This is a genomic window from Streptomyces sp. NBC_00631, assembly GCF_045206895.1.
In the GTDB taxonomy this organism is placed as follows: domain Bacteria; phylum Actinomycetota; class Actinomycetes; order Streptomycetales; family Streptomycetaceae; genus Streptomyces.
This window is the reverse complement of the sequence record NZ_CP107734.1, coordinates 8382641-8440311: the sequence shown is the minus strand read 5'-3', so window position 1 is coordinate 8440311 and position 57671 is coordinate 8382641. Positions and strand designations below refer to the sequence as shown.

Here is a 57671-nt window from a genome sequence, read left to right as displayed (position 1 = left end):
TCGCGAACCCCCGCATCGAACCCGGCGTCGGCCCTCAAGCCTCCGGCTTATGGGGCGGATGGCTGCTCTTCACATGCGCGCGCAGCCTCGCCGTGACGTCCTCCGGCGGCAGGAAGCGGGACCAGCGCTCCGGGAACTCCGACGGCATGTCGGGGTCGTCGGGGTCCCCGGGATCGGCCTCCCGGGCCGCGGCCGCGCGGGCCACGTACTCGGCGACCTGGGCCTCCCGCAGCCGCTCGTTGGCGGCACGCGCCGCGGCCGTCGCGGCGGCCGGCCAGACCCGGTCGATCGCGGCGTTCACGGCGGCGCCGACCAGCACGGCGAAGGCCGACACGCCGATCCACAGGAGCACGGCGACGGACGCGGCGAGGGAGCCGTAGATCGTCGCGCCCTCGATGGTGCTGGTCAGGTAGATGCGGAGCAGGAAGCTGCCGAGGACCCACATGGCCAGGGCGACCAGAGCGCCGGGCACGTCCTCGATCCACGGCGAGCGCACCGGCACGGAGACGTGGTACAGCGTGGTCAGGAAGACGATGGACAGGACGATCACGACCGGCCAGTACAGGACCTGGACGAGCGTCTCCGACCAGGGCACGACCCCGACCACCGCGTCCGGCCCGGCCACCATGAGGGGCAGCGCGACCGAGCCGATCAGCAGCGCGGCGATGAAGAGCAGGAAGGAGACGATCCGGGTCTTCACGATGCCCCGGACGCCGTCCAGGCCGTACATCACGGTGATCGTGTCGATGAAGACGTTCACCGCGCGGGAGCCCGACCACAGGGCGAACAGGAAGCCGATGGAGATGACGTCGGGGCGGCCGCCCTTCATCACGTCGTGCAGGATCGGCTCGGCGATCTCCTTGACGCCCTTGTCGGACAGGACGGTGCGGGAGGCCTCCAGGAGGTTGGCCTCCAGGCTGGCGATGGTGTGGGCGCCGGTCCAGTCGTCGACGTAGCCGAGCAGTCCGATGAGCGAGAGCAGCAGCGGTGGTACGGACAGCAGGGTGAAGAAGGCGGCCTCGGCGGCGAGGCCGAGGATGCGGTACTCCATGCAGGAATTGACGGTGTCCTTGAGCAGCAGCCAGGCCGTCCTGCGCTTGGAGACGTTCCGGTAGAGGGCTCTGGCCCGGTGGAGCCGGCCGGAGGGCCGCTCGGGGGTATCGCTTGCTGGCTGCACGCCCTAACGGTATCCGTCACCCGGGGCCGTCCTCACCTCACGGGGCTCCGCCCGGGGCGGACGCGCTGAGCGGGGCCGTTGTGTCAGGCTGGAGGCCACCACCACCGCCCCGGGTAGGTTCGCAGACATGGCAGGCAACAGCACGCACACCGTGACCAACCAGCCGCCCCCACTGGTCGGGTACGACCTGTTCGGAGCCGACCGGGCCCTGGTCGAGGCCGTCGAGCGGCACACCGGCCCGGAGCTGCTCGACGAGGTGCGCGCCGAGCTGTCGGGGATCGGCTCCTCGGCCGGCTCGGCACAGGTCCAGGAGTGGGGGGCGCAGGCGAACGAGCACCCACCGAGACTGCGCACCCACGACCGTTACGGCCACCGGATCGACGAGGTCGAGTTCCATCCCGCCTGGCACCGGCTGCTCGGCAAGGGCGTCGGCGCGGGCCTGACCACCGGCTGGGTACGGCCGTCCGGGCACGTCCGGCGCGCCGCCGCGTTCCTGGTCTGGACCCAGGTCGAGGCCGGCAACTGCTGTCCGCTGTCGATGACCAACGCGGCGGTGCCCGTGCTGCGCGCCGATCCGGAGCTGGCCGCCGCGTGGGAGCCACTGCTGACCTCGGTGATCTACGACCGTGAGCCGCGGCCCGCCGCCCGGAAGGCCGGCGCCCTGTTCGGCATGGGCATGACGGAGAAGCAGGGCGGCAGCGACGTCCGGGCGAACGCGACCACCGCCGCGGCGCTCGCCGAGGCCGGCACGTACGCCCTCACCGGCCACAAGTGGTTCTGCTCGGCGCCGATGTCGGACGGCTTCCTGGTGCTGGCCCAGGCGCCCGCCGGGCTCACCTGTTTCCTCGTCCCCCGGGTGCTGGAGGACGGCACCCGCAACGTCTTCCTCCTCCAGCGGCTCAAGGACAAGCTCGGCAACCGGTCGAACGCGTCCGCCGAGGTCGAGTTCGACGGGACCTGGGCGCGGCGCGTGGGCGAGGAGGGGCGCGGGGTGCGGACCATCATCGAGATGGTCGCCGCCACCCGGCTCGACTGTGTGCTGGGCTCGGCGGGGCTGATGCGGCAGGCGGTGGCGCAGGCCGTGCACCACGCCACGCACCGCGAGGCGTTCGGCGGGCGGCTGTCCGACAAGCCGCTGATGCGCAACGTGCTGGCCGACCTCGCGATCGAGTCGGAGGCCGCGACCACCCTGGCACTGCGCCTGGCCGCCGCCTACGACGACGGCGGCGAGTCCGAACGTGCCTTGCTGCGGCTGGCGTTGCCGGCCGCCAAGTACTGGGTGACCAAGCGCTGCGCGCCGCTCGTCGTGGAGGCCGCCGAGTGCCTGGGCGGCAACGGCTACGTGGAGGAGTCGGGCCTGCCCCGACTGGTCCGCGAGTCCCCGCTCAACTCGGTCTGGGAGGGCGCCGGCAACATCCAGGCCCTGGACGTGCTCCGCGCGCTGCAACGCGAACCGGGCGCACTGGACGCCTACCTCCAGGAGATCGGCCGCGCCCACGGCGCCGACCACCGCCTGGACCGCGCGGTCAAGGACCTCTTCTCCGAACTGGCCGACCTGGAGGGCATGGAGTCCCGGGCCAGGCGGCTGGTGGAACGGCTGGCGACAGTCCTCCAGGGCTCGTTGCTTGTCCGCTTCGCACCACCGGAGGTGGCGGACGCCTTCTGCGCATCGAGGCTCGGCAACGACTGGGGCTCGACCTTCGGCACGCTGCCGAGCGGCTTGGATCTCACGGCGGTTGTGGACCGGGCCCGAGCCTGCTGAGAACGCTCACTGCAACTCCCAAGGGGCGCGGGGCTGTATTGAATATGCGGCTACCGCCGCGCGGGCGCGAGCAACCCGACACAACCGCCGGCCGCCAACGCACCTGGCAGCGCACCCCCTGCTGCGAACGGCTCCCACCGGGCGGCAGGGGTGGTGCTGCGCCGACACGGCACCACCCCCACCTCTTCGGCCCATGTACAGGCCACTGACGCCATGGCGTCGGCTCAAGTTTCGGCCACCCCCGGCCCGTTCACCAGGGTTGCAAGGGGTTGCAACATATCGGTGACTGTGTGCGGACTGTGTGCCTCCGGCACCGGAAAACGGCAGTATGAGACGCGCAGTCGGACCGGAAACCGCCGCCCGGTCGGCTTGACAGCGACTCATCGATGCCTTTTTCGAGGCGTATCCGGGAGGACCTCAGTGGGGAACCCGCCGATGGACGTGGCGCGACTCGCCGCGAAGGACGCGGCGCAGGCGGCGCGGGTACTGAACGAGGTGCGCGAGGCCAGACTCGCCGGACAGCGTGGGCGGCTCGCGCCCCGTCCGGTGATCGAACAGTCCTGGGGGCGGATGCTGCGCAGCGGCGTCGATCCCGACCACGACTTCCGTTCGGGGCTGCTGTCCGCCGACGAAGTGCGGCGCAGGCGTGAGGAGTCACCGCTCAGAGACGTGCTGCCGGTGCTGCGCGAGGGGCTGCTTTCGGTCGCGGACGTCGCCCAGCACATCATGGTGGTGGCCGATGCCGACGGCCGGGTGCTGTGGCGGGAGGGATCCTCCCCGGTGCTGCGCAAGGCGGACGGGCTCGGCTTCGAACTGGGCGCCGACTGGCGCGAAGACGTCGTCGGGACCAACGGGATCGGCACCCCGGCGGTGGTACGCAGACCCGTGCAGGTGTTCGCCGCCGAGCACTTCGTCCGCTCGCACGTCTCCTGGACGTGTTCCGGCGCCCCGATCACCGACCCCCGGGACGGCAGCCTGCTCGGTGTGGTGGATGTCAGCGGGCCGCTGGAGACGATGCATCCGGCCACCCTGGCCTGGGTGAACTCGGTGGCGAAGCTCGCCGAGGCCCGGCTGCGGGAGCTGCATCTGGACGCGCTGGAGCGGCTGCGGGCGGTCGCGGCTCCGGTGCTGGCCCGGCTCGGCGGCCGGGCGCTGGTGGTGGACGCCGACGGCTGGACCGCGGCGGTCACCGGCATGCCCTATCCACGGCGGCTCGCGTTGCCCAAGTCGCTGTCGCCGGGTCGCCGGTGGCTGCCCGCCCTCGGGCTGTGCGCGGTGGAGCCGCTGGCCGGAGGCTGGCTGCTGCGGACGGCGGAGGAGCCGGCGCCGGTGGGCGGGGGCCGGCTCGTGCTCGACCTGGGCCGCCCGCGCCGCCCTTTGGTGACGGTCGGCGGCGGCGCCGGTTCGTGGTCCCGTGAACTCAGTCCCCGGCATGCCGAGTTGCTGTATCTGCTGGCCGTGCGGCGCGCCGGGCGCAGTGCGGCCGGGCTGGCCGAGGACATCTTCGGGGACGCCTCACGGACCGTGACCGTACGCGCCGAGATGTCCAGGATCCGGCGGTATCTCGGGACACTTCTCGAACACCGGCCGTACCGCTTCCGTGAGGACGCCGAGATCGAGGTGCTGCTCCCCGACGACCCCGGCGACCTGCTGCCGTACTCGACCGCCCCGGCCGTGACGGCGGGCCGGATGCCGGGTCCCCGGCCCAGCTGAACGCCCCCGCCTCCGAACGTATTCGACGCATCCGGGGCATCCCAGGAGGTATCTTCCGCATATTTGCGGAGTCTTCGAGGTACGGCGCCTTCGGCTGCCGTAGCATCCGAGTACGGGCCTCCCCACCTGCTCCTTGGTCAACGCTCGGACCATCAGGCGCAGTTGGCCCGCCCTGGGAGGACACATGAAGCATCGCGGCAGACACCGGCGGCGCAGACGGGGTGCGGCCCTGCGCGCTGCCCTGGCCGGGACCGCGCTGGCGCTCACGGCGACGGCCACGATCGTCAGCGCCTCGCAGGCCACGGTCGCCGAGGACCCCGGCGCGCTGAAGCCCCTGACCTCCGCGTCCGACTTCGCCCCGCTGCAACTCCAGGAACACCTCGTGCCGCGCCGCTCGCTGGACCGGCTCGCCTCGGCGATGGGCGGCACGGTCGGGGTCGCCGACGTCCTGGCCGAGGCCGACCACACCCTGCGTGAGGCGGCCGACTGCGGCTCCGGCGACCGGGACTCGCTGCCGGTCACCCCGGCCGCCGCCGAGGCGTACTGCTGGGACCCCACCGACACCCTCACCGACGACTGGCAGCCGGCCTCGGTGACCACCTCCTCGGAGGCGGACGACGACGGCCTGTGGGGCGCCAACCGCGTCGTCCTGGCCGGCTGGACGCACAGCACCAGCAGCGGCCCCGCCGCCTCCCGGGGCCTGGCCCGGGTCGCCGTGATCAACGCGAACACCCCCGCCCACCCCTCCTACTCCTGGGTCCTGCTGACCGTGCCCAGCGCCGACGGCAGCACCTACCGGGGCCTGACCTCGCAGATCTCCGGCATGGCCTGGTACGAGGACAAGCTCCTGGTCACCACCGTCCAGGGCAGTGCCGAAGCGCTCTACGTCTACGACCTGAACCGCATCCAGCGGACCTCGGTGCCGGCCGAGGCGATAGGCCGGGTGCCCGGCGGCTGGTCGGCCGACGGCTTCCGGTACGTGATGCCGGCCGTGGGCTCGTACCGCTTCACCGCCGGGGCCTGCTCCCGGACCGGCGCGCCCTGTCCGAGCGCGCTCTCGGTGGACCGGGGGACGGCCCCGGACAGCCTGGTCCTCGGCGAGTGGACGCCTGCCGGCAGCGATCAGCACGCCCGGCTGTGGCGGTACGCGTTCGACGACGACCCCAAGCGTGGCGGACTGCTCGCCACGGACACCTTCGGCCGGGCCGACGCGGTCGAGGCGTACCGGACCGGGGCCTCGGAGATCCGGGGTGTCCTGTCGTACCGGCCACCGGGCGCGACGGACTCCGAGTGGTACGTCGGGCACCTCCCCGGCGCCATGGACGGGCACGGCAGCCTGTGGCGCCAGGACGCCAAGGGCGCGCGGGCGGCCGACTGCGGCTCGGACGCCTCGCACCGCTGCTGGGCCGAGGGCACCGGCTCGCTGTCCTACGCGCCGGACACGGGCGAGGTGTGGTCGGTCACGGACCACATGCTGTTCTCGGTCCCGCTGCGCTCGATCGACGCGTCGCTCGGATAGCGGCTGTCGACATGCCCGGGGCCGGGATGATTGCCTGGCCCCATGAGCAGCATCGTCGTGACCACCTGGTCCCTGGAGCAGACCTCCCCGGCCGACCTCCTGCCCGCCGCCGCCCCGGACGGCGACACGGGCGGGGTCGTCCGCGCCGAGGTGCCCTCCCCCGAGTTCAGCCGCTTCCTCTACGCCTCGGTCGGCGGTGACATCCGCTGGACCGACCGGCTGGGCTGGAGCCACGCCCGCTGGCAGCAGTACCTGGCGCGGCCGGGCGTGGAGACCTGGGTCGCGTACGACCGGGGCACCCCGGCGGGCTATGTCGAGCTCGACCCGCAGGACGACGGGGCCGTGGAGATCGCCTACTTCGGTCTGCTCCCGGCCTTCCGTGGTCGCCGCATCGGCGGTCACCTGCTCTCGTACGGCGCCGCGCGCGCCTGGGACCTGGCGGAGCGGTGGTCAGTGCGGCCGCCGACGAAGCGGGTGTGGCTGCACACGTGCAGTCTGGACGGCGAGCACGCGATGGCGAACTACCAGCGGCGGGGTTTCCGGCTGTTCGACACCAAGGTCACGGAGGAACCGGACGTCTCGGCACCCGGACCGTGGCCCGGGGCGCACACCACCGCGTGAAACGGGGCGTGACCCACAACACTCTGTCTCATTATTCAGAATAGATTAGTCCGAATCGCGGACGATGGTGGACTGGCCGGAGATCCGCGTGACACGCTTCCGTCATGTCTGGAACTGGAATTGCCTTGGTGAGTCGGCTCCACGTCGACCTCGGCCGCATGTCCAGCGCCATCTGTCCGGCGGGCTGAGAGCACAGCACCGCCGCGCCTCCCTGTCCAGACCTCCCCTTGCGCAGTGCCGCGCAGACATGCCCCCGTGCGCCCGCAGGCGCAGGTCAGAGCCGCTTCCCCGCTGTCTGAAGGACGTATATCGCCATGGCCGCCACCCCACAGAACCCTGCCGCCTCCGCGCCCCGCCGCAAGGTGAGCCGTCACCGCGGCGAGGGGCAGTGGGCTATGGGTCACTACACCCCGCTCAACGGCAACGAACAGTTCAAGAAGGACGACGACGGTCTCAATGTGCGGACACGCATTGAGACGATCTACTCCAAGCGCGGCTTCGACTCGATCGACCCCAACGACCTGCGCGGACGGATGCGCTGGTGGGGTCTGTACACCCAGCGCAAGCCCGGCATCGACGGCGGCAAGACGGCCGTCCTGGAGCCGGAGGAGCTGGACGACAAGTACTTCATGCTGCGGGTGCGGATCGACGGCGGCCGGCTCACCACGCAGCAGCTGCGGGTGATCGGTGAGATCTCGCAGGAGTTCGCGCGGGGCAGCGCGGACATCACCGACCGGCAGAACATCCAGCTGCACTGGATCCGGATCGAGGACGTGCCCGAGATCTGGAACCGTCTTGAGGCGGTCGGGCTCTCCACCACCGAGGCGTGCGGTGACTGCCCGCGTGTCGTGATCGGCTCGCCGGTCGCCGGCATCGCCGAGGACGAGATCATCGACGGCACCTGGGCGATCGACGAGATCCACGAGCGGTACATCGGCAGCAAGGAGTTCTCCAACCTGCCGCGCAAGTTCAAGACGGCGATCTCCGGCTCCCCGCTCCTGGACGTGGTGCACGAGATCAACGACGTGGCGTTCGTCGGCGTCGAGCACCCCGAGCACGGTCCCGGCTTCGACCTGTGGGTGGGCGGCGGCCTGTCCACCAACCCGAAGATCGGCGTCCGGCTCGGCGCCTGGGTGCCGTTGAACGAGGTCCCGGAGGTCTGGGCCGGCGTGGTCGGCATCTTCCGTGACTACGGCTACCGGCGGCTGCGCACCCGCGCCCGTCTGAAGTTCCTGGTCGCCGACTGGGGCCCGGAGAAGTTCCGCCAGGTGCTGGAGGACGAGTACCTCAAGCGTCCGCTCGTCGACGGCCCCGCCCCCGGCGAGCCGGTCCAGCGCTGGCGCGACCACGTCGGTGTGCACCGGCAGCAGGACGGCAACTTCTACGTCGGGTTCGCCCCGCGCGTCGGCCGCGTGGACGGAGCCACCCTGGCGAAGATCGCGGACCTCGCCGAGGCGCACGGCTCGGGCCGGGTGCGGACCACCGTCGAACAGAAGATGATCATCCTCGATGTCGTGGAGGCGCAGGTCGAGTCGCTGGTCGAGGCCCTGCAGGCGCTGGACCTGACCGCCAAGCCGTCCACGTTCCGGCGCGGCACCATGGCCTGCACCGGCATCGAGTACTGCAAGCTCGCCATCGTCGAGACCAAGCAGCGCGGCAGCTCGCTCATCGACGAGCTGGAGCGCCGGCTGCCCGAGTTCGACGAGCCGCTCACCATCAACCTCAACGGCTGCCCGAACGCCTGCGCCCGTATCCAGGTCGCGGACATCGGCCTCAAGGGCCAGCTGGTCCTGAACGACGAGGGCGAGCAGGTCGAGGGCTACCAGGTGCACCTGGGCGGCGCGCTCGGCCTGGAGGCCGGGTTCGGCCGCAAGGTGCGTGGTCTCAAGGTGACCGCGGACGAGCTGCCGGACTACGTCGAGCGGGTGCTCAGGCGCTTCCAGGCGGAGCGCGCGGACGGCGAGCGGTTCGCCGCCTGGGCCGCCCGCGCCGACGAGGAGGCCCTGTCATGAGCGAGCGGGCCGCCCCCTTCTACTGCCCCTACTGCGGGGACGAGGACCTGCGTCCCAGCGACGAGAGTCACGGCGCCTGGGAATGCGCGGCCTGCAACCGCGCATTCCAGCTGAAGTTCCTCGGGCTGCTCGCCCGGGGGCTGAAGCACTCCGAAGCTGGAGGGGAACAGATATGACCACCGCTCAGGAAGAGCGAACCACCGAGGAGTTGAAGGCGCTGGCCGAGCAGGCCGGCCGCGATCTCGAAGACGCCTCCGCCCTGGAGATCCTCCAGTGGGCGGTGGACACCTTCGGCAAGGGCTTCTGCGTGACCTCCTCCATGGAGGACGCGGTGGTGGCCCATCTGGCGTCCCGCGTCCAGAAGGGCGTCGACGTCGTCTTCCTCGACACCGGCTACCACTTCCCGGAGACCATCGGCACCCGGGACGCGGTCGAGGCCGTGATGGACGTCAACGTCATCACCCTCACCCCGCGCCAGACGGTCGCCGAGCAGGACGCGGAGTACGGCCCCCGGCTGCACGACCGCGACCCCGACCTGTGCTGCAGGCTCCGCAAGGTGCTGCCCCTGGAGCGGGGCCTGAAGAACTACACCGCCTGGGCGACCGGGCTGCGCCGCGACGAGTCCGAGACCCGGGCCGACACCCCGGTCGTCGGCTGGGACGAGAAGCGGCAGAAGGTCAAGATCTCCCCGATCGCCCGCTGGACCCAGGACGACGTGGACGCCTACGTCGCCGAACACGGGGTACTGACCAACCCCCTGCTGATGGACGGCTACGCCTCCGTCGGCTGCGCCCCCTGCACCCGCCGGGTGCTGGAGGGCGAGGACGCGCGCGCCGGCCGCTGGGCCGGGCGGGCCAAGACCGAGTGCGGACTGCACGGATGACGACCATCGGGCTTTCGACGAACCAGGAGAACAACGTGACGACCGGAGCCACCGTCTGGCTCACGGGTCTGCCGAGTGCCGGCAAGACCACCATCGCGCACGAGCTGGCCGGCCGGCTGCGCGAGGAGGGCCACCTCGTCGAGGTGCTCGACGGCGACGAGATCCGCGAGTTCATCTCCGCGGGCCTCGGCTTCAGCCGCGAGGACCGGCACACCAACGTGCAGCGCATCGGCTTCGTCGCCGAGCTGCTGGCCCGCAACGGCGTCAAGGCGCTCGTCCCGGTGATCGCCCCCTACGCCGACAGCCGTGACGCGGTGCGCAAGCGCCACGCGGAGAACGGCACCGCGTATGTGGAGGTGCACGTGGCGACGCCGGTCGAGGTGTGCTCCGTACGCGATGTGAAGGGTCTGTACGCCAAGCAGGCCGCGGGTGAGCTGTCCGGGCTGACCGGCGTCGACGACCCCTACGAGGAGCCCGATACGCCCGATCTGCGGATCGAGTCGCAGCACCAGAGCGTGCAGGAGTCCGCGGCGTCCGTGTACGCCCTGCTGAGCGGGAAGGGACTGGCATGACGACGACTGTGGCGGCTCACGGCGAGGGCACCGGCACCCCGTACGCCCTGTCGCATCTGGACGCGCTGGAGTCCGAGGCGGTCCACATCTTCCGCGAGGTGGCGGGCGAGTTCGAACGGCCGGTGATCCTCTTCTCCGGCGGCAAGGACTCCATCGTCATGCTGCACCTCGCCCTGAAGGCCTTCGCCCCCGCCGCGATCCCCTTCTCCCTGCTGCACGTGGACACCGGACACAACTTCCCCGAGGTCCTCGAATACCGGGACCGCACGGTCGAGCGGCACGGACTGCGCCTCCACGTGGCCTCCGTACAGGACTACATCGACCGCGGTGTGCTCCGCGAGCGGCCCGACGGCGTCCGCAACCCGCTCCAGACGCTGCCGCTCACGGAGAAGATCCAGAGCGAGAAGTTCGACGCCGTCTTCGGCGGCGGCCGCCGCGACGAGGAGAAGGCCCGCGCCAAGGAACGCGTGTTCTCCCTGCGCGACGAGTTCTCCCAGTGGGACCCCCGCCGCCAGCGCCCCGAGCTGTGGAACCTCTACAACGGCCGGCACGCCCCCGGCGAACACGTCCGCGTCTTCCCCCTCTCCAACTGGACCGAGCTCGACGTCTGGCAGTACATCGCCCGCGAGGGCATCGATCTGCCGCAGATCTACTTCGCCCACGAGCGCGAGGTCTTCCAGCGCGGCGGGATGTGGCTGACCGCCGGCGAGTGGGGCGGCCCGAAGGGCGCCGAGACCGTCGAGAAGCGGCAGGTGCGCTACCGGACCGTCGGTGACATGTCCTGCACCGGCGCGGTGGACTCCGGCGCCGACAGCATCGAGAAGGTGATCACCGAGATCGCCGCCTCCCGGCTCACCGAGCGCGGCGCCACCCGGGCCGACGACAAGCTCTCCGAGGCCGCGATGGAAGACCGCAAGCGCGAGGGGTACTTCTAGCCATGAGCACCAGCACCACGGAACTCGGCCTCGCCGAGACGACCCTGCTGCGGTTCGCGACCGCCGGCTCCGTCGACGACGGCAAGTCCACCCTGGTCGGACGGCTGCTGCACGACTCCAAGTCGGTCCTCACCGACCAGCTGGAAGCCGTCGAACGCGCCTCGGCCAGCCGCGGTCAGGACACCCCCGACCTCGCTCTGCTCACCGACGGCCTGCGCGCCGAGCGGGAACAGGGCATCACCATCGACGTGGCCTACCGCTACTTCGCCACCCCGAAGCGCCGGTTCATCCTCGCCGACACCCCCGGCCACGTGCAGTACACCCGCAACATGGTCACCGGCGCCTCCACCGCCGAGCTGACCGTGATCCTGGTCGACGCCCGCAACGGCGTCGTCGAGCAGACCCGCCGCCATGCCGCGATCGCGGCCCTGCTCCGGGTCCCGCACGTCGTCCTCGCGGTCAACAAGATGGACCTGGTCGACTACCAGGAGCCGATCTTCGCGGGGATCGCCGAGGAGTTCACGGCGTACGCGACCGAGCTGGGCGTTCCCGAGGTCACCGCGATCCCGATCTCGGCGCTCGTCGGCGACAACGTCGTGGAGCCGTCCGCGAGCATGGACTGGTACGGCGGCCCGACCGTCCTGGAGCACCTGGAGACCGTCCCGGTCAGCCACGACCTGGCGCACTGCCACGCCCGGCTGCCCGTGCAGTACGTGATCCGCCCGCAGACCGCCGAGCACCCGGACTACCGGGGCTACGCCGGCCAGATCGCGGCCGGCACGTTCCACGTCGGCGAGGCGGTCACGGTCCTGCCGTCCGGCCGTACCACGACGATCTCCGGCATCGACCTCCTTGGTGAGCCGGTCGACGCGGCGTGGACCACCCAGTCGGTGACCATCCTGCTCACGGACGACATCGACGTCTCGCGCGGCGACCTGCTCGTCCCGACCAAGGACGCCCCGGCGACCACCCAGGACGTCGAGGCGACCGTCTGCCACGTGGCCGACCAGCCGCTGACCGTCGGGCACCGGGTGCTGCTCAAGCACGGCACCCGCACGGTCAAGGCGGTCGTCAAGGACATCCCGTCCCGTCTCACGCTCGACGACCTGTCCCTGCACCCGCACCCGGGACAGCTCGTCGCCAACGACATCGGCCGGGTGAAGATCCGTACCGCCGAGCCGCTGCCGGTCGACTCCTACGCGGACTCGCGGCGCACCGGCTCGTTCATCCTGATCGACCCCGCCGACGGCACCACGCTCACCGCGGGCATGGTCGGCGAGTCGTTCGCCTCCCCCGAGCCGGTCAAGGACGAGCCCGAAGACGACGGCTGGGACTTCTGACATGACGATGACCGACGTCTACTCGACGTTCGCGAAGGAGGGCGGCCGCGTCGGCAGCGGTGCTCTCGGGAGCGGGCAGGGCGGGGTGGCGCGATGTGCGCGATGACGTACGCGCACTGCCTGCGCGCCCTGGCCCCCCACCCGACGTCCCGGATGCGACGAAGACCTGCCGACCTCCCGGCCACGACCTGAAAGACCGTGACCGCCGGGCCAACGAGAGGAAAGCCTCCCGTGCCTGCCAACCGCTCAGCCCTCCTTCGCCGCGGCATAGCCGCGCTCGCCGCGCTCCCCCTGCTCACGCTCGCCGCCTGCGGGTACGGGTCGGACTCCGACAAGAGCGACACCACCAAGGTCGCCGCCGGAGCCAAGAAGATCGACGGCCTCGACACCGTCAAGATCGGCTACTTCGGCAACCTGACCCACGCGACGGCGCTGGTCGGCAACCAGAAGGGCTTCTTCCAGAAGGAGCTCGGCGCCACCAAGGCCAAGTACGCGATCTTCAACGCCGGGCCCTCCGAGATCGAGGCGCTCAACTCGGGCTCCATCGACATCGGCTGGATCGGCCCCTCCCCGGCGATCAACGGCTACACCAAGTCCAACGGCACCGACCTGAAGATCATCGGCGGTTCTGCGTCCGGCGGCGTGAAGCTGGTCGTCAACCCGAAGAAGATCAAGACGCCGGCGGACGTCAAGGGCAAGAAGATCGCGACCCCGCAGCTGGGCAACACGCAGGACGTGGCGTTCCTCAACTGGATCGCCGACCAGGGCTGGAAGGTCGACGCGCAGAGCGGCAAGGGTGACGTCACGGTCGTCCGCACCGACAACAAGATCACCCCGGACGCCTACAAGGCGGGCTCCATCGACGGCGCCTGGGTGCCGGAGCCGACCGCGTCCAAGCTGGTCGCCGAGGGTGCGAAGGTGCTGCTCGACGAGTCGTCGCTGTGGCCCGACAAGAAGTTCGTGATCACGAACATCGTCGTGTCGCAGAAGTTCCTCAAGGAGCACCCGAAGGTCGTCGAGGCCGTCCTCAAGGGCTCGGTCGAGACCAACAAGTGGATCAACGCCAATCCGGACGCGGCGAAGGCCTCGGCCAACAAGCAACTGGCGATCGACTCCGGCAAGGCGCTGCCCGACGACGTCCTGAACTCGGCCTGGCCGTCCATCAAGTTCACCGACGACCCGCTGGCCGCCACCCTCAACACCGAGGCCCAGCACGCCGTCAAGGCGGGTCTGCTCACCGACCCGCTGCTGAAGAACATCTACGACCTGACGATCCTCAACAAGGTGCTGAAGTCCGACGGCCAGAGCCCGGTCGACGCCGCCGGTCTCGGCAGCAGCTGACGCCGATCCCGACGAGATCCCAGGAGGTGACGACCATGGCCACGACCACGACACTCGCCAAGGCCGACGAGTCGGTCGAGTACGCGGCACGCCTTGAGCATGTCTCGAAGTCCTTCGCGACTCCGGGCGGGCAGCAGCTCGTCCTGGACGACATCACCCTCGATGTCGCGCCGGGCGAGTTCGTCACCCTCCTGGGGGCCTCGGGCTGCGGCAAGTCCACGCTGCTGAACCTGGTGGCGGGGCTCGACCGGCCCACGGCGGGCTCCATCGCGACGGACGGGCGGCCCGCCCTGATGTTCCAGGAGCACGCCCTCTTCCCGTGGCTGACCGCGGGCAAGAACATCGAACTCGCCCTCAAGCTGAGGGGAGTTCCCAAGAGCGACCGCCGGGACAAGGCCGAGCAGCTGCTCGAACTGGTCCGGCTGAAGGGCGCGTACGGCAAGCGGGTCCATGAGCTGTCCGGCGGTATGCGCCAGCGGGCGGCACTGGCCCGCTCGCTCGCCCAGGAGAGCAGACTGCTGCTGATGGACGAGCCGTTCTCGGCCCTGGACGCCATCACCCGGGACGTGCTGCACGACGAGCTGACCCGGATCTGGCAGGAGACGGGGCTCTCCGTCCTGTTCGTCACGCACAACGTGCGCGAGGCGGTACGGCTCGCGCAGCGGGTGATCCTGCTGTCGTCCCGGCCGGGCCGGATCGCCCGCGAGTGGGAGGTCGGCATCCCGCAGCCGCGCCGCATCGAGGACGCGCCCGTGGCCGAGCTGTCCCTTCAGATCACCGATGTACTGCGTGGGGAGATCCGCCGTCATGGCCAGCACTGACACGACAGCCTCCCAGGACTCCGGGAGCGTGGAGGCGGGTCTGGACGCGCTGGAGACCACGGCCACCGGCCGGCCGTCCCTTCGCCAGACCTTCACCGCCAAGATCCTGCCCCCGATCGTCGCGCTCGCCGTGGTCCTCGTGGTCTGGACGCTCCTCGTCCCGGTCGTCGACGACCCGTCCAAGCTGCCCTCGCCGACGGCGGTGGGCGACGCGTTCAAGGACGCCTGGCTCAAGGGCGACCTGCTCGGCTACATCTGGACCAGCGTCAGCCGCGGCCTGCTCGGCTTCCTCTTCGCTCTCGTCATCGGCACCCCGCTGGGGCTGCTGGTGGCGCGGGTGAGGTTCGTGCGCGCCGCGATCGGCCCGATCCTGTCCGGCCTGCAGTCGCTGCCGTCGGTGGCGTGGGTGCCGCCGGCCGTGATCTGGCTCGGTCTGAACAACTCGATGATGTACGCCGTGATCCTGCTCGGCGCGGTCCCCTCCATAGCCAACGGCCTGGTGTCCGGCGTCGACCAGGTGCCGCCGCTGTTCCTGCGGGCCGGACGCACCATGGGCGCGACCGGCGTCAAGGGCATCTGGCACGTCGTGCTGCCGGCGGCCATGCCCGGCTATGTGGCGGGCCTGAAGCAGGGCTGGGCGTTCTCCTGGCGCTCGCTGATGGCGGCGGAGATCATCGCGAGCTTCCCCGACCTGGGCGTGGGCCTCGGCCAGCTCCTGGAGAACGCCCGTACCGCCAGTGACATGGCGATGGTGTTCGAGGCCATCATCCTGATCCTCTTCGTCGGCATCGCGATCGACCTGCTGATCTTCAGTCCGCTGGAGCGGTGGGTGCTGCGCAGCCGCGGTCTGCTGGTGAAGAGCTGAGATCCATGCGTACGAAGCCCGTTCTCCTCGTCATCGCCCACGGCAGCCGCGATCCGCGGCACGCGGCGACCGTCCACGCCCTGGTGCGCCGGGTACGGTCGCTGCGGCCCGGGCTGCGCGTGGAGACGGGCTTCCTCGACTTCAACATCCCGTCCGTGCACGGGGTACTGGAGTCCCTGGCGGCGGAGGGCGTCCGCGACGTCGTGGCCCTCCCCCTGCTGCTGACGCGCGCGTTCCACGCGAAGGCGGACGTTCCCGCCGTCCTGCGGGAGGCGCCGCCGCAGCTGCGCATCCGTCAGGCGGACGTGCTCGGCCCGTCCCCGCTGCTGCTGTCCGCCCTGGAACGGCGGCTGCACGAGGCGGGGCTGGCCCCTGCCGACAGGTCCTCGACCGGGGTCGTACTGGCCTCGGCGGGGTCCTCCGATCCGGAGGCGATCGCGGTGATCGCGAATCTCGCGCGGGAGTGGTGGCAGACCGGCTGGTGTGCCGTGCGGCCCGCGTTCGCCTCCGCGTCCCTGCCCCGGACCGAGGACGCGGTACGGGAACTACGGGAGCTGGGCTGTGCCCGGGTGGCCGTGGCCCCGTACGTCCTCGCCCCCGGCTTCCTGCCCGACCGGATCGCCCGGGGCGCCGCTCAGGCGGACGTGCTGGCCGAGGTGCTCGGCCCGGCACCGGAGGTGGCGCGGGTGCTGCTGGAACGGTACGACGCGGCGCGCATCCCGGCCCTGGCGGCCCTGGGGGCCTGAGCGACGGGCCCGGTGTTCGCGGTCCGGCGCTCCCCTGTCCGTCGGACCGCGAACAGCCGGTCCGCGGCGGGCTCTCGCGAGCGCTTCGCCGTGGCCGGCACCTACCTCTGCGCCGCGTACGGCGAACGTGTCACACCAGGGGCTTTACCGGTTCAGGTTCCCAACCGACTTGCCCCGGTTGGGCAGTTGATCAGACGGCCGCGGTGGCGGCCTCGTCGGCGAGACGGGCGAGTTCACGGACCGGCATCGAGCCGGGCGCCCGGCACTCGCGTGCGAAGGCGTTGGCGAGCTGCTGCAGGAGGTCGTTGAGCGGGGTCGGCACGCCGTGCAGGCGGCCCAGCAGGGCGATCTCGCCGTTGAGGTAGTCGGCCTCGATGGTGCCGGTGCCGCGGCTGAGGGACTGCCAGGAGGAGCCACCGCCGCGTGGGGCGCCTTCCAGCGGGACCAGGTCCACCTTGTGGCCACGCAGCGCCCGCTGCTCCTCGGCGCTCGCGTACGCGATCCCGGCGGCGTCGAGCACGGCCTCGCCCTCGGCCCGCACCCTCTCGAAGAGAGCCATGGCCTCGTCGTCGGCGACGGGCCCGGCGACGGCCTCCAGCGCGTTGCCGAGGTTGGACAGCAGCTTGGCGTACTGCCAGCGTGCCACGTCGGGCACGACCGGTGCCTCGAAGTGCGCTTTCTCCAGGTCGGGCTACCAGCCGGGCGGTGTCGTCGGTGCCGTGCGGATGACGGCCCAGGTGCAGCATGCCGGTGAGCGGGGCGCCGCCGGCGGAGACGACGCCTGGTTCGACGAAGGTCGACGGCAGCCAGACGCAGACGCCGTAGACGTGCCGGAAGACGCGCAGGGCGAGACGCTGGCCCTCCACGCCGTTCTGGGCGCAGAACAGGGGCAGCCGCTCCGCCGCCGTGCCGCCGCCCGCGACCGGCGCCGGCCCCCAGGCCTGCAGGGCGGTCACGGTGTCCTGGGTCTTGACGGCGAGGACGAGCACGTCGTCCGCGCGCAACTCGCCCAGCTCCCCGGGCCCGGTGACGGCCGGCAGCCGGTACGTGTACTCGCCGTCCGGCACCTTCAGCCGCAGTCCGCCGTCCCGCAGCGCCGCGTGGTGCGCGCCCCGTGCCACGAGGACGACCTCGTGTCCCGCGCCGGCCAGCCGCCCGCCGATCGCCCCGCCGACGGCCCCTGCTCCGATGATGATGTAGCGCATGGGACGAGCCTCGCACAGGCGTCGCCCCTGCCTCTGGGACAGGGTCGCGGGAGCACGGCGCGGACGGTCACGCTCCCCCGGCCGTGAGCTCCGCCAGTTTGACGACCGTGTTCCAGTTCCGGGTCGTGGCGATCAGCCCCTTGTGGATCCGGGACCGGGACAGTGCCTCCGCCAGCTTGGAGCGGCCGAGGCCGTCCGGGGCGTAGAGGTACAGCGCGCGGTCGCCCAGGCGGAACTCCTCGGGGAGGTGGGCGGCGGGGTCGATGTCCGCGTAGCGCTCCGGGGCGGCCGGTCCGGAGAGGTAGGTGACGTGCAGCTGCTTGGCCGCCAGCTCGGCGGCCGGGAACGGGCAGGCGTCCACGATCGCCTTCAGGTAGGCATGGTCGCGGACGAGCACGTCGACGAGGAAGCCGAACCGCTCCTCGATCGCCTTGGTCAGGTCCGCCGCCAGGGACTCGGCGTCCCCCTGGTCGGTGGTGAAGACGGCCTGTCCGCTCTGCAGGTAGGTCGCCACGGAGTCGTGGCCCAGGCCGGTCATCAGCGTGCGCAGTTCGGCCATCGGGAGCTTCCTGTTGCCGCCCACGTTGATCCCGCGCAGCAGCGCCGCATACGTCGTCATTCGAACACCTTAGAACGGCCGTCGTGCCCCGTGGGGGTTGGCACGACGGCCGTGCCGGGCAGGCCGGGCTGCCCGAAACTCTGGCCGATCGGGCCGGTCCGGATCAACTCCTACACGCACCTGTGACTTGTTCAACAAGGTTTCGCAATCACAAAGAGGATCCGCGTCGTCGGAAGGGACACCCCTGATCATCACCCCCGAGATGGGTGGATAGATGTAGGGGCCCGACATCCTCCTGGGCGACGAGAGGCGGCCGCCTGACTTCACCGGGCAGCACGAGGAGTCGGTCTTGTCCGGCCCATACCTTCGAATCGAACGAAGGAAGCGTGAAGAGATCGTGGCGGCCGGGGGGCCGTCACCGCACACGAGGGGGCATTTCCGTCATGGATCCCGTCATGGGGAACGGAGAGACGCGGGTGCGGGGGCTGGCCGCCCGGGCCGGCGGCTGGAGCGCCCGGCACCGCTGGGCCGCCGTCGGCATATGGGTGCTGTTCGTCGTCCTGGCGATGGGGCTGGGCTCGGCGGCCGGGCGGGTCGACGTCGACGAGAGCGACCAGCTCAAGGGCGAGACCCACACCGCGGCGAAGATCATCGACGACGCGGGCATCAAGGAACCGGCGAGCGAGACGGTCCTGATCCAGTCCAGGGACGGGTCGGTCAAGGCCACGGACGCCGCGTTCAAGGCCGCCGTCACGGACGTCGTGAAGGCCGTCGACGGCACCGGCGAGGTCAGGGACGTCACCTCGCCGTACGTCACCGGGACCATCTCGAAGGACGGCCGCAGCGCGCTGGTCCAGTTCGACATGCGAGGCGACTCCGAGACGGCCGGCGACCGGGTCGAGCCGGTGCTGGACGCCGTCAAGGGCGTGCAGAAGGCGCATGACTCGCTGCGGATCGAGGAGATCGGCGGCGCCAGCATGAACAAGCAGTACGACGACGCCTTCGGCAAGGACTTCCGGCGGGCCGAGTACTCCGCCGTGCCGGTCGCCTTCGGCATCCTGCTGATCGCGTTCGGCGCCCTGGTGGCCGCGCTGCTGCCGGTGGGTCTGGCGATCACCGCGATCATGGCGACGATGGGCCTGATGGGCCTGGTCAGCCATCTGCAGCCGATGAGCGACACCGCCAACTCCGTGATGCTGCTGGTCGGCATGGCGGTCGGCGTCGACTACTGCCTGTTCTACCTGCGCCGGGAGCGCGAGGAGCGGGAGGCCGGCCGGGACGCGGGCGCCGCGCTCCGGATCGCCGCCGCCACCAGCGGCCGGGCCATCATCGTCTCCGGTGTCACGGTGTGCGTGGCGATGGCGGGCATGCTCTTCACCGGCCTCGCCGAGTTCGAGGCGATGGGCCTGGCCTCCCTGATGGTCGTCGCGGTCGCCATGGTCGGCTCCGTGACCGTCCTGCCCGCGCTGCTCTCCCTGCTGGGCCGGCGGGTCGAGAAGGGCCGTCTCCCCTTCCTGCGCCGCCGCGAGCGGGCCCACGGGCCGTCCGAGAGCCGCTTGTGGACCGCCGTGCTGCGGGGCGTCCTCGCCAAGCCCCTGGTCTCCGTGATCGTCGCGGTGGGCGCCCTGCTCGCGGTGGCCGCGCCCGCCCTCGGCATGAAGACCTCTCAGCTCACCCTGGACCAGGAGTTCGGGAACTCGCTCCCGATCGTGCAGACCTACGACCGCGTCAACCAGGCCTTTCCCGGCGGCTCCGAACCGGCCGAGGTGGTCGTCAAGGCGAAGGACGTCAACGCCCCCGAGGTCAGGCAGGCGCTGACCGACTTCAAGGAGCGGGCGATCAGTTCGGGCGCCTCGCGCGGCCCGGTCGACATCAAGCTGCACGACGCCCAGAACGTCGCCCTGATCTCCGTGCCCCTGGTCGGCGGCTCCGACCTGGACAAGGCCGGCAAGAGCCTGCAGAAGCTGCGCGACGAGGTACGGCCTGCCACCCTCGGCAAGGTCGACGGCGTGCAGGCGCCGATAACCGGAAACGTCGCGGGCAACCAGGACTTCAACGACCAGCTCCTCGGCTCGGTCGTCCCGGTCTTCGCCTTCGTCGTCGTCTTCGCCTTCCTCCTGATGCTGCTGTCGTTCCGCTCGCTGACGGTCGCGCTCACCTCGATCCTGCTCAACCTGCTCTCGGTGGGCGCCGCCTACGGCATCCTCGTCGCCGTCTTCCAGCACGGCTGGGGCGCCTCGCTGGTGGGCGCGCAGGGTGTCGGCGCGATCGTCACCTGGCTGCCGCTGTTCCTCTTCGTGATCCTGTTCGGCCTGTCCATGGACTACCACGTGTTCGTGGTCTCCCGGATCCGTGAGGCCCGGCTGCGCGGCCGCTCGACCAGGGACGCGATCCAGCACGGGGTGGTCACCACGGCCGGGGTCGTCACCAGTGCCGCCGTCATCATGGTCGCCGTGTTCGCGATCTTCGGCACGCTGTCCATGCAGTCCATGAAGCAGATGGGGGTGGGCCTGGCGGCCGCCGTCCTCATCGACGCGACGATCATCCGGGGCGTCCTGCTCCCGGCGGTCATGGCACTGCTCGGCGAGCGCAACTGGTACCTGCCCAGCTGGCTGCGGTGGCTGCCGGACCTGACCCACGACGAGTCGCCGGAGACGGAGGCACCGGCGGCGCGGGGCGAGACCGAACCCGTGCGTGTCTGAGCATCACCCGTTCGAGGGTCCGTTGGTCTCCGGGGGAACCAACGGGCCCTCGCCACGTGTCGTTGCCCGCACAGACCACTGGTGAACTTCCGGAAGTTCCGCACGAGTTCACCTAGGGTGGCGCGATCGACAACTCGGTGGTTTCGTGGTGACGGGTGATCTGGAGCGGGCGGTGGAACACGCCCGGCGGGCGACCGAGGGCCGCACCGACATGTACCCATCGCCCCGGTGCTGCCGTCCTCCGTCACCGGGCTGCTGTCCCTGGCCGTCCGGCCCCAGTACGGTCCGCCGGTGCTGCCCGCGCACGGTGACGCGGGGCGCCGGTGACGAACGCCACGTCGTCCCCCGCCGCGCGGCCCGGTCAGGCCTTTCCGGATGCGAGACTGACCGCCGGACGGCGAGAGGACGACGCCGTGTGGACCCGCACGGTCGCGGGCGCGCGGGCGTCGGGGACGACACGGAGGCGGGCGATGGACGAGGCAAGGGCGCGGGAGGTACTGGCCGCGGCGGGTGTGCTGCCCGGTGCGGCGGACGGCGCCCCGCTGCTCGCGCTGGGCGAGAACGCGGTGTTCGCCGCCGGGGACCTGGTGGTGAAGGTGGGCCGGGACAGTGAGCTCCTGGACCGGGCCCGGCGCGAGCTGGAGATCGCCGGGTGGCTGGCGGAGGCCGGTGTGCCGGCCGTGCGGGCCGCCGAACCGAAGCCGCTGCTCGTCGAGGGGCACCCGGTGACCGTGTGGCACCGGCTGCCGGATCCGGTGCGGCCGGCCGAGCCGCGGGACCTGGCCGAGCTGCTGCGGATCGTGCACGCACTGCCCTCTCCTTCCTTCGCGTTGCCGCCCCGCGAGCTGCTGGGCGGTGTGGAGCGCTGGCTGCGGCTGGCCGGGGACGCGATCGACCCCGCCGACGCGGCGTATCTGCGGGAGCGCCGGGACGGCTTCGCGGTGGCCGCGGCCGCGCTGACGCCCCGTCTGACGCCGGGGCCGATCCACGGGGACGCGCTGCCCCGCAATGTGCACATCGGCCCGGACGGCCCGGTACTGGTCGACCTGGAGACCTTCTCGTCCGACCTGCGCGAGCACGACCTGGTGGTGATGGCCCTGTCCCGGGACCGGTACGGGATGCCCACGGAGGCGTACGACACGTTCACCGAGGCCTACGGGTGGGACGTGCGGGAGTGGGAGGGGTGCGGCGTGCTGCGCGGGGCCCGGGAAACGGCGAGCTGCGCCTGGGTCGCTCAGCACGCACCGAGCAACCCGAAGGCGCTCGCGGAGTTCGAACGCCGGGTGACGTCGCTACGGGAGGGCGACGAGTCGGTGCGGTGGTACCCCTTCTGAGCACCAGCCCCCCGAAGGGGCGCGGGGCTGTATTGGATGTGCGGCTACCGCCGCGTGGGCGCGACCAGCCACGACGGCGCCGCGGACGAACAACGACGCTGCCCTTCCAGCGGATCGCTCAGACCGCCTCGGCCAGCTCCCGCAGCGGCCACGCCCCGTCCACCACCGCGTCGGCCTCTCCCTTGCGCCGCAGGAACTGCTGGAAGTCCGCCGCCCACTGCGCATACCACTCCACCTGGCGCCGGTGCAGCTCCGCCGGACCAAGCGCCGCGATCTTCGGGTGGCGCTCGGCTATCGCGCCGGCCAGGCGAGCCGCGGCGAGGGCGTCGGCCGAGGCGTTGTGGGCGGCGGCGAGGGTGATGCCGTACTCGGCGCAGACCGCTTCCAGGTTGCGCTTGCCGCGGCGGTAGCGGTCGACCCAGCGGTCGATGGTGTACGGGTCGACGACCGGCGCGGGGTCGACGCCGCCGAGGCGGTCGGAGAGGGACGGCAGGCCGTGGCGGCGCAGTTCCGCCGAGAGCAGGGTGAGATCGAAGGTCGCGTTGTAGGCGACCACCGGGACGCCGGTCTTCCAGTAGCCGGTGAGGACGTCCGCGAGGGCGTCGGCGACCTGGTCGGCCGGCCGGCCCTCCGCCGCCGCCCGCTCGTTGCTGATGCCGTGCACGGCCACCGCGTCGGCAGGGATCTCCACGCCCGGATCCGCCAGCCACTCGCGACGGCCCAGTTCCTGCCCGGCCCTGACCTCGATCACAGCCCCCGTGACGATCCGTGCCTCGCGCGGATCCGTACCCGTCGTCTCCAGGTCGAAGCCGATCAGGAGCTCCTGGTGCCAGCCCATGGGCGGCCCCCCTTCTTGGTGGTGCTTTCCCCCAGTGGTCTCCACCCTCGCATGCGCCACTGACAATCAGAGGACCGCGTTCCGCTTACCGGCGGGTGACCGTCGCGCGCGTGTCAGGACACCGGACGCGAATCCACCCAAGCCGTCTCGAACTCCTCGCGGTAGGTCGGAAAGAGCCCTGATTCCACCGCGTCGTCCGACTTGACCACCTTGTTGCCGTTGCGCAGCACCAGCACCGGCGACTCCATCCCCCGCGCCCCGCGCAGATAGGACTGCACGACGGCGACACCGTCCGACCCGTCGCCGTCCACCAGGTAGGCGGAGAAGCGGGGGGTGTCGTCGTACACCTGGATCTCGAAGGCGCCCGGGTCGCGCAGCCGGGAGCGGACCCGGCGCATGTGGAGGATGTTCATCTCGACGGAGCGGGCCAGTTCGCTCCGTTTCATCCCGAGCTCGCGTTCGCGGCGCTTGACCGCGCTGGAGGCGGGGTTGAGGAAGAGGAGCCGGACCCGGCAGCCGGTCTCGGCGAGGCGGACCAGGCGGCGGCCGGAGAAGTTCTGCACGAGCAGGTTGAGGCCGATGCCGATGGCGTCCAGGCGGCGGGCGCCGCCGAAGAAGTCCTCGGCCGGGAACTGGCGCATGAGGCGGACCCGGTCGGGGTGGACGGCGACGACGTCCGCGTACCGGTCGCCGACCAGGTCCTCGACGGCGTCCACGGGGAGCCGGCGCGCCGAGGGCACGTCGCCGCCCGCGCCGAGCATCTCCAGGAGCCGGGCGGAGGCGCGCTCGGCCTGGTCCAGGACGGCCCCGGACAGCGCCCGGTTGCGGGAGACGACGTTGCGGGTCACCTCCAGCTCGTCCAGAGCGAGTTCGACGTCCCGGCGCTCGTCGAAGTACGGCTCGAAGCACGGCCAGTGCTGCACCATCAGCTCGCGCAGCTGGGGCAGGGTGAGGAAGCTGAGCACGTTGTCGTCGGCGGGGTCGAGCAGGTAGCCCTTGCGGCGGCTGACCTCGCGGACCGCGACCGCCCGCTGGACCCACTCCTGACCGGCCGGACCGGCCGCGGCGACCACCCACTCGTCGCCGTGGACGGGTTCGTAGATGGGCCGCAGCACGGCGGCCACGACCGCGCGCATCCGCTGCTCGACGAGGTTCAGCCAGATGTAGGCCCGGCCGGCCCGCTGGGCGCGCGTACGCACCTCCAGCCAGGCGTCGGCGTCCCACTCCAGCTCCGGCCCGATGGAGCCGGTGGCGTCCATCGGCCGGGCCAGGGACACCGCGCCGGGCGGGACGTCTGTGGAGTTCCCCTCGTGACCCTCGTCACCAGGGGGCAGCTCCAGGCCTCCCGAGCCCACCCGTGCACCGCCTTCCGCTCCCCCGAGCTCTCCCCATGCCAACGATCAAGGAAGGGTACTCCGGGAGTGGTCGGCGGTGCAGCCGGATGGACAGGTCGTTTCTCAACTACCGTTTCCGGGCTGTCCGTTCTGATCAGCGAGGGCGGCCGGAGTGAGCGGATTCATAGCGGTGACGTCCCGGGGGGCGATGGAGAAGCCCTGCCAGTGGACCGGCATCGGCTGCTGGTCCTCGTCGCGCGCGATGTGGTGGAAACCGACGTTCACCCAGACCACGGGGTTGGTGAGGGTCTGCCCGTTCACGAACTTGTCGACGGTCTTGGGGTGACCGCTCGCGCAGCCAGGGTTGTTGCTGGCGAACTGCTCGCACCTGTCGTACTGGGTGAAGTAGACGTCGTGCGAAGTGAACGCGTGGCCGGGGTACTTGTTGCTTGCGCCCTGGACGATCTCGTACGACCGCGCGTGTCCGTCCTTGTTCTTTCCGGCCGTGCTGACCACGCGCCACCAGCGCATGTTCTTGGCGTCACCGGCGAGTTCCTTGGTGACGTTCGTGCGGGTGGTCCTGTTGGTGGGGGCCTCCTGACCGTGTGCGGGGGCGCTGACCTTCGAGTCGTACTGTTCGATGCGGCTCTTGGAGGAGCCGTCGAGGTCGAAGTCCAGCTTCCAGAACACGTTGTGGCTGTGGCTGGTGGCGTAGGCGTGGGCGCCCTTGCCGATCGGCCAGCCGCGGCCGTCCCCGGCGTCGTAGTCGCCCGGCGAGAGGCTGCCGGTGGCGCCGACGTTCATGTTGATCGTGCCGTCGTCCTGGAACCGCCACTCGGTCATGTACTCGTACCAGCCGACCTTGTTGACGGTGTAGATCAGCAGGTCCTTGCCCTGCTGCTGGTACACCCGGTTGCCGGTGTCGGCCTGCATCCGGTACGCGTGGCCGCGCGAACGGGTGGTGGTGCACAGGCCGTTGACGTCGGGGTGGGCCGGGTCCCAGGCGTCCGGGACCTTGACCGTCTTGATGGTACCGCCGGGACACTCGGCAGACGCGAGCGGCATCAGGCCCTGAGCGAAGCCGAAGCCGGTCAGGTCGTCGTACTCGACGCTGCCGTCGTCGTAGGGGACGTCGATCTGGCCGAGACGGGCGCTGGAGAGCACCTTGATGGGGGCCGGCTCGCCCTTGGGCTGGTAGGAGATGTGCTCCAGGACCAGTCCGGCCTTGCTGTCGTAGCGCCAGCACATCCGCCAGGTGGTGCCGGTGGAGAGCTTCTGCTCGATGCGGTAGGCCGCGGAGCAGTCGGCCGCGGCCGCGGCGGCCCGCTTCGGCTGGGCGACGGCGGGTCCGGCCGCGGTGGTCACGCCGGCGGCCAGCGCGGCCACGGACAGGCCCACGGCGGCCGTCCTGCGGGCATGACGGGTTCTGGGCACGCGCGTGCTCGCGCGCAGGTTCACGTGCATGACGAAGTGACTCCTGGTACGGGAGATGCAGGTGGAAAGTGAAAGGTGAGCGGAGGGGCCGGCTCAGCTGCCGAGCTTCACGACCTTGCGCGCGCTCAGGTCGACGATGAGCGACCTCGCGTCGATCCACGGCCCGTTCTTCACCTTGGGGAAGAGCCGCACACAGCGGTGTTCGCCGCACGCGTCGAGCGCGGCGGGCTGGGCACCCTCGGTGGCGCGGTAGACCGCGCTGTTGAGCAGCAGCTGCTGTTCCGGGTCGGTCAGTTCGGTGCCGGTGGCGTCCTTGAAGTCCGCCTTCAGGCCGGCGCCGAGCGGGTCGGCGACGAGCAGCTTGAGGGCCTCGACGTTCTCGTCGTGGCTGAGCGGCGGCTGGACACCCTTGCGACTGGTGGTCTGCTCGACCTTGCCGGTGTCGAGGTTGACGGTCCGGGTGACGAGGGTGTCGTCACGGTAGTCGTAGAAGGTCACGTCCGCGCGGCGCGGTGCGTTCGAGCTGTCCAGTTCGTTCGCGTTCGGCTCGGCGAGATCGACGCTGAGCCGCTCCGGGCCGCGCCGACCCTCGACGTTCTCCCCGGCGCTGAACATCTGCTTGGTCAGAGCGAGTTGTTCGACGCGTTTGGTCTCGTCGTCGGTCAGCGGGTCGCTGCCCGTGCCCTTCTTCCCCTCGGCCGGCGCCTGTTCCACCACGCCCGGCTTGACGGCGTCCTGTCCCTGGCCCGCCTGCTGCGCGGTGACCGCGCCGGTCCCGTCGCTCCCTCCCGACTCGTTCGCCCCTGCCGTGCCCGGCAGGGTGATCCCGACCATCACGGCGGTCCCCGCCACCGCCAGTCCCGCACCGGCCACCGCTTTGCCCAGATGGCGGTGCACTATCTTGCGCACATCTTCCCCCTACTCCCCCTTGGTCACAGGGAGTACGTTTCTGCCCCACTGGTTCGGCACACTTCGCCACATGAGCCGCTGTGTGCACTGGTCGCCGGGTAAGAGGGGCGTAAGTCACGAGGGGTTCCATTACTTTCGGGCAGACTCATGACCAAGGCGCCCCTGGGCGCGGGACCCACCTGGAAGAGTCGACTTCATGCAGGTCTGGCCTGGAGAGGCATATCCGCTCGGCGCCACGTACGACGGTGCCGGGACCAACTTCGCGGTCTTCACTGAGGCCGCGGACCGAGTGGAGCTGTGTCTGCTGCACGACGACGGCTCCGAGACGGCGGTGGAACTGCGGGAGAGCGACGCCTTCGTACGGCACGCGTACCTGCCTGGTGTGATGCCCGGGCAGCGGTACGGCTTCCGGGTGCACGGCCCGTACGACCCCGGGCGCGGGCTGCGCTGCAACTCGGCGAAGCTGCTGCTCGACCCGTACGCGAAGGCGGTCAGCGGGTCGGTGCGCTGGGGCGAGGAGGTGTACGGCTACCACTTCGGCGACCCCGACAAGCGCAACGACCTGGACTCGGCACCGCACACCATGACGTCGGTGGTGATCAACCCGTACTTCGACTGGGGCGACGACCGGCGGCCACGCACCGAGTACCACCACACCGTGATCTACGAGGCCCATGTGAAGGGCCTCACCATGCGCCACCCCGGCCTGCCGGAGGAGCTGCGCGGCACCTACGCGGGCCTGGCCCACCCGGCCGTCATCGAGCACCTGACGGCGCTGGGCGTCACCGCCCTGGAGCTGATGCCGGTCCACCAGTTCGTGAACGACCACCGGCTGGTCGACATGGACCTGAACAACTACTGGGGCTACAACACCATCGGCTTCTTCGCCCCGCACAACGCGTACGCCTCCTGGGGCGACCGCGGCCAGCAGGTCCTGGAGTTCAAGTCGGCGGTCCGGGCGCTGCACGAGGCCGGCATCGAGGTGATCCTCGACGTGGTCTACAACCACACCGCCGAGGGCAATCACCTGGGCCCGACGCTGTCCTTCCGCGGCCTGGACAACCCGTCCTACTACCGCCTGACCGACGACCCGCGCTACTACATGGACACCACCGGCACCGGCAACTCGCTGCTGATGCGGTCTCCGCACGTCCTCCAGATGATCATGGACTCGCTGCGCTACTGGGTCACCGAGATGCACGTCGACGGCTTCCGCTTCGACCTCGCGGCGACCCTCGCCCGGCAGTTCCACGAGGTGGACCGGCTGTCGTCGTTCTTCGACCTGGTGCAGCAGGACCCGGTGGTCTCCCAGGTGAAGCTGATCGCCGAGCCGTGGGACGTCGGCGAGGGCGGCTACCAGGTGGGCAACTTCCCGCCGCTGTGGACCGAGTGGAACGGCAAGTACCGCGACACCGTGCGCGACCTGTGGCGCGGCGAGCCGCGCGCACTGGCGGAGTTCGCGTCCCGGCTGACCGGCTCCTCCGACCTCTACCAGGACGACGGCCGCCGCCCGCTGGCCTCCATCAACTTCGTCACCTGCCACGACGGCTTCACGCTGCACGACCTGGTGGCCTACAACGACAAGCACAACCAGGCCAACGGCGAGGACAACCGGGACGGCGAGAGCCACAACCGCTCGTGGAACTGCGGGGTGGAGGGGCACACCGACGATCCCGCGATCCTTGAGCTGCGCGAGCGCCAGATGCGGAACTTCGTCGCCACCCTGATGCTGTCCCAGGGCGTGCCGATGATCAGCCACGGCGACGAGTTCGCGCGCACGCAACAGGGCAACAACAACGCCTACTGTCAGGACAACGAGCTGTCCTGGGTGGACTGGCCGGCCGCCGAGGAGGGCAGCGAGCTGCTGGCCTTCACGCGCGCGATGGCGCGGCTGCGCAAGGAGCATCCGGTCTTCAGGCGCCGCCGCTTCTTCCACGGCCGCCCCGTGGAGGGCACCCACGACGAGCTCTCCGACATCGCCTGGTTCACCCCGGAGGGCCACGAGATGGCCCAGCGGGACTGGGACTCGACCCAGGCGTCGGCTCTCACCGTGTTCCTCAACGGCAACGCGATCTCGGAACCGGACGCCCGGGGGCAGCGGATCGCCGACGACTCGTTCCTGCTGATGTTCAACGCGTCCCCGGACACGCTGGACTTCGCGGTGCCGGTGAATCACGGCCGCCAGTGGGAGGTGGTGGTCGACACGGCACGGGCGGAGGGCGCATCGGCGGGCACGAAGGTGGATGCGGGAGAAACACTGACACTGATCGGCCGGAGCCTGACTGTGTTGAAGAGGCCGGCGTAGGGATGCGTGCTCCAATGGGCTGTGGGGCAGGTGCGGACCGGTGGGGGCCGGTCGCGCAGTTCCCCGCGCCCCTTTGGGGCGCGTACCGCGCGTGGTGACACAGAAGCCGACCAGACGGGTACTTACGTCCGCATGACAGCCGAGCGAATCGCCCTCACCGTCCCGACGGCCACCTACCGACTCCAGCTCCAGCCCGGCTTCCCTTTCTCGGCGGCTTCCGCGGCCGTGCCGTACCTCGCCTCGCTCGGCGTCTCCCACCTCCACCTCTCCCCTGTCCTGGAGGCCGTCCCCGGCTCCACCCACGGCTACGACGTCGTCGACCACGCGCGCGTGCGCGAGGAGCTCGGCGGCGAGGAGGGGCTGCGGGCGCTCTCGCACACCGCGCGGGAACACGGTCTCGGCCTCGTCGTGGACATCGTGCCGAACCACATGGCGATGTCCCCCCGGCACAACCACGCCCTGTGGGAGGTGCTGCGGGAGGGCCCGAAGTCGCCGTACGCGCGCTGGTTCGACGTCGACTGGGAGGCGCAGGGCGGGCAGCTGCTGGTGCCAGTGCTGGGCGGGCCGGTCGGCGAGGTGCTCGGGCAGCTGGTGGTCGACGGCGACGTGCTGCGTTATCACGAGCACGCCTTCCCGCTCCGCCAGGGCACCGCGGACCTGCCGCTGCCGGAGCTGCTGGACGCCCAGTGGTACCGCCCGGTGTGGTGGCGGCTGGCCCGCACCGAGCTGAACTACCGGCGGTTCTTCAGCATCTCGGAGCTGATCGGGGTGCGGGTGGAGGACCCGGAGGTGTTCGAGGCCACCCACGCCAAGATCCTCCAGCTGCTGCACGAGGGCGTGGTGGACGGGCTGCGCGTCGACCATCCCGACGGTCTCGCCGACCCCGACGGCTACCTCGCGCGGCTGCACGAGGCGACCGGCGGGCGCTGGACGGTCGTGGAGAAGATCCTGGCCGACGGCGAGCAGCTGCCGGCCGGCTGGCCGGTCGCGGGGACCACCGGGTACGACGCCCTGCGGCAGGTGGACGGCCTGTTCACGGATCCCGCCGGCGCCGGTGAACTGCTCGGCCAGTACCGCAGGTTCGCCGCCCCGCAGACGGACCGGGGCGGCGAGTGGGCCGCGACGGTGCGGCGGGCGGCGTACAACGTGATCACGCACGAGCTGGCGGCCGAGACGGACCGGCTGACACGGGCCGCCACGCGCGTGTGCGCGACATCGGCGGATCCCGCACTGCGCGACCGGGCGCCCTGGGCGCTGCGCACCGCGCTGCAGGAGCTGCTGGTGCGGATGCGGGTGTACCGGCCGTACGCCTGCGGTGACGTGGCCGCCGTGGTCACCGAGGAGGCCGCCGAGGAGGCCCGGCGGGCCTTCGTGGTGCCCGAGGAGGGCGGGGCGGTGGACGTGGTGCGCGGGCTGCTCCTGGCGGGGGACGGGCCGGGGGTCGCGGAGTTCCGGACGCGGTTCGCGCAGACCGCCTCGGCGCTGCGGGCCAAGTCCGTGGAGGACACGGCGTTCTACCGCTATGTGCCGCTGCTGGCGGCGACCGAGGTGGGCGGTGACCCGGGCAGCCCGGGGGTCTCCCCGGCCGCCTTTCACGCGTACTGCGCGCGTGTGCAGCGGGACTGGCCGCTCACCGGGACGGTGGTGACGACGCACGACACCAAGCGCAGCGCCGATGTGCGGGCCGCGCTGGCGGTGCTGACGGAGTGCCCGGAACGCTGGGCGGACGTGCTGGCCGAGGTGACCCGGGACGGGGAGGGGGTGCCGGACGCGCAGCTGGCCTGGGCGGCCTGGCAGACGGTGTTCGGGCTCGGCCCCGCGGCGCCCGAGCGGGTGCGGGAGGCGCTGGTGAAGCATGTGCGGGAGGCCGGCCTGTACACGAGCTGGACGGAGCAGGAGCCGCCGTACGAGGAGGCGGTGGTCTCGTTCGTCGAGGCGGGGCCGTGCGGGGTGCCAGGAGAGCGCGTGGCGGCCTTCCGGGCCTCGCTGGGCCCGCAGGTCCGGGCGAACGTGCTGGGGACGGCTCTGGTCCATCTGACGATGCCGGGGGTGCCGGACGTCTACCAGGGCACGGAGGGCGAGTACCGGGCGCTGGTGGACCCGGACAACCGCAGGCCGGTCTCCTTCCCGCCGCCGCGCCCTGGCGAGAAGGACGCGGTGACGGCGGCGGCACTGCGGCTGCGGGCGCGGCGCCCGGACGTCTTCGGCGACACGGCGACGTACGCGCCGCTGACGGCCGAGGGGCCGGCCGCGGCGCACTGCCTCGCGTTCGCGCGCTCCGGCCGGGTGGTCACGGCGGTGACCCGGCTGTCCCTGCGGCTGGCCGAGGCGGGCGGCTGGCGGGACACGGTCCTGGCGCTGCCGCCGGGGCGGTGGGCCGATGTGCTGGCGCCGGGGCGGGAGTTCACGGGGCGCGCGCGCGTGGGCGAGCTTTTCGAGGGGCTGCCGGTGGCGCTGCTGGAGCGGGTGGAGGACGGGAGCTGACGGGCCGGACGTGGCTGACGGGCCGGACGTGGCTGACGTGGGTGACGTGACCGACGGCAGGTTCACTCGTACGAGTGAATATGGGGCCGGTTCGGGGATTTGCTGAAACTCGCCGGGCGCGGGCCGCGTCGGTTATCGGCGCGCGGAGCGGTTCCGCGCCCCGTAGTGGCTTCGCACTCCCCTCCGCGCCAACCGCCCCGACAGGACGACAGCACATGCCTCGGGGCGCCCCCTGGAGCCTCCCCCGGGAGGTTCTTGACAGTTCACCTATGCCGTGCGGGACTGGGGAATGCGAAGCCGGGCGGACAAGTCGGGGGTGAGTCTCCTGCCGGAGCTGCGTTACCCCAGTGTTCCCGAACTCGTCGCGACCGCCCGGGCGTTGGCCGCTCACCGGCCCGGCCTGTGCACCTTGCGGCAGATCGGCCTCTCCCGCGCGGGCAGACCGCTGCACCTGCTGTCCGTCGGGCACGCCCGACGGGCGGTGCTGGTCGTCGCGGGCGCCCACGCCAACGAGCCGACCGGAGGCGGCACCCTCCAGGCACTGGCCGAACGGGTGCTGCACGAGCGGGACCTGCGGGCGGAGACCTCCTGGCACTTCCTGCTCTGCGCGGACCCGGACGGGGCGAGCCTGCATGTCACCCCGGCACCGCGCAGCCTGTTCGACTACCACCTCGGCTTCTACCGGCCGGCGGGCCCGGAGCAGCCGGAGTGGTCGCCGTCGGTGCTGCCACCCGACCGGCTGCCGCCCGAGACCCGCGCCCTGCTCGGAGTCATCGACGAGCTGCGCCCCTACCTCCAGGTGACGCTGCACGGCACCGATCTGGGCGGCAGCTGGGTGCAGTTGACGAGGGACGTGCCGGGGCTGGCCGAGCCGTTCGCCAAGTCGGCCGCGGAGCTGCACATCCCGGTGGAGACGGGCGCCTCGGACGCCGCGGGCTGGCCGCACTCCGGGCCCGGGGTGCGGGTGATGCCCGGCCCGGAGACGGGGGTGGCGTACCCGAGCATGCCGGACGACGCGCGGCACAGCACCTGGTACCACGCACACCGTTACGGCGGTCTGACGGCGGTGGTCGAGGTGCCGATGTGGGCGAGCGACCTGGTCGACGACCCGGCTGCGCACCCGGCTCCGGCGGCGGCGATGCGCCGGCTGGCGCGTCGGCTGCTGCGGGACTCGCGGGAGGTGGAGCGGGTGCTGGCCGAGGCGCTGCCCCGGCTGGACGGCCTGGACGGACCGCTGCTGCGGGCGGCGCGCTGGGCGCTGGGGCTGATACCCGGACTGGCCGAGGACTGGATCCAGCGGCCGCCGGTCGACACCACGATGGCCTACGTCGGCAGCGTGGACGCCTTCGGTCGGCGGCTGCCGTTGCGGGCCGCGTCGATGCTGCTGCGGGTGCTGCGGGAGGCGGACGACCGCGCGGCGCCCCGGCTGGAGGAGCTGGTGGCCTCCTGGTGCGAGGCCTACGGCGAGCGTTTCCAGGCCCGCTGGGTGCCGCTGGAGCGCCAGGTGGAGCATCAGTCCCGGACGGTGCTTGCGGCCGCGCAGCACGCGCGTGAACAGGCGGCGTGAGGGGAGCGCGCGAGCGGTGTGCGGGCGGCGTGCGGTCCGGGCCGGTGCGAGGGCCGCACGCCATGCCCGGCTCAGCCGTCGAGGGTGAAGACCGGACCGGTCCGGGCCGCCATCTGGCAGGAGTTCGAGAACGTCTCGCGGTACTCGATCGGGCGGCCGTTCCACTGTCCGCGCGCCTGGGCGGTCACCGGGGCGTAGACCATCGGGCACATCGCGCCCTTGACCGGGGCGACGCGGGCGATGTCACCACCCACCGCGTCGAGCCCGGCGCAGGCCTCGGCCGCGCGGGAGTGCCCCTGGGGCGGATCGCACAGCAGCAGCGTGCCGTGTGTGTCGCTGGAGTGGCTGTCCCCCTTGGTGACGGTCAGGTACAGGTAGTCGCCGTCGCGCGTCGCGCCCGGCGCGGCCTGGGCCGGGCCGGCGGCGAGCAGGACGGCGGCGGCCAGCAGGGCACCGGCGGCCGCTGTCGCTTTGCTGAGATGCGTCATTCCCCGTGCATCGGCACGGCGGGCTCGGTCCCCCAGCCCGGCTCACCCGATCGGGCACGCACGCGCGCGTGGCGGTGCGCGAGTTCGAACGCGCTCAGGACCACACGGGTCTGGTACTCGGCCTGGCGTGCGACCGGGATCCAGCGCGCGCCGAGTGCGTCGTGGTAGCTCGCGCACCAGGTGTCGATCAGCCGGTCCAGGTCGGGCAGGGCGGCGGCGGGGTCGTGACCGGTGCTGCGCAGGAGCTGGTGCAGCAGCCCGGCGGTGCGCAGGGCCAGCCGGCGCCCGGCGATGCGCAGGGCGGCCAGGTGAGCGGAGCTGAGCGGGGGCAGCGGGCGGGCGCTGCCGGCGTCCGTGTCGGGGTCCCAGGCGTCGGCGAGGCCTGGGCAGACCAGCAGGTAGTCGTCGACCGGCGCGAGCAGCCGGGCCGCGTCCGGCGCGGCGGCCAGCTGCGGCCGGACCCGGGCCAGGACGCCGTCCAGGAGGTCCGTGTCGCGTCGCAGGGTCCGGCTGACCGAGCGCAGCGCCGCGTCCCGGTCGGCGGGCGGAGTGCCGTCCTGGACGGCCGCCACACCCCACATGGGCGCCTCGACGATCGCGGTGACGGTGCCGTGCCGGTAGGGGTGGAACCAGGTGGACTCGACGGCGGCCTCGGTGATGGCGGCGGCCAGGTCGCCGCGGCGGGGCGGCGGGACCCGGTAGACGGCCGGGCCCAGGGTGGGCCAGTACAGCGTGTCGTAGGCGCCGAGTTCGCGGGGGATGCCGAGCCGGGTCGCGATGTGCGCGAGGCGCCGGTCGAGGCCCGGCAGGTCGCGGGTCAGCTCGACGAAGCCGCCGCCGACGTCGACGCCGTGCAGCGAGCACTGCAGGAAGGGCCGCAGCTCGTCCTGGAGGTCGAGCAGTGCCCGGGTCTCGGGCAGCGCGGCGGCCTCCGCCCCGTCGGGCAGCCACTCGGGCTGTTCCAGGAAGCCGGGCCGGAAGAAGTTCCGGAAGTAGTGGCCCAGGGTGTACGGCCCGGCCAGCCAGCCCTCGTTGCGGCGGGAGCCGTCGGGGTCCAGGCACAGCAGCAGGTTCCAGGTGACGTCGGCGTCCTCGGTGAGCCGCGGGTCGGCGAGGACCCGGTCGGCGAGGCGCAGCACGGTGGCGCCGCCGACGGGTTCGTTGGCGTGCGGGCCTGCGACGACGAGGACGTGACGGGTGCCGTGACCGATGGAAAGCAGCCACATCGGCGTGCCCGCGCGGGAGACGCCGGCCCTGCGCAGCCGGGCGTCCCGGGGATGGTCGGCGACCAGCGCGGCCGCCCGCGAGGCCAGCTCGTCCACGGACGGAAAGCGGAGGAGGGGCGGCAGGTCACACCTCCACAATGCGGTGCCGTCGATTCACATGCTGTGCATGATGTACGCACAGTCAGTCACGACTTGAGGGGAACGTCAACACCACGACGGACGAACACTTTTCGGCCACCTCGCGCAGACGTTCAGGTAGCGGGGGTGAACCGGCCCGGGGCTCAGGCGCTCGCGAGCCTGAAGGCCATCCGGCCGAAGGCGACCTGGTCGCCTTCGCGGACGACGGCGGCACCGGTCACCCGGCGGCCGTTCACGGTGGTGCCGTTGGTGGACCCGAGGTCCCTGAGGACCCACAGGGCGCCCTGGCGGCGGAGTTCGGCGTGCACCCGGGAGACCGTCTCGTGGTTGAGCCGCAGCCCGTTGGCGGGGTCGCGGCCGATGCGCAGCGGGTGGCTGTTGCCCGGGTGCGGCAGCAGCAGCTTGGGCAGCCGCTCGGCCTGCCAGGCGCGGCGCAGCCGTACGGTGAAGCCGGAGACGGCCTCGACGGTGCCGAAGAGCACGCGCGCGAAGCGGCTCTCCTGGGGCAGGTCGGCGGTGAGCGCGGCGAGTTCCTCGGCGCGACGGGCGGCGAGCGCCAGCTCCATGCGGCGCACGAAGGTGTCGTGCGACAGCCGTCCCATGGCCACGCCGTCACGCAGCACACTCAGCGCCTTGTCCCGCTCCGCGTCGGACAGCCGCGCGGGGTAGGTGTGGAACTCGAAGGACGACGTCACGCTGCCGATTCTGAGTCAGTGAACCCCGGGTGTCCAGAAAACGGGAAAACGGCCGCCACGCGCGCGTACGTATGGCGACATGCGCCGGGAAAGCCGGGATTCAAAAGCGGACTGATCGCTTTCGCGGCACGATGGATCCACTACCTCACGATGAGCCAGACGAAGGGGACCGTCCGTGCAGTTCGAGGTGTGGGCACCGCAGACAGACCGTGTGACGCTCCATTGCGACGGCGCCACGCGCGCGTTGGAGCGCGTCCCGGAGCGGCCCGGCTGGTGGAGCGGGGAGGCGGACGCCGAGGACGGCACGCGGTACGGGTTCGCGCTGGGCGACGGCCCTGTGCTGCCCGACCCGCGCTCGCGCCGGCAGCCGGACGGCCCGGACGGGCTCAGCGCGGTGGTCGACCACACCCGCCACGAGTGGCGTGCCGCCTGGCCGGGGCGCGCGCTGCCGGGGGCGGTGCTCTACGAGCTGCACGTGGGCACGTACACCCCCGAGGGCACCCTGGACGCGGCCGCCGGCCGACTCGACCACCTGCGTGAGCTGGGCGTCACGCACGTGGAGTTGATGCCGCTGTGCCCGTTCCCCGGCCGGCACGGCTGGGGGTACGAGGGGGTCTCGCTGTGGGCGGTGCACGAGCCGTACGGCGGCCCCGAGTCGCTGAAACGGTTTGTCGACCGGGCCCACGAACTCGGCCTGGGCGTCGTCCTGGACGTCGTGCACAACCACCTCGGCCCGTCCGGCAACCACCTGCCCGCGTTCGGGCCGTACTTCACCGAGGCGCACCAGACGCCCTGGGGCGCCGCGGTCAACCTGGACGCGCCCGGGTCGGACGAGGTGCGCGCGTATCTGGTGGGCAGCGCACTGGCGTGGCTGCGCGACTACCGGATCGACGGGCTGCGCCTGGACGCGGTGCACGCGTTGTGCGACACGCGCGCGTGCCACTTCCTGGAGGAGCTGTCGGCGGCCGTGGCGGGGCTGGCGGCCGAGTCGGGCCGGCCGCTGTTCCTGATCGGCGAGTCCGACCTGAACGATCCACGGGTCGTCACCCCGCGCGCGGAGCACGGGTTCGGTCTGGACGCGCAGTGGAACGACGACTTCCACCACGCCCTGCACGCCGCGCTGACCGGCGAGTCCCAGGGCTACTACGCCGACTTCGCCCGCGCCCCGCTCGCCGCCCTCGCCAAGACGCTCACCGGCGGCTACTTCCACGACGGCACCTACTCCAGCTTCCGGGGCCGCCGGCACGGCCGCAGACTGGACCGCGCGCGGGTGGCCGGACACCGGCTGCTCGGCTACACCCAGACCCACGACCAGGTCGGCAACCGCGCCCAGGGCGACCGGCTTTCGGCCGTCCTCTCCCCCGGCCTGCTCGCCTGCGCCGCCACTCTGGCCCTGACCGCGCCCTTCACGCCGATGCTTTTCATGGGCGAGGAGTGGGCGGCCGCCACCCCCTGGCAGTTCTTCACCGACCACACCGACCCGGACCTCGCGGAGGCCGTACGGCGGGGCAGACGGCGGGAGTTCGCGGCGCACGGATGGGCCGAGGAGGACGTGCCCGATCCGCAGGACCCGGCGACCCGCGAGCGGTCCTGCCTGGACTGGTCGGAGCCGGAGCGCGAACCGCACGCGCGCGTGCTGGCCTGGTACCGCCGGCTGCTCGCACTGCGCCGCGAGCAGCCGGACCTCACCGATCCCGATCTCGCCGACACCAAGGTGGCGTACGACGAGGCGGCACGCTGGCTCGCGTTCCGGCGCGGAGACCTGCGGGTGGCGGTGAACCTGAGCCCGGAACCTGCCGCGATCCCGCTCGGCACCGGGCGGGTGGAGGTGCTGGCCGCGTGGGACGCCCCGGTGGCACCGGACGCGGACGGGGTGCTGCGGGTGCCGGGCGAGTCGTGCATGGTGCTGACCCAGGCGTGACCCAGGCCTGGACCACCCCTGGGCACCTGGCGTCCCGTCACAGCTCGTCGTCGTCCTCGGTGTCCTCGCGCAGCTCCGTCACCCGCTCCAGCAGGATCGCCTCCCAGGCGCGGCGGAGCTGGGTGCGCAGCAGCGGCAGCGGGCTGTCGTCGCGGCCTTCGAGGCGGTCGGTGAGGCGGATGACGGTGTCGCAGCGGGCCAGCCACAGGCCGCGCAGGCAGGGGCGGGCGCCGTAGCCGGCCAGGGTGGCCGCGCGGACGGCCGCGCCGGAGCCGACCGCGACGGCGAGCCCGGCGATGTCCTCGGCGGGGTCGCCCACCGCCGTGCCGGTCCAGTCGAGGACGCCGCGCACCCTGCCGTCGGCACTGACCACCAGATGCTCGCCCTTGAGGTCGTGGTGGGCCAGCACGGCGGTACCGGGCTGGGCGGCGAGCTGGGCGGCGCCCTGCGGGGTCAGCTGGAGCAGCCGGGCGGGATCGAACTCGTCGTCGGCGGCGAGGCGTTCGGCGGCGGCCACGGCCATGCGGCGCAGCGCCTCCAGGGAACGTGGCGGGGTGCGCGGCACGCCGAGCGTCTCGGCCTGCCGTACCGGCACCTCGCGCAGTCCGGTGAGCAGGCCGGCCAGGTCCGCCTCGCCGACCGCGGAGACGTCGTGCTCCTCGGCGGTTCCTCCGGGGATCACGGTGTCCAGCGTGTACGTCAGCCCCGGTGCCCACTCGCCGTGCGCCACGCTGGCCGGGACGGCGACCGGCAGGTGCGGCCGCATCAGGTCGCGCAGGCGCAGTTCGCGGCGCTGACGGACGGCGGTGTCCCGGTCGGGGGCGAGGCGCAGCACATGGCGGGTGCCGACCCACCAGGTGGAGTACTCACCGCCCGCCGCGACGGGCCGCACCTCGGGGCCCGAGGCGCCGCCCGCGCCCTCCTTGAGCAGCGAGCGGACCAGTCGGCGGACGGTGTCCGCGGTGGGAGTGGGTGGCTGGGTCATGGATCGCGCCGTTGCCGTTCGGGGTGGGGTAGGGGCGAGCAGGTGGTGGCGGGCCGGGCCGGTCAGCCCACGATGACCATCTCGCGGGTGGTGTTGTTGAAACGACGGCCGCCGTCCTCGGTCACCGTGACGATGTCCTCGATCCGCACTCCGAAGCGGCCGGGCAGATAGATGCCGGGCTCCACCGAGAAGCACATCCCGGGGACGAGCGGCTGCTCCTCACCCTCGATCATGTAAGGCGGCTCGTGCGTGGTGACGCCGATGCCGTGCCCGGTGCGGTGGATGAAGAACTCGCCGTACCCGGCGTCGGAGATGACCGCGCGGGCGGCCCGGTCGACCTCCTGGCAGGCGACACCCGGGCGTACGGCCCGAAAGCCGGCCTCCTGGGCGGCGCGCACGATGTCGTGCACCTCGCGCTCCTCGGCGGTCGGCGGGCCCACGTGGACGGTGCGGGTGGTGTCGGAGCCGTAGCCGTCCTTGAGACCGCCGAAGTCGAGGACGACCATGTCGCCGTCCTGGACGACCCGGTCGCCGACCTCGTGGTGCGGGTTGGCGCCGTTGGGGCCCGAGCCGACGATGGTGAAGTCGACCTGGTCGTGGCCGAAGCGGCGCAGCAGGTCGGCGAGGTCGTGGCCGACGTCGGACTCGCGGCGGCCGGCGAAGGGAACCTTGCGGATCTCCTCGAACGTCGCGTCGGCAGCCGCTCCGGCGGCGGCGAGGAGTTCGAGCTCGGCCGCGTCCTTCACGGCGCGGAGCATGGGCAGCGCGTCGGTGAGGGAGGCGTAGGAGGTGTCGGGGAGCGTCTTCTGCAGGCCCAGCAGGTGCATGGCCCAGGCGTTGTCGCTGACACCGAACCGGCCGTCCTCGCCGAGCAGGTCGGCGGTCACGGCGTAGGGGTCCGTGCCGTCGGTCCAGTCCCGCAGGGTCAGCGCGGCCGCGCCGGCGGCCTTCTCGGCGTCGGGGGCTTCGAGGGTGGGGACGATCAGCACGGGGTCCCTGCCGGGGGCCAGGACGAGGAGCGTGAGCCGTTCGGTGACGGCGGTGGGGGTGTAGCCGGTGAGCCACACCATGTCGGGGCCGGGGGCGATCAGGAGACCGGCGAGGCCCGCGTCCGCGGCGGTGTGCGCTGCGCGCGTCATGCGGGACTTGTAGTCGCCGGCGGTGAAGGGGGCGGCGGGGGTGCCGGTCATCCAGGGCCTCCGTGCACGGGTGAGGGGCGGTATGGGCCTCGGCATGCATCCTGCCCGGAGAGAAAGGGCGGCGCGAGCCGGTTTGCGCGGAAGCGCCGTTGCGTGTCTCGGCTGTGTGGCGAGTGCGGGTGGGTTGTGGCTGGTCGCGCCCACGCGGCGGAGCCGCACATGTATACGGCCCCGCGCCCCTGAGCTGATCAAGTAACGACGCCAGGAACGACCGTAAGCTGCTGATAGCCCCCGCTCTCGTGCCGCACCGTCAGTCTGGCCTCCTTTCCCGGTCGGGCGTCGGCCACCGCTCGGACCAGGTCCGCGGCGCTGTCGATCCGGTCGGCGCCGAACTGGAGCAGCACGTCGCCGCGCACCAGCCCCGCCGAGTAGCCCGGCCCCGGTACGTGGACGCCCACCACCAGCGCGCCGACCTTCTCGGCGTCCACGGCCTCCACGCCCAGCGTCGCGGCAGCCGCCGGGGAGGGGACGGGGGTGGCCGGGGGTGCGGGGCTGGGTGTCGCCGGCCGGGCCTGCCGGCGCAGTTCCGCCAGTCTGCTCATGCCGATCACGGTGGCGCCCACCGTGCCCAGCCCCACCCCGGACAACACCAGGACCGTGGCGACGAACGATCCGAACACCAGGGTCCTGATCCGGCCGGCGCGGTGGCGCGCGGCGTGCGGGCGCCGGGCCGGATCGGGCGGGGGGCCGTCCCCGCGTTCCTGTCCGGGGATCGGCTTGGGACGCAATGCGGTCTGTTCCATGGTTCGCCTCCACCCCGAGCCCTACCCGGCGCACGCGGGCGCGACGAGACACGAACGAGTGAGACTGACCCTGGCTCAGCAACGGGAATCCTTAGCCCGCACTCGCGCCACGGGCACCGTCGAGAAGGCCTGCCACCAGGTCCGCCGCCGCTCCCACGGGCGTCCCGCCGTACACCAGTTCAACCCGGTGGACGAGGCGTGGTGCGGTGACCGGGACGGCGACCGTGCCGGGAATGCCGCCGGCCGTGCGCAGGGGCAGCAGGGTGAGGCCGTGACCGGCGGCGGTCAGGGCGGTGAGGGTGCGGACATCGCATCCGTCGTAGCGGAGAGCCGTACGGAAGGCGCCGCCGCCGGTCGCGGTGCGCAACTGGCTGAGCGGCGGGGCCGCGTCGGGTGCGTCGAGCCAGCGGGCGTCGGCGAGGTCCGCGAGGCGCAGGCCGGGGCGGCGGGCGAGAGGGTGCCCGGCGGGGAGCAGGACGGCGACGGGCTCCTCGGCGACGCCCTGGGTGGTCAGGGGGGCCACGTCGGGCAGTCGCAGGGGGTCGCTGGGGGCAGCGAGGCCGTCGAGCAGGCCCAGCTCGGCGGTGCCGGTGGCGACGGCGGCCGGGATCCCGTCACGGGGCAGGACCCGCAGGGTGACGCCGGCGGCCGGCAGCGCGGCGAGGACGGCGGGCGTGAGCGCGGCCGGGGTGGCGGCGAGCGTCAGGCCGGGCGCGGGCGCGGCGGCCATCCGGGCGACGTCCGCGCGGGCCGCCTCCAGGCGCAGCAGCAGCGGTCCGGCGTGTTCCAGCAGCCGTTCGCCCGCCGTGGTCGGGGTCACCGGACGGCGGGTGAGCAGGAGGGCGCCGAGGTCCTGTTCAAGGGTGGCGATGTGCTGGGAGACCGCGGACTGGGTGTAGCCCAGCTCGCGCGCGGCCGCCGAGAAGGAGGCGAGGCGGGCCACGGTGACGTACGTGCGCAGGAGGTGCGGGTCCATGCGCCACAGGATCGCATCAGTGCTGCTTATCGAGAGTGCGTCAATCATCGTTGGACGTGAACAGGGGCGGGTGCCCAGGATGAGCCCATGACGAACTCCGCAGCTCGGACCGCCACGATCGCCCTGGTCGGGGACCGCTCCCCCAACGTCGTGTCGCACACCCGGATCCCGCTCCTCCTCGACTCCCTCGCCCGGCACGACCGGCTGGTGCTGGACGCCTACTGGATCCCGTCCGGGGACGCCGAGGCCGCGGACGCGGTGCTCGGCTTCGACGCGGTGTGGGTGCTGCCGGGCAGCCCGTACCGCAGCGAGGCGGGCGTGCTGCGGGCGATCCGCACCGCCCGTGAGGAGGGCATCCCCTTCCTGGGCACCTGCGGGGGCTTCCAGCACGCGCTCCTGGAGTACGCCCGCGACGTGTGCGGCCTGACCGGGGTCGCGCACGCCGAGAACGACCCCGGCGCCGAGGACCTTCTCATCGAGCCACTGGCCTGTTCGCTGGTGGGCCACGCGGCGGCGGTCACCGTCGAGCCGGGCACGCTGGCCGAGTCGGCGATCGGCTCGGGCCGCACGGTCGAGCGCTACTTCTGCTCGTACGGCCCCTCCCGCCACCTCGACACCCTGCGCGCCCACGGGCTGCGGCTGTCGGGACACGACGAGGACGGCCAGGTCCGCGTCGCCGAACTGCCCGGCCATCCCTTCTTCCTGGCCACGCTCTTCCAACCGGAGCTGTCGGGTGACGGCTCGCGTCCGCATCCGGTGATCCGGGCGCTGGCCCGAGCGGCGACCGCACACGCCTCGGAGCGGGTGCGTGCGGCGGTGTGAGGCCGGGTGCGCACTGCTTCCGGCCGCGGCCGCAGGCCGTTGTCAGTAGCGGCTGTTACGTTCTGTGACATGACCGATCACTGCCTGCGGCTGCTCCGGCAGCACCCCCGCCTGGCCGAACTGGCGGCGTTTCCTTTCGACTTCGACCTGGACCGGGCCGCCGACGGCCATGTCGAGCCGGTCCGCCTCGCCTCAGGGGGGCCGCTGGAGGCGGTGGCGGGCAGCGACACCGGCGGCACGTATTTCGTGTGCCCGGACGGCTCGTTGCTGTACGCGGACTCGGAGGGCTCGGCCGGGATCACAGGTTCGTCCGTGGACGAGGCGCTGGAGATCATGATCGGCCTGCCGGGCTGGCGCGACTGCCTCTACCTGACGCCGGCGGACGGCGAGGCGGCGATCCTCGGGCGCGTGGCCGAGATCGAGGACGAGATCCGCGAGTACCACGGCATCGACGCCGAGCGCGCCGAACTCCGCGCCGCCCTGGGCCTGCCCGACCGCTCCCCCGTCGAACTGCTCGGCATGCTGCACACCGCCCTGCTGCGCACCGAGCCCGACTTCCTCCTGCTGAACGCGGAGGAGGGCTGCGCCTACGACCTGCTCGACCCGCACCCCCGGCCGCCCCTGTGGGAATCGGTGCGGCACGAGGTGTCCGGCGACCCGGCCGGCGAGCCGCTGCCGACCTGGACCCGGCTGGCTGCCGAGCAGGGGATGACCGAACTGGCCCGGGTGGCGCTGATCCGCCGGCTGGACGAGATATTCATGGACCAGGGCATACTGCTCCGCCCCGGCAGCAGAAAGGACCTCGACCTGTCGCCGCTGCTCTGGCTGGCCGGGGAGTTCGAGCGGCTGGGCGACCTGCCGCAGGCCGAGCGGGCCCGGGGTCTGCGCGCCTCCCTCCAGTAGGAACCCGCGAGACGAGCGCCGTCACCCGAGCGGCAGCGACGGCGCGAGCGGCGGGCGGTCCGGGAGGAAGCCGTGGGCCCGGCGGGCGAGGTGGTCCGGCTTGTAGCGGTCGACGTGCCGGTGCCAGTTGAGAATCCCGGCCATCCAGTTCTGCAGGTCGCGGACGTAGGCGCCCATGGCCTCGCGCGCCTCGGCCGTCAGCTCGAAGTCGTCGTACACGACCGGGAGTTCGCCCGCGACGACGTGTTCGAACTGCTGCATCCGCTGGGTCATCAGGTCGTGTACGACACGGAGCGCGGTCGGGTAGTCGACGCCGAAGAAGTTCTGGACGACGAGGATGGCGTTGTGCAACTCGCCCTCGTACTGGATCTCCTTCTGGTAGGAGAAGACGTCGTTGACGAGCATGCCGTAGTCGATGGCGGCGTTCTCCAGGGAGCGCACCGGGCCGCTGCGGTACACCTCCGGTGGGATCGCCGGGCCGTGGCCGCGGCGGGCCAGGCTCAGGGTGAGGTCGGAGCCGAAGGTGGCCCTGCGCATCTCCAGGTAGTCGATCGGGTCGGGGATGCGGTGCTGGAGGTGGTTGGACATCTCCCAGAGCCAGCTCTCGGTCATCCTGTCCACGGACTCCTTGAGAGCGAGCCGGTCCTCGGAGCTCATCCCGGGGGTGGTGCGGGCCCACAGGTCGATCAGGCCGCGCTCCATGCCGGTGGCCGGCACCGGCACGGGCTCGTCGGCGAGGGGCATGCAGGCCGACAGGCGGGCCGTGGCGAACCGGGCGCCTGCCAGGTCGCGCCGGGCGCCGAAGCAGAGGGGGTAGTAGTCGTCGGCGTAGGTGCCCCAGGCCAGCCACTGGGCGCTGAGGTCGAGTTCCTCGGGGGTGGCGTCCGGGTCGAGGCCGGCGGAGCAGAGCGCGAGGTCGGAGGCGACGAGCCGGTCCTCGTCCCAGACGCCCTCGGCGAGCATGCCGGTGGCGTGCATCCAGCCGACGAGCCGGGAGCGGGCGCCGTCGAGGTGCGGGTTCACCTCCACCTCGTACGGCATGTGGAAGTCGGGCAGGAGGGAGGGGCCGACCTGCTGGAAGGGCACATGGGAGTAGGCGCGCAGGCGCTCCGACGCGGCCGCCGCCAGTAAGGCGCCGACGTCCGCGGCGGAGGTGCCGGGGCCGGTGAGGTGCTGCCAGGGGGAGGACGGGACGGCACCCTGGTTCATGTAGCGGCTGGAGCGCAGGTGCCATTCGTGGCCGCCGGACTGCCAGTCCTGCAGGCCCTTGGTGTAGGCCGCGATCGCGGCGCCCTGGTCGGGGGTGAGGCCCTTCTCCGCGGCCAGGGCCGGGACTTCGGTGAGGGCGGTGTGCTCGAACTGGTGGAGGCGGGAGGTGAGGATGTCGTTGACCGTGTCGGCCGCCTCCTGGGTGGTGCAGTCGAAGAAGGTCTCCAGGACCAGCACGCCGTTGCTGTTCTCGCCCTCGTCCTCCACCTCGCGCTGGTAGGAGAACAGGTCGTTGCGCAGGTGGACGGCGTCGGCGAAGGTCTCCATCAGCACCCTCAGCGGCCGCGAGCCGGCGACGACCGCGGGCACCTCGGCCGTCGCGTACTCGACCAGGCCCGCGGACCAGGGGGCGCCGCCGACCTTGCGGCGCATCTCGATGTACTCGACGGGGTTGGCGATCCGTCCCTCGTTGATGTTGGACAGCTCCCACATCGACTCGTTCAGCAGGTGCTCGGTGGCGACCGCGAAGCGGCGCCGCCAGTCGGCCGACATGGAGGGCACGGTGCGCGCCCACAGGTCGGCGAGGCCCGCCTCGACCGGGTTCCGCGGCTCCGGCACGGGCGTCGCGAGATCGAGCGGCATGAACAGCGGGAGGCGGTCGAGATGGGCCTTGCCGGCGGCGCGGTCCTGGGTGCGCTTGTACATGTCGAGGAAGTGGTCGTCGAAGAAGAACACCCACACGTACCAGTCGGTGATCAGCGAGAGGGCCGGGCCGTCGCAGTCGGGGTGGGTGTAGCTGCAAAGCAGGCCGTAGTCGTGTGCCTCCAGGTCGGCCTGGGTCCAGATCCCGGACCCCTCCAGCATGCCCATCGCGCGGGCCCACTCGGTGGAGTGCGCCCGGGCCTCCTCCAGATGCGGGTTGAGCCGCGCGGGATACGGCATGTAGAAGTGCGGGAGTTCGAACGGCTGCGTCATGGCCGGGGCCCTACCCGCGCACCGCGAACGCCATCCACCGCGCGGCACATGATCACACCATCGCGTGAACCGAGGCGGAATCCGCGAACTCGGGCCGGTTCGTGTGGCGTTCGGCGATGCACCTCACCGTGGCCGGCCCGTCTTGCCCGGTCCCGCCGCACGGGCCACCGTGGTCGCATGACCACCTCTGCCGACGGCGGTGCGGCCCCGCCCGTTCCCGATGTCTTCGATCCGCGCCGGTACGCGGCCGCCGTGCCGTATCCCGACTACCGCGTCCTGCGGGACCACCATCCGGTGGCCTGGCAGCGGGAGCCGGAGGTGCTGGGATGGCCGGCCGGGCCGGGGTTCTGGGCGGTGGCACGCCATGCGGACGTGGTGCGGGTGCTCAAGGACCCGGCGACCTACTCGTCGTCTCTCGGCGCGACCCAGATCCGGGATCCGGATCCGGAGGATCTGCCGTTCATCCGGCGCATGATGCTCAATCAGGATCCGCCGGACCACGGGCGGCTGCGCCGGACGGTGAGCCGGGCCTTCACACCCGGGCGGATCGAGCGCTTCGGGACGGTGGTACGGGAGCGGGCGCGCACCCTGTTCGCCCGGGCACTGGAGTCGGCCCGGGCGGCGGACGGCACGGTGGACCTGGTCGCCGCCGTCACCGACGAGTACGCGCTGCTCAACCTCGCCGACCTGCTGGGTGTCCCGGAGAGCGACCGGGGACTGCTGCTGCACTGGACGCGGCGGGTGATCGGCTACCAGGACCCGGACGAGGCCGGGCCCGCCATACGCGACGGCGAGGGCCGCCCGGTGAATCCGCGGTCACCCGCGATGCTCGGGGACATGTTCGGATACGCCCGGCAACTCGCCGCGCACAAACGCCGCAACCCCGCCGACGACGTCATGACGGCCCTCGCCCACGATGCCGAACTGGCCGACGGTGAACTGGAGATGTTCTTCTTCCTGCTGACGGTCGCGGGCAACGACACCGTACGCTCGGCCGCCCCCGGCGGACTGCTGGCACTGGCCGAACACCCGCAGTCGTACCGCCTGTTGCGCACCGGCGAGGCCGGAGCGGACGGTGCCGTGGAGGAGTTGCTGCGCTGGCATCCCCCGGTGCTGACCTTCCGCCGCACCGCCGCGCGGGACACCGTGCTGGGCGGGCGGCACATCAGGAAGGGCGACAAGGTGGTCGTGCTGCACGCCTCGGCCAACCGTGACGAGCGGGCCTTCGCCGAGCCCGACCGGCTCGACCTCACCCGGACGCCGAACCCGCACGTGTCCTTCGGGGGCGGGCCGCACGTCTGCCTGGGCGCCCACTTCGCCCGGCTGCAGCTGCGCACGCTCTACGCGCAGGCGCCGCCCGTCCTGAAGCCCGCCGGCTCCGCCGGGCGACTCGTCTCGAACTTCATCAACGGGCTCAAGGCGCTGCCGATGTCCCTGTGTTGACCTGGATCAGGGCATGGGTGCCGGCGGTGCGCCAGCGCTCCGCCTCGGCCGCGTCCAGGGCCGCCACGGTGTCGGCGGAGAGCCCGGTGATCACATCGGACTTGAGGGTGCGCAGCGCGGCGACCGGGCCCGGGAACCAGGCGGTGACATCGGTGAAGGGGGTGGTCGGCGGCCAGAGCCGGTCGCCCACCAGACGGCGGTAGTTGAGGTCGCCCTTGAAGATCGTCAGGTCGGCGGCGGCGAACTCGGCACGCAGGTCGCCGGGCATCTGGGGGTACGGCAGCGGGGCGCAGGAGAAGGGGTGGGCGCGCACGGTGAGGCGGCCGTCGGTCATCGCCGACCAGAGGGTGCGGCCGTATCCGGCGGCGGCGCCCGGGGCCGCGGTGAGCCTGCGCAGGGCGTCGAGCACGTCGGCGGTGGTGGCGTCGGAGACGTAGTACGGGTACGGCTTGATGTGCAGGACCGCGTGTGCGATGCGGCCCGTGTCCAGGAGGTGGGCGATCAGCAGCAGGTCGGGGACGAGTTCGCGGCCCGCGTTGTCGGCGACGAGGCACAGGATGCCGCCGTGGAGCAGCGGCCACAGGGCGGCGCTGTCGTCGGCGACCAGGGCGGCCACGGCCTCGCCCGAGCCGACGGCGGAGAGCCGGAAGCCGAGGTCGGCGCGGTTGCCCCAGAGCGAGCCGTGCAGCAGGGCCTGGTCCGGGTCGTCGCCGAGGTCGTCGAGTGCGGCCAGTTCCTCGTCGGTCTCCTTGGCGTCGAGTTCGGCGAGCTTGAACGGGCGGAACGGGTCGATGCCCTGCCAGGGGCCGGGGGCGAAGTGGCCGACGGCGTCCAGGAGCCGGCGGTAGAAGTAGCTCTCCGACCACAGCCACGGCACGTCGAACCAGGAGCGGCCCACATAGCTGTCGAGGCCCCAGTCGCGCCAGCCGCTCGCGCCGCCGGGCAGGGGTTCGATCACGCCCTCGGTGCAGTTGCGCAGCAGCGCGTCGAGGGCGCGGTGCTGTGCGGGGCCGTACGGGAACGCGTCCCGCACCTGGCGGATGATCGCCGGGTGCCGTTCGGCCAGCACGCTGTGCGGGAAGGGGCCGGTGGTGCCGAGGATCACGGGTGCGGCGGCGGAGTCGGGCATGGGCGCCACGCTATCGCGCGGGCCGCCCGGCTCCGCCGAACCGCGGGACGCCTGTCAGACCGTCGGTCACGCCGCCCGTCAGGCCGTTCTGATCTCGCGCTCCAGCTGGGTGGCGAGGGTCAGATAGCGGGCGCGCCGGTGCACCGGGACCAGGCCGCGGATCATCAGGTGCCACATCTCGGCGACCCTGCGCGGCAGTCGACCCACCGGCTCCAGGTTGCGGCCGGCGACCCGGGTGCCGACGAAGAAGCAGACCAGGGAGTGCGCGACCGCGCCGACGTCTATGTCCGGGTGGACGTCGGACTCCTTGACGGCGCCCATGAGTTTGCGGGTGGCGAACTCCAGCCACTCGGTGAACGGGTGCCTGAGCGGCGGCCGTACGGTGACGTCCGCGGTGGCGAGGCGCAGTCCGGCGCGCGGGATCGGCCCGTCGACGGCGAGCCGGGCGATCGCGAACGTGGTGCGCATCAGGGCTTCCAGCGAGGAGTAGCCGCGGCTGTCCATCTCCCGCACCAACTGGCTGGAGGTACGGGACTGGAGCTCCATGATGGCGTGCGCCAGGTCCTCCTTGGCGGCGAAGTGGAAGTAGAGCGCCCCCTTGGTGACCTTCGCGTGCTCGACGATCTCGCTCAGGCTGGTGGATTCATAGCCGCGCCGGTCGAAAAGGTCGGCGGCGGCGGTGATGATGGTGGCGCGGGTCTGCTCCGCGCGTAACTGCCTCGCCATCGACTCGACGCTCCTTCACGGCTCCACGACTTCAGGACTTCGCGACTTCGGGGCTTCAGCGCTTCACGACTTCACGGCTGCCAAACCGACGGGGCATGCGGTTTGTTTTTTACCCCGTGCACACGATAGCTCACCGTGCGGCAGCGGGAGGCAACTGGTGCGGACCCGGTGACACACTCGCACAAGTCGCGCGTGCGACCACGCGTTCGGGGTCCACGGTGCACAAACGGAAGAGATCAGAACGCACCCCTCCCTCGTGTTCGTGCCCGTTTCCGGAAGCGCTGCGGGCGGCCGGACGACGATCGGTGATCGCCACGATACGAGCCGGACGGTTGGTTCTCAATGGCGCCTGGAAAGTCGGCAAAACGGACGAGCCGGTCGGTGCCGCCCACTTCGACCGGCCCTGTGATCAACCACACTGAACGGTGCGGCTTCGATTCCCGTACTCACCTCGGCAGACCTCTACCCGCGACCTCCGAGGAGACGTCCCGATGACTCGGCCGACCGCCCGCCTGAGAGTCACGGCAGCCGCCGCCACGGCCCCGCTGCTGCTCCTGTCGTGGGCGGCGGGGTCCGCCCGGGCGCACGGCGCGCCCACCTATCCCGTCAGCCGGGCCTACGCCTGCTCGCCCAGCGGCGGCAGCGCGGCGACGGCGGCCTGCAAGGCGGCGATCGCGGCGAGCGGGCAGACCTTCGTCGCGTGGGACGACATACGGGTGGCGGGCGTCGACGGCCGGGACCGGCAGGTGATTCCGGACGGCAAGTTGTGCAGCGGCAGTCTGCCGGCGTACAAGGGGCTCGACCTGGCGCGCGCGGACTGGCCCGCGACCGAACTGACTCCGGGCGCCCGGATCACGATGACGTATGCCGCGACCATCGCGCACTCCGGCACGTTCAAGCTGTATCTGACGAAGCCGGGCTACGACCCGGCGAAGCCGCTGACGTGGTCCGAGCTGCCCGCGCAGCCCTTCGCGGAGTTCAAGGACCCGGCGCTGACGAACGGGGCGTACCACTTCAGCGCGACGCTGCCCGCCGACCGGACGGGGCGTCAGGTGCTGTACACCGTCTGGCAGACCAGCAGCACGCCGGACACCTACTACTCGTGCTCGGACGTGGTGTTCACGGCGAAGAAGGCCGCGGGGAGGACCGCGCAGAAGGACGGTGCGGCGACGGCGGGCGCGAAGCCGCGGCCGAGCGCGACCCCGGCTGACGGCGCCTCGCCGAGCGTCGCCGCCCGGGCACAGCGGACGGCGGCGGCGACCCCGGTCTCCCCAAAGACCGGAACCACCGCCGCCGACAGCACTCCCGTGGCCTCCGACACGGACTCCGGTTCGGGCCCGTCGGCGCCACTGGTGGCGGGCGGCGCCGCCGCGGTGCTGGTGCTCACCGGCGGCGCCGCCCTGGCGTTGCGTCTACGTCGACGCTGACGACTCTCGTAACCGGGTCAGTTGGTGAAGACGGCGGCGCCGTTGTCGGCGACCGGGGCGTACTTGGCGGTGAAGTAGCCGGCGGAGGGGCAGAGGATGGAGCCGGAGGTCTTCGAGAACGCCTGGTTGCTGAAGGCGAGGCTGTTGTCGGTGTTGGAGCTGGTGCCGGTCAGGCTGGAGGCCTGGTAGACACAGGTGATGCTGCCCAGCAGGGTGGTCAGCTTGACGGTGGTCTGGATGGTCGAGCCGCTCGGCGGGGTGACCGTGACCGAGCCGTCCGAGGAGACCGCGGTGGTGTACGGCAGGTTGTCGACCGTGATGCTGGAGACGCCGGTCACGCCGGTCACGTTGCTGGTGCAGCTGCCGAAGGTCTGCGCGGTGGCCGACTCGGTGGCGGTGCCGGGGGCGGCCGGGTTGTCCGTCACCGTGGCGGTGAAGGTCGAGGCCGCGCAGGTGATGCCGCTGGTGCTGGTGGCGCTGGAGTAGAGGGTGGCGGTGGTGCCGCTGGCCAGCGACGCGGTGAGGGTGTCGCCGACCGCGACGGCGGTGCCGCCGGCGCTGCCCGTGGTGAGCACGGAGCCGTCGGCGGAGGCCGGCACGGTGGCGGCGACCGAGAGGGCGACGACGGTACCGGCGAGGGCGAGGAGGGATCGCGTACGCATGCGGGTTGCCTCTTTCTTTGGGGGGACTTGCGTGAGGTGAGGTGGGGGGTCTGGGGGGGGCGCGAATGCAGCGCCGGCCGTTGCCGGCTCGTCACGCCTTCTCCGTACGTGACGGGCCGGCAACGGCGGTCAGGCCGGACACCGACCGAAAGCCTGGGGGGGTTAGGCCTCCGACCGGGCCGGTCACAGGCGTTCCGGCACGGTCCCTGGGGGGAAGCGACCGTTGCCGACGCCGCTGAGCGGAGCGGTGATCGAAGAGGCCGGGAAGCGGTCGATGCCGCTCGGCGGATCCGGCGCCACGGATCCGAAGTAGACCAGGGAGAGTTGTAGACCTGATCGGCCGTCAACGTCAAGGCCGATCAAGGGAGTTGAGTACTCGATCAAGGGAATGCATGGTCGGAACACAACTGACGCGAATTCAACACTCTTTTTTCACAACTGTCTTGACCCTGAAAAGTAACCGCCGGTAACTTTCGGCTTGGCTACTGCTGCGTAACGAGAAAGCCCTTGCACCCGCCGGGAGTTGTGAGGAGGCGTGCGCGACAGCCGCTGTCCGCGCCAGGACAACGTGCCACTGAAGCCCAACCCGCGTGACCTAATGCATGGGAGCAGACATGGCCGAGTCCCCGGACGTTCCGTCCGTCGACAACACGCCAGAGAACCCGGGAAGCGGTTCTCTTTCCGAAACATCAGACACCACCGGGGGTACCGGAGGGGCACCGAGACGGGGACGGGTGCGGGCACGCCGTGCCGCCGTGCTGGCCGTCCCGGCCACCCTGGCCGTCGCCGGCCTCGCGGTCCTGACCGCCCAGGGGGCGCTGGGGGTGACGCTCTACATCTCCGGCATGCCCTTCACGGTCACCGCCAAGTCGCTCGACGGCACCGGCTTCGAGCAGTTCGGGGCGCTCGACAACATGGCCGACGGCAGCCCGAACGCCGGTGACACCGGCGGCCAGGTGCTGGTCGTCACCTCCGCGATCAAGAAGGCGACCCTGGACACCCTGTGCCAGAGCGTCGACCTCGGCGGCACCAACCTGCTCATCAAGGCGGGCAGTGGCTCGTCGAAGGTGCAGGCGACCGATCTGACCACCGACTCGACCCTGCTGTCGGGCGACGCGTCCTTCAACAACATCGAGATCGGCAACGACGCGAGCACTCTCGACAAGGCCGGGGTCAAGGGACCTCTGGGCGTCTTCAGCCAGCAGGCCGACACCGTGCACATCGACAACCTGCGACAGACCAACTACAAGACGACCGCTGGGACGTTCACGCTTCCCGGCCTGAAACTCAGCTTCAGCGACACGGGTTGCTGATGTCCGGCACAGACACTCCACATCAGGGGTGGCGGCCCGCCTTCCGCGGTTGGCGGGCCCGTCGGCCGTTCCTGGGCGGCCTGCTGCTGACCCTGGGCGGCGGCTGGATCCTGCTCACCGTGAAGGCCTCGTTGAAGGTCGTCATCCATGTCGGCATGCAGGGTGTGGCGGGCTACCTGCTGCCGGCGGTCATGGTGCTGTGCGGCCTGCTGACCCTCTTCAGCCCCTCGCAGCGCCTCTTCTACTCCATCCTCGGCATGCTGTGCTCCCTGGGCAGCTGGGTCACCTCCAACCTGGGCGGCTTCTTCGTCGGCCTCATCCTCGGAGCCGTCGGCAGCTGCCTGATCTTCGGCTGGCTGCCGGACCAGGAGCCGCGGGTGAGCCGGCGCAAGCGACGCAAGGCCGCGCGGGCTGCCGCGCAGGGGCAGGGGTTCGGGGAAGGTGCGGGAGAGCCCGCCTGAAACCACGGAACCTGAAACCACGGAAGAGGCGGGCCGACGAACATCGGCCCGCCTCTTCCGCGTGTGCGGGGGCCGGCGCCCGGCCGACCAGGAGACGGGCGACGCCATGTGCCGCCGGCCGCCCTGACCGTCATCGCGATCGTCCGTTTCCTGCCCGGCGATCGTGCACGAGTTGCGGTCGGACGGTACGGGGAACGGGGCGGTCAGGGGCGAGGACGTCGCGATGTACGGGGCGTGGCCCGAAAGCCGGGACCGGGACCGGTTCGGCTTCCGAGCGCACGCGCCGCGATCACTGCTGTGCCGGCACGAGGGTGTGACGCCTCGGCCAGGCCGGCAGCCAGTCCGTGGCGATCTGTCCGGTGAGGGCCTGGCGCAGCCATTCCAGCAGCGTCAGATCCGACTCGTACCAGTCCGCCCAGTTGCGCCGGAAGGCCGCGACGGTCCACCGGCCGTCGCCCCGGTCGACCAGGAACAGCTGGTCGCCCTCGACCGTGTTCCCCCACAGCAGCATGCCGCCCTTGGTGGGGAGCACCTCCCCTGGTACGAAGGGGCTGCGCTCCATCCTCGGCCCCATCCTCTCAGCGTATGACTGAAGCGTCCGGGGCCCGCAGACGAACACGAAGTCCGAGATCGTCGCGTCCCCGTAGGCACGGCCGAAGTCCGCGTACTCCTCGGGGAGGGGCACCCCCCATTCCCTCTCCAGGGCTTCGAAGGTGCCCGCGTCCCGCTGAGGGGGCCGGCCGAGAACGGGGGTGAGGACATGTGCGGCTGACACGGCAACGGCCTTTCTCTGTCTACGTGCAATGGGCACCGCCCGTGGGCGTGTTCTCGATGACGCACTCCAGGTCGGTGGTGCCGAAGGCGACGAAGTGCACCTCGGTCGGAATCGGCGAGGACGGATTACCGTACACGGGGGTCACCTCGATGAACTCGTGCCCACCGCCCTGAATCGCCTTCAGTACCGGTGCCTCCGCGTAGTCGAACATGTCCTGGTTGGCGACCTGGTACATGGGGACGAAGTTCCGGGTGTCCTTGTTGGAGCCGCCGAACGCGTACCCGATGAGATGCCCTCTCGCGCGGTTGTCGGACGGCAGGTTGGTCAGTCCGGGCAGGCCGAACCTGAGGTTGGGTCTGGGCGGTGGCGTGTAGTCGGACTTGTCGAGGTTGGCGAACGCTCCCGTGGCCACGCACTCACCCGCCTGCAGATGGCGTGGCAGGTAGACGATGTTGCCCTTGCTGTTGAATCCCGCCCCTGTGTCACAGCGGTCGTCGCGCCTGTTGGTCCCGGTGCCGTTACCCAGTCCGCCGCTGTCGGTCGTGGCGACGCCGGCGTCCTGTGCCGCGGACGAGCTGGTCGCGTCGTGCGCCGCCGCGGCGGCCGCGTCCTCGTCCGGGGTGGTGCCGATGACCGGGGTGGTGTTGACGCCGCCGAGGTTCTGGTTCTTGGGGCGGGTGGGGATGCCGTGGGCGCCGCAGTCGTCGTCCGCCGAGGCGGCCAGGGCGAGGCCGAAGAGGAGTTCCTCGGCGCTGGCGGAGGCGAGCTCCTCCCAGATGACGTCGCCGACCGCCTCCAGGCCCTCGGCGGCGGCCCCGCCACTCGCGGAGCTCGCGGCGCCGTAGCCGTAGGTCAGCGCCCCTCCGGCAGCGACTCCGTAGTACAACGAGTAGTTGCTTCCGGACGAGCCGTGCGACCCGTAGGAACCGTACGAGTTGCCGTACGAGACGCTGTACGAGTCCGAGCCGGACCCTGACCCGTGACCGCCCGAGTGACCCGACGGCTCCCAGTTCATGGCGTCGTTGAACTCGTTCTCGAACTGCCGTACCTGGTCGGAGATCTGCTGCTGCAGAGCCCGTTCGTCGGCCTCGTTCTGGGCCATCTTCCGGGCGTTCTCGCGCTTCCAGGCGTTGTACTGGTCCTGGGAGTACTTCTCCATCCGGTCCCAGGCGCCCGCCTGCCACTGCTTGAGCCAGGCCTGCTGCGCCTCGTACGCCTCCTCCTGGGCCTTGATGTCGTCGCTGGTGCAGGCGTCGTGGCCGGAGGTGTCCGTGGCGTCGAGCGGGTCGTCGTTGCCGTACGCGTACGGGTTGGCGTTGACGGCCGGGGTGGGCGGGTTGCTCACCGTGTCGGCGCTGGTGAAGTCGCCGTTGGCCGGGTTGTACCAGCGGGCGGCCGCGTTGACGTAGCCCGTCCCCGGGTCGGTCCAGCCGGACTGGTAGCCGAGGTCGGTCTGGCTGCCGCTGGTGGCGGTGGGTGTGCCGTAGGGGTCGTAGGCGGTGGAGCCGGTGAGTGCCGAGCCGGTGGCGGTGAAGGTGGCGGTCACGTCGTCATGGCCGTCGGTCAGGGCCAGCCGTGCGGAGGTGCCGTCCGCCGCGCTCACCGCCAGCAGGCCGCCGTCCGCGCCGCGGGCGAAGTCCTGGGTGCCGTCGGACACGGCGTTGTTCGTGCCGTCGGCGTAGCTGAAGGTGTGCGTGGAGCCGCCGGAAGCGGCGGTGGTCAGCCGGCCCAGGCCGTCGTAGGTGTAGCCGCCGCCCGCGCTGGTGGCGGTCAGCTGGTCGAAGGCGTCCGCGGTGTACGTGGTGGTGGAGCCGCCCGAGGTGACGCTCGACGTCGTGCCCCGCGCGGTGTAGCCGTACGTGGTGCTGGTCGAGCCGGACGTGACGGACGTCAGTTCGTTGCGGGCGTTGTACGTGGCCGTGCTCGAACCGGCGCTGGTGCGGTTGCCGTTGGCGTCGTAGCCGTAGGCGGTGGTCGAGGAGCCGGTGGTGGCGGACTTCAGGCGGCCCGCGTAGTCGTAGTCGTAGGTGCTGGTGCCGGAGCCCGCCGTGCCGGTGGTGGTCCGGGTGGCCGTCTGGCCGTCGGCGTTGTACGTGTACGCCACCGACGCCTCCGTCGTCCCGGCGGGGGTCTTCAGGACGTCGGAGGTGAGCTGGTGCAGTGCGTTGTAGTCGTAGGCGCGGGTGGCGCCGTTCGTGCCGTAGGTGGTGGTCTTGGGCTGCCCCAGCTTGGTGTAGGTCAGCGTCGCCGTGGTGCCGGTCAGCGGGTCGGTCTCGCTGTTGACCCGCTCGTCGGCGTCGTAGCCGAAGGTGGCGGTGCCGGTGGCGTCGGTGCGGCTGCTGATCCCGCCGTTGGCGTCGTAGGCGTAGTTCGCGGTGCCGCTGGGGCCCCCCAGGGTGAGGAGGAGGCCTCGGTCGTCGTAGGTGAAGGTGTCGGTACCGGTCGGTGCGGAGACGGAGGTGAGGCGGCCGTCGGCGTCGTAGCCGAAGGAACGGCTCGCGGTGGCGCCTTCGGCGCCGCTGCCGGACTCCGCCGTCAGCACTCCGTTGTCGTCGTAGGACTCGGTGAGCTTGACCCCGCCAGGGCGGGTGATGCTGTGCTGGTGGCCGTCGGCGTCGTAGGAGAACGTCGTGGTGCGGTCGGCGGCCGAGGTGAGACCGGTGACGCTGGGGGCGACGCTGGTCTCCTGCCGGCCCTGCGGGTTGTAGGTGTAGTAGGTCGCGTTCTTGTCGGCGTCGGTGTAGCGGGTCTCGTTGCCCGCGGCGTCATAGCCGAAGGAGGTCGTGATCGAGGTGGTGGCGTCCACCGGCTGGGTCTGGCCGGTGACCCGGTTCAGGGCGTCGTAGGTGCTGGTGCTGGTGTGTTGCCGGGGGTCGGTGGCGGTGGTCTGGTTGCCCGCCGCGTCGTAGCCGTACGACGTCGAGGCGAGGGTGGCGCCGTTCGCGTCGAGCTGCACCATGGAGACCAGCCGTTCGGCCTGGTCGTAGCTCTCCGTGCTGGCCGTGGAGTCGGCGGCCGTCGTTCTGACGACCTGTCCGGCGACGTCGTACGCGTACGAGGTGGTGTTGCCCAGCGGGTCCGTGGCGGTGCTGATCTCGCCGAGCGCGTCGTAGCCCGCGGTGGCCGTGTTGCCCAGCGGGTCCTCGATCGAGGTGAGGTCGCCGAGGCCGTCGTAGCCGTACTTCGTCGTGTAGGCGGCCGGGGTGGGCCTGCGCTCCACCTGGGTGCTGGTGGCCTCGCGGCCGAGCGCGTCGTACGTCGCCTCGGTCCTGGCGCCGGTCGGGTCGGTGCTGTTGAGGACCTCGCCGTCGGTGTCGTAGCCGACGTGGGTGACCAGGCCGCCCGGCAGGGTCTGCTGGACGCGGTCGCCGAACTGGTCGTAGACGTAGGACGCGGTGTGGTTCAGCGGGTCGGTCTCGGTGTGGACTTCGCCGAGCGCGTCGTACGTGTAGGAGGTGGTCGGGGTGACCGTGCCGGAGCCGTCCGGCGGGGTGTACGCCGGCTGGGAGACGGCCTGCACACGGCCGTCGAGGTCGTAGGTGGTGGTGACGATGTTGCCGTCGGCGTCGTCGGTCTCGACCGGTTCGCCGAAGGTGTCGTAGCCCGACTTCGCGATCGCCACGGTCTGCTGGGGGGCGCCCCCGCCGGTCTCGGTGCTGACGGGCGGCGAGGACGTGGTGGTGAGGCGGCCGTCCTCGTCGTAGGCGTAGGTGGTGGTGTACGCGGACGCCGTGGCGCCGGCGGCGTTGCCGCGCGCGTCGGTCATCGTGACCGGCAGGCCGCGCTGGTCGTAGGTCCAGCTGGTGGTCAGCGGCGCGGAGCCGGCGGTACCGGCCGAGGTGTGCAGCGCGGCGACCTCGGCGGCGGACAGGACGCGGTTGTACGTCTGGACGTTGCTGACCGATCCGTTGAAGTACTGGGCGGCCGCGCCGGCCGTGTATCCCCGGCCGATGACGAACGCCCCGGAGCTCGCGATCGGTGTGGTGTCCGTCGCCGTGTTCTGGGCGGTGCCGTTGACGTAGAGCGTCATCTTGCCGCTGCTCGCGTCGTACGTGCCGACCAGGTGGGTCCAGGTGTTGAGGGTGGGGGCGGCGGTCGAGGTGGCGCCCGCGAGGGTCGGGGACGCGACGTCGGTGGTGGCCCGGTCGAACGCCCACCGGCCCGCGGTCGGGTTGTAGTCGAGGGAGAACCCGGCTGCCTGGGTGCCCTGTTGGGCCATGACGGTCTGCCAGGTGCCGGTCGGGGTGCTGGTGATCTTCGCCCAGGCGGACAACGAGAAGCTCTTCGTGGTGTCGACCACCGGCCCGCCGGTGGCGATCTGTCCGGCCCCGGCGAAGACGGCGGAGCCGCCGTTCTCCGTCGACCAGCTCGTCGATGCGTTCAGCGTGCCGGCGTTCCCGGCGCCGGAGTGGTCACCGGCGGACGGGTTCTCACCGTCGTCCAGCTTCCACCAGCCGGCCGCGCCCACGGTGACCGG

General features: G+C 71.7%; 46 protein-coding genes and 1 pseudogene (1 of these 47 cut by a window edge). 27 read left to right on the top strand and 20 right to left on the bottom strand.

The annotated features are described in order from the left end of the window. Window positions 1–34 precede the first annotated feature (34 nt). A complete protein-coding gene (locus OHB00_RS38600) occupies window positions 35–1177 on the bottom strand; it encodes a YihY/virulence factor BrkB family protein (protein WP_406441966.1) in 1143 nt (380 codons plus the stop codon). Window positions 1178–1304: 127 nt separating this feature from the next. On the opposite strand from OHB00_RS38600, the gene OHB00_RS38595 reads away from it, so the two are divergent. From OHB00_RS38595 to OHB00_RS38525, 15 genes are all read left to right on the top strand, one after another. Then, window positions 1305–2939, top strand: coding sequence for an acyl-CoA dehydrogenase family protein (locus tag OHB00_RS38595; protein ID WP_406441964.1), 1635 nt, complete (start codon window positions 1305–1307; stop codon window positions 2937–2939). A 435-nt stretch (window positions 2940–3374) separates the two neighbouring features. Beyond that, entirely contained in the window at window positions 3375–4652 is a 1278-nt protein-coding gene (locus OHB00_RS38590; protein ID WP_406441962.1) for a GAF domain-containing protein, read from the top strand. A gap of 184 nt (window positions 4653–4836) precedes the next feature. Next, on the top strand, window positions 4837–6171 hold the full coding sequence (locus tag OHB00_RS38585; protein ID WP_406441961.1) for a hypothetical protein: 1335 nt from the start codon (window positions 4837–4839) through the stop codon (window positions 6169–6171). A 42-nt stretch (window positions 6172–6213) separates the two neighbouring features. Beyond that, window positions 6214–6792, top strand: coding sequence for a GNAT family N-acetyltransferase (locus tag OHB00_RS38580; protein ID WP_406441959.1), 579 nt, complete (start codon window positions 6214–6216; stop codon window positions 6790–6792). 104 nt (window positions 6793–6896) lie between these two features. Beyond that, window positions 6897–6980, top strand: a complete 84-nt coding sequence (locus OHB00_RS38575; protein ID WP_406446164.1) for a putative leader peptide — start codon at window positions 6897–6899, stop codon at window positions 6978–6980. Window positions 6981–7106: 126 nt separating this feature from the next. Beyond that, entirely contained in the window at window positions 7107–8804 is a 1698-nt protein-coding gene (locus OHB00_RS38570) for a nitrite/sulfite reductase (protein WP_406441958.1), read from the top strand. Further along, the gene (locus OHB00_RS38565) at window positions 8801–8980 is read left to right on the top strand and encodes a hypothetical protein (RefSeq protein WP_406441956.1); all 180 of its coding nucleotides are present in this window, start codon (window positions 8801–8803) and stop codon (window positions 8978–8980) included. The genes OHB00_RS38570 and OHB00_RS38565 overlap by 4 nt, the downstream gene beginning before the upstream one ends. Continuing rightward, the gene (locus tag OHB00_RS38560; protein WP_406441955.1) at window positions 8977–9687 is read left to right on the top strand and encodes a phosphoadenylyl-sulfate reductase; all 711 of its coding nucleotides are present in this window, start codon (window positions 8977–8979) and stop codon (window positions 9685–9687) included. Before OHB00_RS38565 ends, OHB00_RS38560 begins: the two co-directional genes overlap by 4 nt. Beyond that, window positions 9684–10259: an adenylyl-sulfate kinase gene (cysC, locus tag OHB00_RS38555; protein ID WP_406441953.1), complete on the top strand. Its 576-nt coding sequence runs from the start codon at window positions 9684–9686 to the stop codon at window positions 10257–10259. The genes OHB00_RS38560 and cysC overlap by 4 nt, the downstream gene beginning before the upstream one ends. After that, window positions 10256–11194 (top strand): sulfate adenylyltransferase subunit CysD, encoded by a 939-nt coding sequence (gene cysD / locus OHB00_RS38550; protein WP_406441951.1) that lies wholly within the window; start codon window positions 10256–10258, stop codon window positions 11192–11194. The genes cysC and cysD overlap by 4 nt, the downstream gene beginning before the upstream one ends. A 2-nt stretch (window positions 11195–11196) precedes the next feature. Beyond that, window positions 11197–12534 carry a sulfate adenylyltransferase subunit 1 gene (locus OHB00_RS38545; RefSeq protein ID WP_406441949.1) on the top strand — a complete coding sequence of 446 codons (1338 nt, stop codon included), beginning with the start codon at window positions 11197–11199 and terminating at the stop codon, window positions 12532–12534. Window positions 12535–12765: 231 nt separating this feature from the next. Next, complete coding sequence (locus OHB00_RS38540) at window positions 12766–13875, top strand: aliphatic sulfonate ABC transporter substrate-binding protein (protein WP_406441947.1); 1110 nt, start codon at window positions 12766–12768, stop codon at window positions 13873–13875. Window positions 13876–13910: 35 nt separating this feature from the next. Continuing rightward, on the top strand, window positions 13911–14696 hold the full coding sequence (locus OHB00_RS38535; protein ID WP_406441945.1) for an ABC transporter ATP-binding protein: 786 nt from the start codon (window positions 13911–13913) through the stop codon (window positions 14694–14696). Then, on the top strand, window positions 14683–15561 hold the full coding sequence (locus tag OHB00_RS38530; RefSeq protein WP_406441943.1) for an ABC transporter permease: 879 nt from the start codon (window positions 14683–14685) through the stop codon (window positions 15559–15561). Before OHB00_RS38535 ends, OHB00_RS38530 begins: the two co-directional genes overlap by 14 nt. Window positions 15562–15566: 5 nt before the next feature. Beyond that, a complete protein-coding gene (locus OHB00_RS38525; RefSeq protein WP_406441941.1) occupies window positions 15567–16307 on the top strand; it encodes a sirohydrochlorin chelatase in 741 nt (246 codons plus the stop codon). A 190-nt stretch (window positions 16308–16497) separates the two neighbouring features. On the opposite strand, the pseudogene OHB00_RS38520 reads toward OHB00_RS38525, so the two are convergent. Next, window positions 16498–17512 (bottom strand): annotated as a pseudogene (locus OHB00_RS38520) (ketopantoate reductase family protein). A 67-nt stretch (window positions 17513–17579) separates the two neighbouring features. Continuing rightward, window positions 17580–18131 (bottom strand): DUF1697 domain-containing protein, encoded by a 552-nt coding sequence (locus OHB00_RS38515; protein WP_406441939.1) that lies wholly within the window; start codon window positions 18129–18131, stop codon window positions 17580–17582. A gap of 395 nt (window positions 18132–18526) precedes the next feature. On the opposite strand from OHB00_RS38515, the gene OHB00_RS38510 reads away from it, so the two are divergent. Both OHB00_RS38510 and OHB00_RS38505 read left to right on the top strand, forming a co-directional pair. Beyond that, entirely contained in the window at window positions 18527–20773 is a 2247-nt protein-coding gene (locus OHB00_RS38510; RefSeq protein WP_406441937.1) for an MMPL family transporter, read from the top strand. A gap of 470 nt (window positions 20774–21243) precedes the next feature. After that, complete coding sequence (locus OHB00_RS38505; protein WP_406441935.1) at window positions 21244–22107, top strand: phosphotransferase enzyme family protein; 864 nt, start codon at window positions 21244–21246, stop codon at window positions 22105–22107. A gap of 118 nt (window positions 22108–22225) precedes the next feature. On the opposite strand, the gene OHB00_RS38500 is transcribed toward OHB00_RS38505, so the two are convergent. The 4 genes from OHB00_RS38500 to OHB00_RS38485 all read right to left on the bottom strand — a co-directional run bounded on the left by OHB00_RS38500 (window position 22226) and on the right by OHB00_RS38485 (window position 26622). Continuing rightward, entirely contained in the window at window positions 22226–22945 is a 720-nt protein-coding gene (locus tag OHB00_RS38500) for a 3'-5' exonuclease (protein ID WP_406441933.1), read from the bottom strand. 113 nt (window positions 22946–23058) lie between these two features. Continuing rightward, on the bottom strand, window positions 23059–24300 hold the full coding sequence (locus OHB00_RS38495; protein WP_406441931.1) for an SAV2148 family HEPN domain-containing protein: 1242 nt from the start codon (window positions 24298–24300) through the stop codon (window positions 23059–23061). Between the two features lie 102 nt (window positions 24301–24402). Further along, window positions 24403–25743 carry a copper amine oxidase gene (locus OHB00_RS38490; protein WP_406441929.1) on the bottom strand — a complete coding sequence of 447 codons (1341 nt, stop codon included), beginning with the start codon at window positions 25741–25743 and terminating at the stop codon, window positions 24403–24405. A gap of 63 nt (window positions 25744–25806) precedes the next feature. Further along, on the bottom strand, window positions 25807–26622 hold the full coding sequence (locus tag OHB00_RS38485; protein WP_406441927.1) for a Tat pathway signal sequence domain protein: 816 nt from the start codon (window positions 26620–26622) through the stop codon (window positions 25807–25809). Between the two features lie 196 nt (window positions 26623–26818). On the opposite strand from OHB00_RS38485, the gene glgX reads away from it, so the two are divergent. From glgX to OHB00_RS38470, 3 genes are all read left to right on the top strand, one after another. After that, window positions 26819–28927 carry a glycogen debranching protein GlgX gene (gene glgX / locus OHB00_RS38480; protein WP_406441925.1) on the top strand — a complete coding sequence of 703 codons (2109 nt, stop codon included), beginning with the start codon at window positions 26819–26821 and terminating at the stop codon, window positions 28925–28927. A 132-nt stretch (window positions 28928–29059) separates the two neighbouring features. Next, a complete protein-coding gene (treY, locus tag OHB00_RS38475) occupies window positions 29060–31411 on the top strand; it encodes a malto-oligosyltrehalose synthase (protein ID WP_406441923.1) in 2352 nt (783 codons plus the stop codon). Window positions 31412–31727: 316 nt separating this feature from the next. Next, entirely contained in the window at window positions 31728–32978 is a 1251-nt protein-coding gene (locus tag OHB00_RS38470) for a M14 family zinc carboxypeptidase (protein WP_406446163.1), read from the top strand. A gap of 71 nt (window positions 32979–33049) precedes the next feature. On the opposite strand, the gene OHB00_RS38465 is transcribed toward OHB00_RS38470, so the two are convergent. From OHB00_RS38465 to OHB00_RS38455, 3 genes are all read right to left on the bottom strand, one after another. Beyond that, complete coding sequence (locus tag OHB00_RS38465; RefSeq protein WP_406441921.1) at window positions 33050–33466, bottom strand: SSI family serine proteinase inhibitor; 417 nt, start codon at window positions 33464–33466, stop codon at window positions 33050–33052. Further along, the gene (locus OHB00_RS38460) at window positions 33463–34830 is read right to left on the bottom strand and encodes a M14 family zinc carboxypeptidase (protein WP_406441919.1); all 1368 of its coding nucleotides are present in this window, start codon (window positions 34828–34830) and stop codon (window positions 33463–33465) included. The genes OHB00_RS38465 and OHB00_RS38460 overlap by 4 nt, the downstream gene beginning before the upstream one ends. Before the next feature lie 143 nt (window positions 34831–34973). Continuing rightward, a complete protein-coding gene (locus OHB00_RS38455; protein ID WP_406441917.1) occupies window positions 34974–35525 on the bottom strand; it encodes an FHA domain-containing protein in 552 nt (183 codons plus the stop codon). 175 nt (window positions 35526–35700) lie between these two features. On the opposite strand from OHB00_RS38455, the gene treZ reads away from it, so the two are divergent. Further along, a complete protein-coding gene (gene treZ / locus OHB00_RS38450; RefSeq protein WP_406441915.1) occupies window positions 35701–37446 on the top strand; it encodes a malto-oligosyltrehalose trehalohydrolase in 1746 nt (581 codons plus the stop codon). Window positions 37447–37483: 37 nt separating this feature from the next. Here treZ and OHB00_RS38445 read toward each other — a convergent pair whose 3' ends face one another. The 4 genes from OHB00_RS38445 to OHB00_RS38430 all read right to left on the bottom strand — a co-directional run bounded on the left by OHB00_RS38445 (window position 37484) and on the right by OHB00_RS38430 (window position 41349). Further along, window positions 37484–38431 carry an aminoglycoside phosphotransferase family protein gene (locus OHB00_RS38445; protein ID WP_406441913.1) on the bottom strand — a complete coding sequence of 316 codons (948 nt, stop codon included), beginning with the start codon at window positions 38429–38431 and terminating at the stop codon, window positions 37484–37486. A 62-nt stretch (window positions 38432–38493) separates the two neighbouring features. After that, window positions 38494–39621 carry an aminopeptidase P family protein gene (locus tag OHB00_RS38440; protein WP_406441911.1) on the bottom strand — a complete coding sequence of 376 codons (1128 nt, stop codon included), beginning with the start codon at window positions 39619–39621 and terminating at the stop codon, window positions 38494–38496. A 197-nt stretch (window positions 39622–39818) separates the two neighbouring features. After that, the gene (locus OHB00_RS38435) at window positions 39819–40373 is read right to left on the bottom strand and encodes a PDZ domain-containing protein (protein WP_406441909.1); all 555 of its coding nucleotides are present in this window, start codon (window positions 40371–40373) and stop codon (window positions 39819–39821) included. Window positions 40374–40464: 91 nt separating this feature from the next. After that, window positions 40465–41349, bottom strand: coding sequence for a LysR family transcriptional regulator (locus OHB00_RS38430; protein ID WP_406441907.1), 885 nt, complete (start codon window positions 41347–41349; stop codon window positions 40465–40467). A gap of 87 nt (window positions 41350–41436) precedes the next feature. Here OHB00_RS38430 and OHB00_RS38425 point away from each other — a divergent pair, with 87 nt between their 5' ends. Then, on the top strand, window positions 41437–42171 hold the full coding sequence (locus OHB00_RS38425) for a glutamine amidotransferase-related protein (protein ID WP_406441905.1): 735 nt from the start codon (window positions 41437–41439) through the stop codon (window positions 42169–42171). A 69-nt stretch (window positions 42172–42240) separates the two neighbouring features. After that, window positions 42241–43074 (top strand): hypothetical protein, encoded by an 834-nt coding sequence (locus OHB00_RS38420; RefSeq protein ID WP_406441903.1) that lies wholly within the window; start codon window positions 42241–42243, stop codon window positions 43072–43074. Between the two features lie 21 nt (window positions 43075–43095). Here the strand turns inward: OHB00_RS38420 and cyc2 are convergent, their stop codons facing one another. Further along, on the bottom strand, window positions 43096–45258 hold the full coding sequence (cyc2, locus tag OHB00_RS38415) for a germacradienol/geosmin synthase Cyc2 (protein WP_406441901.1): 2163 nt from the start codon (window positions 45256–45258) through the stop codon (window positions 43096–43098). Between the two features lie 177 nt (window positions 45259–45435). Between cyc2 and OHB00_RS38410 the strand changes: the two genes are divergently transcribed. Beyond that, window positions 45436–46701: a cytochrome P450 gene (locus OHB00_RS38410; protein ID WP_406441899.1), complete on the top strand. Its 1266-nt coding sequence runs from the start codon at window positions 45436–45438 to the stop codon at window positions 46699–46701. Here OHB00_RS38410 and OHB00_RS38405 read toward each other — a convergent pair. Together OHB00_RS38405 and OHB00_RS38400 are read right to left on the bottom strand one after the other, a co-directional pair. Beyond that, entirely contained in the window at window positions 46673–47830 is a 1158-nt protein-coding gene (locus tag OHB00_RS38405; protein ID WP_406441897.1) for a damage-control phosphatase ARMT1 family protein, read from the bottom strand. The two genes, OHB00_RS38410 and OHB00_RS38405, sit on opposite strands and share 29 nt — an antisense overlap. 78 nt (window positions 47831–47908) lie before the next feature. Further along, window positions 47909–48556, bottom strand: coding sequence for a ScbR family autoregulator-binding transcription factor (locus tag OHB00_RS38400; protein ID WP_406441895.1), 648 nt, complete (start codon window positions 48554–48556; stop codon window positions 47909–47911). 491 nt (window positions 48557–49047) lie between these two features. Here OHB00_RS38400 and OHB00_RS38395 point away from each other — a divergent pair, with 491 nt between their 5' ends. Further along, window positions 49048–49983 (top strand): lytic polysaccharide monooxygenase, encoded by a 936-nt coding sequence (locus tag OHB00_RS38395; protein ID WP_406441893.1) that lies wholly within the window; start codon window positions 49048–49050, stop codon window positions 49981–49983. 17 nt (window positions 49984–50000) lie between these two features. On the opposite strand, the gene OHB00_RS38390 is transcribed toward OHB00_RS38395, so the two are convergent. After that, complete coding sequence (locus tag OHB00_RS38390) at window positions 50001–50645, bottom strand: Tat pathway signal sequence domain protein (RefSeq protein WP_406441891.1); 645 nt, start codon at window positions 50643–50645, stop codon at window positions 50001–50003. 614 nt (window positions 50646–51259) lie between these two features. On the opposite strand from OHB00_RS38390, the gene OHB00_RS38385 reads away from it, so the two are divergent. Together OHB00_RS38385 and OHB00_RS38380 are read left to right on the top strand one after the other, a co-directional pair. Beyond that, entirely contained in the window at window positions 51260–51958 is a 699-nt protein-coding gene (locus OHB00_RS38385; protein ID WP_406441889.1) for a DUF6230 family protein, read from the top strand. After that, entirely contained in the window at window positions 51958–52419 is a 462-nt protein-coding gene (locus OHB00_RS38380) for a DUF6114 domain-containing protein (protein ID WP_406441888.1), read from the top strand. The genes OHB00_RS38385 and OHB00_RS38380 overlap by 1 nt, the downstream gene beginning before the upstream one ends. A gap of 289 nt (window positions 52420–52708) precedes the next feature. Here OHB00_RS38380 and OHB00_RS38375 read toward each other — a convergent pair whose 3' ends face one another. Next, complete coding sequence (locus tag OHB00_RS38375; protein WP_406441886.1) at window positions 52709–53194, bottom strand: hypothetical protein; 486 nt, start codon at window positions 53192–53194, stop codon at window positions 52709–52711. A gap of 19 nt (window positions 53195–53213) precedes the next feature. Next, window positions 53214–57671, bottom strand: partial view of a LamG-like jellyroll fold domain-containing protein gene (locus OHB00_RS38370; RefSeq protein ID WP_406441884.1) — the 3' end only. The gene runs 6501 nt beyond the window's last position; 4458 of the gene's 10959 nt are visible here — the last part of the coding sequence; the start codon falls outside the window, past its right edge — the gene reads right to left on this strand; the stop codon is at window positions 53214–53216.

Excerpts from the sequence above, each read along its gene's own strand:
- OHB00_RS38595 (WP_406441964.1), top strand. The coding sequence starts at position 1,305 with ATGGCAGGCAACAGCACGCACACCGTGACCAACCAGCCGCCCCCACTG.
- OHB00_RS38590 (WP_406441962.1), top strand. The coding sequence starts at position 3,375 with ATGGACGTGGCGCGACTCGCCGCGAAGGACGCGGCGCAGGCGGCGCGG.
- OHB00_RS38585 (WP_406441961.1), top strand. The coding sequence starts at position 4,837 with ATGAAGCATCGCGGCAGACACCGGCGGCGCAGACGGGGTGCGGCCCTG.
- OHB00_RS38580 (WP_406441959.1), top strand. The coding sequence starts at position 6,214 with ATGAGCAGCATCGTCGTGACCACCTGGTCCCTGGAGCAGACCTCCCCG.
- OHB00_RS38575 (WP_406446164.1), top strand. The coding sequence starts at position 6,897 with ATGTCTGGAACTGGAATTGCCTTGGTGAGTCGGCTCCACGTCGACCTC.
- OHB00_RS38570 (WP_406441958.1), top strand. The coding sequence starts at position 7,107 with ATGGCCGCCACCCCACAGAACCCTGCCGCCTCCGCGCCCCGCCGCAAG.
- OHB00_RS38565 (WP_406441956.1), top strand. The coding sequence starts at position 8,801 with ATGAGCGAGCGGGCCGCCCCCTTCTACTGCCCCTACTGCGGGGACGAG.
- OHB00_RS38560 (WP_406441955.1), top strand. The coding sequence starts at position 8,977 with ATGACCACCGCTCAGGAAGAGCGAACCACCGAGGAGTTGAAGGCGCTG.
- cysC (WP_406441953.1), top strand. The coding sequence starts at position 9,684 with ATGACGACCATCGGGCTTTCGACGAACCAGGAGAACAACGTGACGACC.
- cysD (WP_406441951.1), top strand. The coding sequence starts at position 10,256 with ATGACGACGACTGTGGCGGCTCACGGCGAGGGCACCGGCACCCCGTAC.
- OHB00_RS38545 (WP_406441949.1), top strand. The coding sequence starts at position 11,197 with ATGAGCACCAGCACCACGGAACTCGGCCTCGCCGAGACGACCCTGCTG.
- OHB00_RS38535 (WP_406441945.1), top strand. The coding sequence starts at position 13,911 with ATGGCCACGACCACGACACTCGCCAAGGCCGACGAGTCGGTCGAGTAC.
- OHB00_RS38530 (WP_406441943.1), top strand. The coding sequence starts at position 14,683 with ATGGCCAGCACTGACACGACAGCCTCCCAGGACTCCGGGAGCGTGGAG.
- OHB00_RS38525 (WP_406441941.1), top strand. The coding sequence starts at position 15,567 with ATGCGTACGAAGCCCGTTCTCCTCGTCATCGCCCACGGCAGCCGCGAT.
- OHB00_RS38515 (WP_406441939.1), bottom strand. The coding sequence starts at position 18,131 with ATGACGACGTATGCGGCGCTGCTGCGCGGGATCAACGTGGGCGGCAAC.
- OHB00_RS38510 (WP_406441937.1), top strand. The coding sequence starts at position 18,527 with ATGGGGAACGGAGAGACGCGGGTGCGGGGGCTGGCCGCCCGGGCCGGC.
- OHB00_RS38505 (WP_406441935.1), top strand. The coding sequence starts at position 21,244 with ATGGACGAGGCAAGGGCGCGGGAGGTACTGGCCGCGGCGGGTGTGCTG.
- OHB00_RS38500 (WP_406441933.1), bottom strand. The coding sequence starts at position 22,945 with ATGGGCTGGCACCAGGAGCTCCTGATCGGCTTCGACCTGGAGACGACG.
- OHB00_RS38490 (WP_406441929.1), bottom strand. The coding sequence starts at position 25,743 with ATGCACGTGAACCTGCGCGCGAGCACGCGCGTGCCCAGAACCCGTCAT.
- glgX (WP_406441925.1), top strand. The coding sequence starts at position 26,819 with ATGCAGGTCTGGCCTGGAGAGGCATATCCGCTCGGCGCCACGTACGAC.
- treY (WP_406441923.1), top strand. The coding sequence starts at position 29,060 with ATGACAGCCGAGCGAATCGCCCTCACCGTCCCGACGGCCACCTACCGA.
- OHB00_RS38465 (WP_406441921.1), bottom strand. The coding sequence starts at position 33,466 with ATGACGCATCTCAGCAAAGCGACAGCGGCCGCCGGTGCCCTGCTGGCC.
- OHB00_RS38445 (WP_406441913.1), bottom strand. The coding sequence starts at position 38,431 with ATGACCCAGCCACCCACTCCCACCGCGGACACCGTCCGCCGACTGGTC.
- OHB00_RS38440 (WP_406441911.1), bottom strand. The coding sequence starts at position 39,621 with ATGACCGGCACCCCCGCCGCCCCCTTCACCGCCGGCGACTACAAGTCC.
- OHB00_RS38435 (WP_406441909.1), bottom strand. The coding sequence starts at position 40,373 with ATGGAACAGACCGCATTGCGTCCCAAGCCGATCCCCGGACAGGAACGC.
- OHB00_RS38430 (WP_406441907.1), bottom strand. The coding sequence starts at position 41,349 with ATGGACCCGCACCTCCTGCGCACGTACGTCACCGTGGCCCGCCTCGCC.
- OHB00_RS38425 (WP_406441905.1), top strand. The coding sequence starts at position 41,437 with ATGACGAACTCCGCAGCTCGGACCGCCACGATCGCCCTGGTCGGGGAC.
- OHB00_RS38420 (WP_406441903.1), top strand. The coding sequence starts at position 42,241 with ATGACCGATCACTGCCTGCGGCTGCTCCGGCAGCACCCCCGCCTGGCC.
- cyc2 (WP_406441901.1), bottom strand. The coding sequence starts at position 45,258 with ATGACGCAGCCGTTCGAACTCCCGCACTTCTACATGCCGTATCCCGCG.
- OHB00_RS38410 (WP_406441899.1), top strand. The coding sequence starts at position 45,436 with ATGACCACCTCTGCCGACGGCGGTGCGGCCCCGCCCGTTCCCGATGTC.
- OHB00_RS38405 (WP_406441897.1), bottom strand. The coding sequence starts at position 47,830 with ATGCCCGACTCCGCCGCCGCACCCGTGATCCTCGGCACCACCGGCCCC.
- OHB00_RS38400 (WP_406441895.1), bottom strand. The coding sequence starts at position 48,556 with ATGGCGAGGCAGTTACGCGCGGAGCAGACCCGCGCCACCATCATCACC.
- OHB00_RS38395 (WP_406441893.1), top strand. The coding sequence starts at position 49,048 with ATGACTCGGCCGACCGCCCGCCTGAGAGTCACGGCAGCCGCCGCCACG.
- OHB00_RS38390 (WP_406441891.1), bottom strand. The coding sequence starts at position 50,645 with ATGCGTACGCGATCCCTCCTCGCCCTCGCCGGTACCGTCGTCGCCCTC.
- OHB00_RS38385 (WP_406441889.1), top strand. The coding sequence starts at position 51,260 with ATGGCCGAGTCCCCGGACGTTCCGTCCGTCGACAACACGCCAGAGAAC.
- OHB00_RS38380 (WP_406441888.1), top strand. The coding sequence starts at position 51,958 with ATGTCCGGCACAGACACTCCACATCAGGGGTGGCGGCCCGCCTTCCGC.